Source organism: Halomonas ventosae, from assembly GCF_004361885.1.
Classification (GTDB): Bacteria; Pseudomonadota; Gammaproteobacteria; order Pseudomonadales; family Halomonadaceae; genus Halomonas; species Halomonas ventosae_C.
In genome coordinates this window covers 1-55807 of sequence record NZ_SNWH01000014.1, presented here as the reverse complement: position 1 = coordinate 55807, position 55807 = coordinate 1, and the positions used below count along the sequence as shown (strand labels likewise).

Annotated in this window: 53 protein-coding genes (1 of these 53 cut by a window edge); 29 read left to right on the top strand and 24 right to left on the bottom strand. The window is 65.0% G+C overall.

The features are described 5' to 3' along the window. From nrfD to DFO68_RS11170, 3 genes are all read right to left on the bottom strand, one after another. Nucleotides 1-776 carry the 5' portion of an NrfD/PsrC family molybdoenzyme membrane anchor subunit gene (gene nrfD / locus DFO68_RS11180; protein ID WP_133483747.1) on the bottom strand. The gene continues 418 nt to the left of window position 1, outside the view, so only the first 776 of its 1194 coding nucleotides appear in the window; the start codon lies at nucleotides 774-776; its stop codon lies off the left edge, out of view. Continuing rightward, nucleotides 760-1536: a sulfate reduction electron transfer complex DsrMKJOP subunit DsrO gene (dsrO, locus tag DFO68_RS11175; RefSeq protein WP_133483746.1), complete on the bottom strand. Its 777-nt coding sequence runs from the start codon at nucleotides 1534-1536 to the stop codon at nucleotides 760-762. Before dsrO ends, nrfD begins: the two co-directional genes overlap by 17 nt. A gap of 278 nt (nucleotides 1537-1814) precedes the next feature. Beyond that, entirely contained in the window at nucleotides 1815-2093 is a 279-nt protein-coding gene (locus DFO68_RS11170) for an XRE family transcriptional regulator (RefSeq protein WP_133483745.1), read from the bottom strand. Nucleotides 2094-2330: 237 nt separating this feature from the next. On the opposite strand from DFO68_RS11170, the gene lhgO reads away from it, so the two are divergent. The 7 genes from lhgO to DFO68_RS11135 all read left to right on the top strand — a co-directional run bounded on the left by lhgO (nucleotide 2331) and on the right by DFO68_RS11135 (nucleotide 9996). Then, nucleotides 2331-3527: an L-2-hydroxyglutarate oxidase gene (gene lhgO, locus DFO68_RS11165; RefSeq protein WP_133483744.1), complete on the top strand. Its 1197-nt coding sequence runs from the start codon at nucleotides 2331-2333 to the stop codon at nucleotides 3525-3527. A gap of 156 nt (nucleotides 3528-3683) precedes the next feature. Then, complete coding sequence (locus DFO68_RS11160; RefSeq protein WP_133483743.1) at nucleotides 3684-4643, top strand: TAXI family TRAP transporter solute-binding subunit; 960 nt, start codon at nucleotides 3684-3686, stop codon at nucleotides 4641-4643. Continuing rightward, nucleotides 4618-5169, top strand: coding sequence for a DUF1850 domain-containing protein (locus DFO68_RS11155; protein WP_243726493.1), 552 nt, complete (start codon nucleotides 4618-4620; stop codon nucleotides 5167-5169). The genes DFO68_RS11160 and DFO68_RS11155 overlap by 26 nt, the downstream gene beginning before the upstream one ends. An 18-nt stretch (nucleotides 5170-5187) precedes the next feature. Then, nucleotides 5188-7200 carry a TRAP transporter permease gene (locus tag DFO68_RS11150; protein ID WP_133483742.1) on the top strand — a complete coding sequence of 671 codons (2013 nt, stop codon included), beginning with the start codon at nucleotides 5188-5190 and terminating at the stop codon, nucleotides 7198-7200. Nucleotides 7201-7294: 94 nt separating this feature from the next. Next, nucleotides 7295-8185: a prenyltransferase gene (locus tag DFO68_RS11145; RefSeq protein WP_133483741.1), complete on the top strand. Its 891-nt coding sequence runs from the start codon at nucleotides 7295-7297 to the stop codon at nucleotides 8183-8185. A gap of 145 nt (nucleotides 8186-8330) precedes the next feature. Then, complete coding sequence (purE, locus tag DFO68_RS11140) at nucleotides 8331-8840, top strand: 5-(carboxyamino)imidazole ribonucleotide mutase (protein WP_133483740.1); 510 nt, start codon at nucleotides 8331-8333, stop codon at nucleotides 8838-8840. A 28-nt stretch (nucleotides 8841-8868) separates the two neighbouring features. Beyond that, nucleotides 8869-9996 (top strand): 5-(carboxyamino)imidazole ribonucleotide synthase, encoded by a 1128-nt coding sequence (locus DFO68_RS11135; protein ID WP_133483739.1) that lies wholly within the window; start codon nucleotides 8869-8871, stop codon nucleotides 9994-9996. Here the strand turns inward: DFO68_RS11135 and corA are convergent. The 7 genes from corA to DFO68_RS11100 form a co-directional block, all read right to left on the bottom strand. Beyond that, on the bottom strand, nucleotides 9993-10946 hold the full coding sequence (gene corA / locus DFO68_RS11130) for a magnesium/cobalt transporter CorA (RefSeq protein WP_133483738.1): 954 nt from the start codon (nucleotides 10944-10946) through the stop codon (nucleotides 9993-9995). The two genes, DFO68_RS11135 and corA, sit on opposite strands and share 4 nt — an antisense overlap. 152 nt (nucleotides 10947-11098) lie before the next feature. After that, on the bottom strand, nucleotides 11099-11866 hold the full coding sequence (locus DFO68_RS11125; RefSeq protein WP_133483737.1) for a transporter substrate-binding domain-containing protein: 768 nt from the start codon (nucleotides 11864-11866) through the stop codon (nucleotides 11099-11101). A gap of 146 nt (nucleotides 11867-12012) precedes the next feature. Then, nucleotides 12013-12744: an ABC transporter permease gene (locus DFO68_RS11120; protein ID WP_133483736.1), complete on the bottom strand. Its 732-nt coding sequence runs from the start codon at nucleotides 12742-12744 to the stop codon at nucleotides 12013-12015. Next, the gene (locus DFO68_RS11115) at nucleotides 12744-13448 is read right to left on the bottom strand and encodes an ABC transporter permease (RefSeq protein ID WP_133483735.1); all 705 of its coding nucleotides are present in this window, start codon (nucleotides 13446-13448) and stop codon (nucleotides 12744-12746) included. The genes DFO68_RS11120 and DFO68_RS11115 overlap by 1 nt, the downstream gene beginning before the upstream one ends. A gap of 24 nt (nucleotides 13449-13472) precedes the next feature. Continuing rightward, nucleotides 13473-14243 carry an ABC transporter ATP-binding protein gene (locus tag DFO68_RS11110; RefSeq protein ID WP_133483734.1) on the bottom strand — a complete coding sequence of 257 codons (771 nt, stop codon included), beginning with the start codon at nucleotides 14241-14243 and terminating at the stop codon, nucleotides 13473-13475. 246 nt (nucleotides 14244-14489) lie between these two features. Beyond that, entirely contained in the window at nucleotides 14490-15476 is a 987-nt protein-coding gene (locus tag DFO68_RS11105; protein ID WP_133483733.1) for a succinylglutamate desuccinylase, read from the bottom strand. Continuing rightward, entirely contained in the window at nucleotides 15466-16293 is an 828-nt protein-coding gene (locus tag DFO68_RS11100; protein ID WP_243726492.1) for a DUF1338 domain-containing protein, read from the bottom strand. Before DFO68_RS11100 ends, DFO68_RS11105 begins: the two co-directional genes overlap by 11 nt. 1 nt (nucleotide 16294) lies before the next feature. Here DFO68_RS11100 and DFO68_RS11095 point away from each other — a divergent pair, with 1 nt between their 5' ends. Both DFO68_RS11095 and wrbA read left to right on the top strand, forming a co-directional pair. Continuing rightward, on the top strand, nucleotides 16295-16537 hold the full coding sequence (locus DFO68_RS11095; RefSeq protein WP_133483732.1) for a hypothetical protein: 243 nt from the start codon (nucleotides 16295-16297) through the stop codon (nucleotides 16535-16537). A 124-nt stretch (nucleotides 16538-16661) separates the two neighbouring features. Beyond that, on the top strand, nucleotides 16662-17258 hold the full coding sequence (wrbA, locus tag DFO68_RS11090) for an NAD(P)H:quinone oxidoreductase (protein ID WP_133483731.1): 597 nt from the start codon (nucleotides 16662-16664) through the stop codon (nucleotides 17256-17258). Between the two features lie 90 nt (nucleotides 17259-17348). Here the strand turns inward: wrbA and DFO68_RS11085 are convergent, their stop codons facing one another. Further along, nucleotides 17349-18422, bottom strand: a complete 1074-nt coding sequence (locus DFO68_RS11085) for a tartrate dehydrogenase (protein ID WP_133483730.1) — start codon at nucleotides 18420-18422, stop codon at nucleotides 17349-17351. 188 nt (nucleotides 18423-18610) lie between these two features. Between DFO68_RS11085 and DFO68_RS11080 the strand changes: the two genes are divergently transcribed. Further along, the gene (locus DFO68_RS11080; RefSeq protein ID WP_133483729.1) at nucleotides 18611-19939 is read left to right on the top strand and encodes a glycosyltransferase; all 1329 of its coding nucleotides are present in this window, start codon (nucleotides 18611-18613) and stop codon (nucleotides 19937-19939) included. Nucleotides 19940-19945: 6 nt separating this feature from the next. Here the strand turns inward: DFO68_RS11080 and DFO68_RS11075 are convergent, their stop codons facing one another. From DFO68_RS11075 to DFO68_RS11045, 7 genes are all read right to left on the bottom strand, one after another. Next, the gene (locus DFO68_RS11075; protein WP_133483728.1) at nucleotides 19946-20626 is read right to left on the bottom strand and encodes a TVP38/TMEM64 family protein; all 681 of its coding nucleotides are present in this window, start codon (nucleotides 20624-20626) and stop codon (nucleotides 19946-19948) included. Between the two features lie 76 nt (nucleotides 20627-20702). Next, nucleotides 20703-22268, bottom strand: coding sequence for an ArnT family glycosyltransferase (locus tag DFO68_RS11070; protein WP_166637555.1), 1566 nt, complete (start codon nucleotides 22266-22268; stop codon nucleotides 20703-20705). Nucleotides 22269-22350: 82 nt separating this feature from the next. Then, nucleotides 22351-24102, bottom strand: a complete 1752-nt coding sequence (locus tag DFO68_RS11065; protein WP_243726491.1) for an ArnT family glycosyltransferase — start codon at nucleotides 24100-24102, stop codon at nucleotides 22351-22353. Further along, nucleotides 24099-24380: a lipid-A-disaccharide synthase N-terminal domain-containing protein gene (locus DFO68_RS11060; protein WP_133483726.1), complete on the bottom strand. Its 282-nt coding sequence runs from the start codon at nucleotides 24378-24380 to the stop codon at nucleotides 24099-24101. Before DFO68_RS11060 ends, DFO68_RS11065 begins: the two co-directional genes overlap by 4 nt. Then, complete coding sequence (locus DFO68_RS11055) at nucleotides 24377-25141, bottom strand: glycosyltransferase family 2 protein (RefSeq protein WP_133483725.1); 765 nt, start codon at nucleotides 25139-25141, stop codon at nucleotides 24377-24379. Before DFO68_RS11055 ends, DFO68_RS11060 begins: the two co-directional genes overlap by 4 nt. Nucleotides 25142-25241: 100 nt before the next feature. Then, nucleotides 25242-26039: a zinc-dependent peptidase gene (locus DFO68_RS11050; protein WP_133483724.1), complete on the bottom strand. Its 798-nt coding sequence runs from the start codon at nucleotides 26037-26039 to the stop codon at nucleotides 25242-25244. A 3-nt stretch (nucleotides 26040-26042) separates the two neighbouring features. Further along, complete coding sequence (locus tag DFO68_RS11045) at nucleotides 26043-27629, bottom strand: bifunctional GNAT family N-acetyltransferase/carbon-nitrogen hydrolase family protein (RefSeq protein ID WP_133483723.1); 1587 nt, start codon at nucleotides 27627-27629, stop codon at nucleotides 26043-26045. Nucleotides 27630-27788: 159 nt separating this feature from the next. Between DFO68_RS11045 and DFO68_RS11040 the strand changes: the two genes are divergently transcribed. The 3 genes from DFO68_RS11040 to DFO68_RS11030 all read left to right on the top strand — a co-directional run bounded on the left by DFO68_RS11040 (nucleotide 27789) and on the right by DFO68_RS11030 (nucleotide 31201). Next, on the top strand, nucleotides 27789-28244 hold the full coding sequence (locus DFO68_RS11040) for an aldo/keto reductase (protein WP_243726490.1): 456 nt from the start codon (nucleotides 27789-27791) through the stop codon (nucleotides 28242-28244). Between the two features lie 162 nt (nucleotides 28245-28406). After that, complete coding sequence (locus DFO68_RS11035; RefSeq protein ID WP_133483721.1) at nucleotides 28407-28871, top strand: (2Fe-2S)-binding protein; 465 nt, start codon at nucleotides 28407-28409, stop codon at nucleotides 28869-28871. Further along, complete coding sequence (locus tag DFO68_RS11030) at nucleotides 28868-31201, top strand: xanthine dehydrogenase family protein molybdopterin-binding subunit (protein ID WP_133483720.1); 2334 nt, start codon at nucleotides 28868-28870, stop codon at nucleotides 31199-31201. The genes DFO68_RS11035 and DFO68_RS11030 overlap by 4 nt, the downstream gene beginning before the upstream one ends. A gap of 63 nt (nucleotides 31202-31264) precedes the next feature. Here the strand turns inward: DFO68_RS11030 and DFO68_RS11025 are convergent, their stop codons facing one another. The 4 genes from DFO68_RS11025 to glcD are packed head-to-tail and all read right to left on the bottom strand — an operon-like array spanning nucleotide 31265 to nucleotide 35535. Beyond that, a complete protein-coding gene (locus DFO68_RS11025) occupies nucleotides 31265-31666 on the bottom strand; it encodes a GlcG/HbpS family heme-binding protein (protein WP_133483719.1) in 402 nt (133 codons plus the stop codon). Between the two features lie 10 nt (nucleotides 31667-31676). Continuing rightward, nucleotides 31677-32924, bottom strand: a complete 1248-nt coding sequence (gene glcF / locus DFO68_RS11020; protein WP_133483718.1) for a glycolate oxidase subunit GlcF — start codon at nucleotides 32922-32924, stop codon at nucleotides 31677-31679. A 1-nt stretch (nucleotide 32925) separates the two neighbouring features. Then, nucleotides 32926-34026: a glycolate oxidase subunit GlcE gene (gene glcE / locus DFO68_RS11015; protein ID WP_133483717.1), complete on the bottom strand. Its 1101-nt coding sequence runs from the start codon at nucleotides 34024-34026 to the stop codon at nucleotides 32926-32928. A 9-nt stretch (nucleotides 34027-34035) separates the two neighbouring features. After that, nucleotides 34036-35535: a glycolate oxidase subunit GlcD gene (gene glcD / locus DFO68_RS11010; RefSeq protein ID WP_133483716.1), complete on the bottom strand. Its 1500-nt coding sequence runs from the start codon at nucleotides 35533-35535 to the stop codon at nucleotides 34036-34038. 425 nt (nucleotides 35536-35960) lie between these two features. Here glcD and DFO68_RS11005 point away from each other — a divergent pair, with 425 nt between their 5' ends. From DFO68_RS11005 to DFO68_RS10970, 8 genes are all read left to right on the top strand, one after another. After that, on the top strand, nucleotides 35961-36668 hold the full coding sequence (locus DFO68_RS11005; RefSeq protein WP_133483715.1) for a glutathione S-transferase N-terminal domain-containing protein: 708 nt from the start codon (nucleotides 35961-35963) through the stop codon (nucleotides 36666-36668). Between the two features lie 641 nt (nucleotides 36669-37309). Next, nucleotides 37310-38110, top strand: coding sequence for a molybdate ABC transporter substrate-binding protein (gene modA, locus DFO68_RS11000; RefSeq protein WP_133483714.1), 801 nt, complete (start codon nucleotides 37310-37312; stop codon nucleotides 38108-38110). Continuing rightward, a complete protein-coding gene (modB, locus tag DFO68_RS10995; protein ID WP_133483762.1) occupies nucleotides 38110-38778 on the top strand; it encodes a molybdate ABC transporter permease subunit in 669 nt (222 codons plus the stop codon). The genes modA and modB overlap by 1 nt, the downstream gene beginning before the upstream one ends. Then, nucleotides 38771-39910, top strand: coding sequence for an ABC transporter ATP-binding protein (locus DFO68_RS10990; RefSeq protein ID WP_133483713.1), 1140 nt, complete (start codon nucleotides 38771-38773; stop codon nucleotides 39908-39910). Before modB ends, DFO68_RS10990 begins: the two co-directional genes overlap by 8 nt. Then, entirely contained in the window at nucleotides 39898-40314 is a 417-nt protein-coding gene (locus DFO68_RS10985) for a DUF192 domain-containing protein (protein ID WP_133483712.1), read from the top strand. The genes DFO68_RS10990 and DFO68_RS10985 overlap by 13 nt, the downstream gene beginning before the upstream one ends. A gap of 210 nt (nucleotides 40315-40524) precedes the next feature. Beyond that, the gene (locus DFO68_RS10980; protein WP_133483711.1) at nucleotides 40525-41544 is read left to right on the top strand and encodes a DctP family TRAP transporter solute-binding subunit; all 1020 of its coding nucleotides are present in this window, start codon (nucleotides 40525-40527) and stop codon (nucleotides 41542-41544) included. 75 nt (nucleotides 41545-41619) lie between these two features. Continuing rightward, on the top strand, nucleotides 41620-42096 hold the full coding sequence (locus tag DFO68_RS10975; RefSeq protein ID WP_133483710.1) for a TRAP transporter small permease: 477 nt from the start codon (nucleotides 41620-41622) through the stop codon (nucleotides 42094-42096). Further along, nucleotides 42086-43408 (top strand): TRAP transporter large permease, encoded by a 1323-nt coding sequence (locus DFO68_RS10970; RefSeq protein ID WP_133483709.1) that lies wholly within the window; start codon nucleotides 42086-42088, stop codon nucleotides 43406-43408. The genes DFO68_RS10975 and DFO68_RS10970 overlap by 11 nt, the downstream gene beginning before the upstream one ends. An 11-nt stretch (nucleotides 43409-43419) precedes the next feature. On the opposite strand, the gene DFO68_RS10965 is transcribed toward DFO68_RS10970, so the two are convergent. After that, the gene (locus DFO68_RS10965) at nucleotides 43420-43953 is read right to left on the bottom strand and encodes a macro domain-containing protein (RefSeq protein ID WP_133483708.1); all 534 of its coding nucleotides are present in this window, start codon (nucleotides 43951-43953) and stop codon (nucleotides 43420-43422) included. Between the two features lie 434 nt (nucleotides 43954-44387). On the opposite strand from DFO68_RS10965, the gene DFO68_RS10960 reads away from it, so the two are divergent. The 6 genes from DFO68_RS10960 to ilvN all read left to right on the top strand — a co-directional run bounded on the left by DFO68_RS10960 (nucleotide 44388) and on the right by ilvN (nucleotide 52385). Further along, entirely contained in the window at nucleotides 44388-45365 is a 978-nt protein-coding gene (locus tag DFO68_RS10960) for a TAXI family TRAP transporter solute-binding subunit (RefSeq protein WP_133483707.1), read from the top strand. A 136-nt stretch (nucleotides 45366-45501) separates the two neighbouring features. Continuing rightward, the gene (locus DFO68_RS10955; protein WP_133483706.1) at nucleotides 45502-48096 is read left to right on the top strand and encodes a TRAP transporter permease; all 2595 of its coding nucleotides are present in this window, start codon (nucleotides 45502-45504) and stop codon (nucleotides 48094-48096) included. Between the two features lie 13 nt (nucleotides 48097-48109). After that, nucleotides 48110-48538 (top strand): universal stress protein, encoded by a 429-nt coding sequence (locus DFO68_RS10950; protein ID WP_133483705.1) that lies wholly within the window; start codon nucleotides 48110-48112, stop codon nucleotides 48536-48538. Between the two features lie 301 nt (nucleotides 48539-48839). Next, nucleotides 48840-49664 carry a DUF2189 domain-containing protein gene (locus DFO68_RS10945; protein ID WP_133483704.1) on the top strand — a complete coding sequence of 275 codons (825 nt, stop codon included), beginning with the start codon at nucleotides 48840-48842 and terminating at the stop codon, nucleotides 49662-49664. A 505-nt stretch (nucleotides 49665-50169) separates the two neighbouring features. After that, nucleotides 50170-51894 (top strand): acetolactate synthase 3 large subunit, encoded by a 1725-nt coding sequence (locus tag DFO68_RS10940; protein WP_133483703.1) that lies wholly within the window; start codon nucleotides 50170-50172, stop codon nucleotides 51892-51894. Next, the gene (gene ilvN, locus DFO68_RS10935; protein WP_133483702.1) at nucleotides 51894-52385 is read left to right on the top strand and encodes an acetolactate synthase small subunit; all 492 of its coding nucleotides are present in this window, start codon (nucleotides 51894-51896) and stop codon (nucleotides 52383-52385) included. The genes DFO68_RS10940 and ilvN overlap by 1 nt, the downstream gene beginning before the upstream one ends. 66 nt (nucleotides 52386-52451) lie before the next feature. Here the strand turns inward: ilvN and ilvY are convergent, their stop codons facing one another. Next, nucleotides 52452-53339: an HTH-type transcriptional activator IlvY gene (gene ilvY, locus DFO68_RS10930; protein WP_133483761.1), complete on the bottom strand. Its 888-nt coding sequence runs from the start codon at nucleotides 53337-53339 to the stop codon at nucleotides 52452-52454. 189 nt (nucleotides 53340-53528) lie between these two features. Here ilvY and ilvC point away from each other — a divergent pair, with 189 nt between their 5' ends. Both ilvC and pssA read left to right on the top strand, forming a co-directional pair. Further along, the gene (ilvC, locus tag DFO68_RS10925) at nucleotides 53529-54545 is read left to right on the top strand and encodes a ketol-acid reductoisomerase (RefSeq protein WP_133483701.1); all 1017 of its coding nucleotides are present in this window, start codon (nucleotides 53529-53531) and stop codon (nucleotides 54543-54545) included. A 160-nt stretch (nucleotides 54546-54705) separates the two neighbouring features. After that, nucleotides 54706-55572 carry a CDP-diacylglycerol--serine O-phosphatidyltransferase gene (pssA, locus tag DFO68_RS10920; protein ID WP_133483700.1) on the top strand — a complete coding sequence of 289 codons (867 nt, stop codon included), beginning with the start codon at nucleotides 54706-54708 and terminating at the stop codon, nucleotides 55570-55572. The last annotated feature ends 235 nt before the right edge of the window (nucleotides 55573-55807 follow it).

The following is a 55807-nucleotide window of genomic DNA, read 5'->3' as shown; positions in this document are numbered from 1 at the left end:
GCGCTGTCGCGCACCGATTCCATGGCCGCGGCCACCGAGCCGACATTGGCGTTGATGCCGTCGAGGAACCAGCTGCCGGCGACTAGCCCGGCGACCAGACAGGCGCCCAGCATCACCTTGAGCATCTGGCCCGTGACCGTAACGTCACGGGTGCCGTCGACCCGATTCAGGATCATGACCAGTCCCGCCGCGGCGATAAAGCCGGTGGCCACGAACATCGGCGGCAGCCACACCGTGTGCCACAGCGGGCGGGCCTTGACGATGGCCACCTCGGCGCCGGTATAGAGCATGATGCCGGTGGAGAGTGCCAGGGTGGCGAGCCCCACCAGCGCCACCAGGGCGCGCGGGGTGGGGGCGGAGCCGAAGGAGAGCCAGCGGGCCACGAAACCGGCGATGCCGGGCGCCTGGCGGTTGGCCTGCAGCGCCGGACGCCAGGCCAGCCAGGCCAGCACCACCACGCTCACCACGTAGAGCGGCAGGAGCAGGCTGCCGACGGACATCCATGAGTGGCTGTTGGCGTAGGCGTAGAAGTGCCAGAAGCGTAGCGGCTGGTGCAAATCAGCGAGTAAGGCCACCGGGGCTACCAGGGTAGTGGTCAGGCAGGCGAGCAGGGCCAGGCGTGCGGTGGGCAGCCAGCGCTGCTTGCCGAATACCAGCGCCGGGGCGGCCAGCCACAGGGTGGCGTAGGAGAGGGCGATCAGGAAGAAGTACTGCACCGCCCAAGGGTACCAGGCGATGTCATAGCGTGGGGCGAGCAGCTCAATGGTGGAATTCATAGCCCAACTCCTTGCCGTGGGGGTCGAGGACGTCCAGGGCCACCGGCTCGGCGTCGGGGCGAGTGACGAAGCGCTCGTCCATGCCGAGGTAGAAGACCTGGGGCCGGGTGTTCTTCTCGGGCTGCAGCACCATGAGCTCGTCGCGATGCTCTTCGATCATGCGGCTGATCTGGCTCTCGGGGTCGCGCATGTCGCCGATGATCCGCGCGCCGCCCACGCAGCTCTCCACGCAGGCTGGCAGTAGGCCCGCCTCCAGGCGGTGGGCGCAGAAGGTGCACTTGTCGGCGGTCTGGGTGCGCCCGTTGATGAAGCGGGCATCGTAGGGGCAGGCGTTGACGCAGTAGGCGCAGCCCACGCAGCGGTCGCTGTCGACCACCACGATGCCGTCCTGGCGCTGGTAGGTGGCCTCCACCGGACAGACCGGCACGCAGGGCGGGTTCTCGCAGTGGTTGCACAGGCGCGGCAGCATGAAGGTGGCGACCTCACCGGTCTCCTGGTGCTCCACCTCGTACTGGGCAACGGTGGTGCGAAAGCTGCCCAGCGGGGCTGCGTTCTCGATATGGCACGACACGGTGCAGGCCTGGCAGCCGATGCACTGGCGTAGGTCGATGAGCATGCCGTAGCGCTTGCTGGGATCGCCTTCACGGCGGGGTGGCTGCTGGTTGATGCCGGCGCTGGCGACGCTCGAGAGCGGCACCATCGCGGCGCCCGCGCTGAGGCGGGCCAGCTGGCCGAGAAGGGAGCGGCGAATGGGGTCCATGGCGCCTCCGGTGGCCTGGGTGGGGCGGGATCTTCCGCGCATTCAAGAGGTAAATCTGATACCGGAAGGCTAGCTGCGACCAAGGTCCAGGCACTTGACGCCGATCAAGGGATCGTTAGAAATCTCTTAATCCTGGCGTAATGTTAGTGCAAGTCATTGAGTCTAAAAGGTTTTAAGGATGCCTGGCGGGCAAGAAAAAACGCCCCGCCGGGAGGGGCGGGGCGTTCGCTGTTCGTCTTCCTGTCGGCCTCTCGCGAGATGGACGACGAGAGGGGCGATCAGGGCGGTGAGCCGTTCGGGTCGATGGTGCGATAGACAAGGTGGAGCTCATCCACCGAGAGGTGCTCCAGCTTCCCCGAGAGAAGGTCACTGATCTTCTGCATCGGCAGACCGGCGCGGCGGGCAATGTCCTTGCTGCCGAGGTCCGACACGGCGATCAGCCGCGTGATGATGCGCATGAGGCGTGACCGTTTTTCCAGATCCCTGACGTCGAGGTCAGGGCAGCTTCGCGGGGGGGCGGTGAGTTCCGCGTAGGCGGTGTGACGTGCCGTGCTCATGATGCTCCAGTGGGCGGTTTCGACAGTCACACTATGGGGGCTATCCGGCGTTTTTGCCAGTATCGATTCGGTGATTCTTTGGTGTTATTCGAGGCTTCAAGCCAAGACCCTGAGTAACCCGCGCCAGTCTTGCGTAGAGCGAGCTGAGGCGCCGCGACCCGACCGACGGGGTTAGACTGACCAGGCCACGCCGTGACCACGGCGTGGCCGTCTTATTGGAGCAGGAGCGAGGACGGCATGTACGATTTCATCATCATCGGTGGCGGCATCCTGGGCATGTCCACCGCCATGCAGCTTAAGCAGGCCTGGCCCGACCGCCGCATGCTGGTGGTGGAGAAGGAGCGCGAGGCGGCGTGCCACCAGACCGGCCACAACAGTGGCGTGATCCACGCCGGGGTCTACTACACGCCAGGCAGCCTCAAGGCGCGTTTCTGCCTGGAAGGTAACCGCGCCACCAAGGCCTTCTGCGAGACCCACGCTATCGCCTTCGAGAGCTGCGGCAAGCTGCTGGTGGCCACCAACGACCTGGAGATGCAGCGCATGCAGGCGCTGTGGGAGCGCACCGCGGCCAATGGCCTCTCGCGCGAGTGGCTGGGGCCCGAGGCGCTCGCCGAGCGTGAGCCCAACATTACCGGGATCGGCGGCATCTTCGTACCGTCCAGCGGCATCGTCGACTATGCCGCGGTGACCCGGGCCATGGCCGACGAGTTCGAGCGGATGGGCGGCGAGATCCGCTACAACGCCGAGGTTACCGCGATGGCAGAGCGTCGCCGGGAAGTGGTCGTGACCAGCACCGCCGACGAGTTCACCGGGCGCTATCTCGTGACCTGTTCGGGGCTGATGGCCGACCGGGTGGTGCGCATGCTGGGCCAGAACCCCGGTTTCACCATCTGTCCCTTCCGTGGCGAGTACTATCGGCTCCCCCCTGAGCGTAACGACATCGTCAACCACCTGATCTACCCCATCCCCGATCCCGCCATGCCCTTCCTGGGCGTGCATCTGACGCGGATGATCGATGGCTCGGTGACCGTGGGGCCCAATGCGGTGCTGGCCTTCAAGCGTGAAGGGTATCGAAAGCGCGATGTCTCGCCTCGCGACCTGGCGCAGATGCTCACCAATCCCGGGATACTCCGGGTACTGGGGCGCAACCTGCGTCCGGGCCTGACCGAGCTGAAGAACTCACTGCACAAGCGGGGTTATCTCGAACTGGTGCGCAAGTATTGTCCCAGTCTGACCCTGGACGATCTTCGGCCCTACCCGGCCGGGGTGCGGGCTCAGGCGGTCTCCCGCGACGGCAAGCTGGTGGACGACTTCCTGTTCGTCAACACGCCGCGCACCGTCAACGTGGGCAATGCGCCGTCGCCGGCAGCCACCTCGGCGATCCCTATCGGGGCGCATATCGTCGACAAGGTGCGTAAGATAGTCGCCGCATGACGGCCACGACGCGGGTGGCATTGCCGAAATTCTCGAAAAGCGTAGAAATTATGGCATTGGTCTCTCACGCAGCAGGCGTGCTAGCTTGATGAAGGACGTCAACCACGGCGTCGACAACGACAACATCCCAACTGGTTCCAGGATCGGAGGAACGCCATGAAAGTCATCAAGTATGCCGTCGCCGCCTCGCTGATCGCGACGGCCCCTCTGGCTGCTGCCGAGCAACTCTCCGTCGCCACCGGCGGTACCGGCGGTACCTATTATCCCTACGGGGGTGGCCTGGCCGAGCTGATCGGCAATCACATCGAAGGTTACGACGCCGTGGCCGAGGTCACCGGTGCCTCCGTGGAGAACATGGGGCTGATATGGCGCGGCGACTCCGACCTCGCCCTGGCGCTGGCCGATACCGTCTACCAAGCTTATCATGGCACCGGTGACTTCGAGGGACGCCAGCTGGAGAACATCCGTGCACTCGCTTCTCTCTACCCCAACGCCGTGCAGATCGTTACCCTGGCCGATTCCGGCATCGAGTCGCTCTCCGACCTCGAGGGCAAGACGGTCTCGGTGGGCGCGCCAGGCAGCGGTACCGAACTCAACGCCCGCGCGTTGCTCGAGGCCAACGGCATCACCTATGACGACTTCGACCCGCGGCGACTGAACTTCAACGAGACCGCCGACGCCATTCGCGACGGCGATATCGACGCCGGCTTCTGGAGTGTGGGTCCGCCCACCAGCTCGATCATGAACCTCGCCACCACCCGCAACATCCGCCTGGTCGGCCTGACCGACGAGGAGGTGGCTAAGGCCAAGGCCGCCGAGCCGGTGTTCGCCGCCTATACCCTCAAGGCCAGTCTCTACGAGGGCATGGACGATGCGGTACAAACCATCGGCATCCCCAACGTGCTAGTAGTCAACAGCGCCATGGACGAGGAGCTGGCCTATCAGATTACCAAGGTGCTCTTCGAGTACACTGACGAGCTGATCGCCATCCATCCAGCGGCTAACGACACTACCGTGGAATTCAGCGTGGAGTCGACGCCGATCCCCTTCCATCCGGGGGCGCTGCGTTACTACAAGGAAGTGGGTGCCGATGTCCAGGATCACCAGCGCCCCTGAGGCGATGGGTGACTCGCGCCTGAAGGCAGGGCGGGCCTGGCTGCCCGCCCTGCTGCTGTGTGTGGGTCTCGTCCTGGCCGGCCCGGCGGCAGGCCAGGAGGCGGCCCGGCTGGAAGTGCTGGACGCCGAGGGCGAGCGCCTGGTGAGTCTGCCAATGCCCGAGGGGCAGGGCTGGTGCCTGGAGTGGAACCACTCGGTCGAGGGGTTCGCGGTACTGGACTGCTATCGCCATCGTGAGGGGCGCATGGTGCTGGTGCGTAGCCACTTGCCCGACTTCGCGGCGGGGCTGGATCATATCCCCGGGCGTGGCCGCCAGGTCTCCGATGGTGAGGGCGGCTACTGGATCGAGGATATCGACGAACCCGTGCCGGGCAACGCTTATCGGCTGCGAGTCGGGGCCATGCGCGTCAACCATCGCCTGGTGATCGACGGCACCCGGATCAGCTTGAGCCAGCTGGCTGAGAACCGACGTGTGACGGTGCGTTTGACCTTGCCCGGCGAACAGTCCCCTTCAACTGAACCATAACCCTGCGAGAGAATCACGATGAGCGATTCGGGTACCTCCCCGATCATTCCCGGCAGCCAGGCGAACCATTCCCGTCCGGTGTTGTGGCTGATTACCCTGGTGGCGGTGGGACTGTCACTGTTCCAGCTCTACTCCGCCGGCATCCAGCCGCTGGGGCTCTTCTACCAGCGCAGCATCCACCTGATGCTGATCATGATGCTGGTCTTTTTGATGTTCCCGCTGCTGGGCCCTAAACATGATCGCGGCCCAATCAGTGGCCTCATCGACACGGTCTTCCTCGCCGGGGCGCTGGTCACCGGGGGCTACCTGGTGCTGTTCCTCGACGAGATCATCAACCGTGCCGGCTTCTGGAGCCAGACGGACATCGTGGTCGGCTGCATTGCCACCGTCACCGTGCTGGAAGCGGCGCGCCGGGCGGTGGGCCTGGGCATGACCATCATCGGCCTGGTCGCCATCCTCTACGCCTTCGCCGGCCCGCGCGGCGAGCTGCCGTGGCTCGGCCAGTTCCTGCCTGGCATCCTCGAGCACCGCGGCTACAACCTGGACCGCCTGGTGGGCCAGCTCTACCTGGGCCAGGAGGGCATCTTCGGCCTGCCCATGGGGGTAGCCGCCACCTATATCTTCATCTTCGTGCTGTTCGGTGCCTTCCTGGAGATCACCGGCGCCGGCAAGTTCTTCATCGACCTGGCCTATGCTGCCACCGGCCGCCAGCGCGGCGGGCCGGCCAAGGCGGCGGTGATCGCCTCGGCCGGCATGGGCTCGATCTCCGGCAGTGCCATCGCCAACGTGGTGACCACCGGGGCCTTCACCATCCCGCTGATGAAGCGCCTGGGCTTCAAGCCGGCCCAGGCCGGGGGCATCGAGGCGGCGGCTTCCACCGGCGGGCAGATCATGCCGCCGTTGATGGGCGCGGGGGCCTTCCTGATCGCCGAGTACACGCGGATGCCCTACCTCGAGGTGGTCAAGGTGAGCATCCTGCCGGCGGTCATGTACTTCGCCACCGTCTACCTCTTCGTGCATATCATCGCCCTGAAGCAGGGCATGCAGGGCATGGCGCGCTCGGAACTTCCGCAGATGCGCGACGTGATGGGGGCCGGCTGGCACTTCCTGCTGCCGCTGCTGGTGCTGGTGTGGCTGCTGGTGATGAACATGTCGCCGATGCGGGTGGGCTACTACGCCATCCTCACCATGCTGGCGGTGGCGGTGATGCGCTTCGCGGTGTGGTTCCTGTTCATCGCCCCGCGCGAGGGCCAGAGGGTGACCGCAGAGACCCTGCGCGAAGCGCTGAAAGCCGGGCTGGTCAAGCTGGTCGGCGGCCTGGAGCTGGGCGCGCGCAATGCCGTGGCCGTGTCCATGGCCTGTGCCGTGGCCGGCGTGATCGTCGGCGTGGTGGGCCTGACCGGGCTGGGACTGAAGTTCTCCTCGATGATGATGGCCTTCTCCGGCGGCAACCTGCTGCTGGCGCTGGTGATGGTGCTGCTGGCCAGCCTGGTGCTGGGCATGGGGCTGCCGGTCACCGCCAGCTACATCGTGCTGATCGTGCTGGTGGGCCCGGCGTTGACCGCCGAGTTCGGCGTGCCGCTGCTGATTGCCCACCTGGTGGTGTTCTGGTATTCCCAGGATTCCAATGTCACGCCACCCATCGCGCTTGCCGGCTTCGCAGGCGCCGCGATCGCCGGGGCCAAGCCCATGGATACCGGCTTCCAGGCCTGGAAGTTCGCCAAGGGACTCTACCTGATCCCGCTGTTCATGGTTTACAACCCGGAGATCATCATGGGCGGGCCGCTGCCGGTGCTGGTATGGACCGCCTTCATCGGTTTCCTGGCCCTGGGGGCTTTCGCCGCCGCCTTGGAAGGGTTTTTGTTCACCCGGATGTCCTGGCCGATTCGCCTGGTGCTGCTGCCGGCGATCGCCGCGGCCTTCTACCCCAGCCTGGTGGTAGAGATGGCGGGGGTGGCGGTGATGGTGCTGGGGCTGGCCGGCAACTGGCTGGCCAGCCGACGAGAGTCGCAGGCCATCGGGGCTAGTTGAGGCCGGGTTTTGCCCCGGGGCTTCGCCACTGCCGGTGTATCCCTGGCAGACACATACGTTCCGGTCAGTGATCTTCTTGCAGTGCAGGGGCCTCATGTCGACCAGTACCATCGCAAGAGCCGCTCGTCCCAATTTCCTGGTGCTGGCCCCCCTTTGCGTGCTGCTGGGGCTGGGCCTTGTGGCCCTTCAACCGGTGACGCTTTGCGCGATTGATATCGTGCTGGTGCTGGTCGGTGGCGTGCTCGCCCATGCCGCGGTAAACCTGCTCAACGAATACGAGGATTTCCACTCGAGACTCGACCTGATGACCCTGCGTACCCCCTTTTCCGGGGGAAGCGGGGCCTTGCCCGAGACGCCCTCGGCCGCCCCCTTGGTGCGGTTTGCCGCCTTGCTGGCGCTGATGGGCGTTATCATCATCGGCGGCTATTTCCTGTGGTGGCGCGGCTTACCGATGTTGGTCATTGGGCTGGGTGGGGTTGGCCTGGTGGTGGCCTATACCCGCTGGATCACCCGCATGCCCTGGTTGTGTCTGCTGGCGCCGGGACTGGGTTTTGGCCCGGTGATGGTGCTGGGCACGCTGGTGGCACTGGGCGGGCGGATCGACGCGGCATCACTGATCGTCTCGGGGGTGTCTTTGTTGCTGGTTAGTGAGCTGCTGTTACTCAATCAGTTCCCCGATGTGGATGCCGACCGACGCATCGGTCGGCGTCATCTGCCCATCGTGCTGGGTCTCCGCGGTGCCTCGAGAGTCGTGAAGGTGTTGCTGCTGGGTGCCTATGCGATGATTGCCCTGGGGCAGATCAGTGGCGTCTTGCCGGCCGGCGTCTGGCTGGCCTGGCTGCCAGCGCCCGCCGCTTACTGGGTCGTTCGCCGGCTGTCCGAGGCGCTGGAGAATCCCGCCTTGCTGCTCAGTGTGCTGGCCGTCAATGTGGCCACGTTACTGGCCACGCTGGTACTGCTGGCATCGGGGCTATGGCTAACCTAGTCGAGAGGCAGGATTGATCGTCCAATGTCTCGTGGCCTCGAGATGGGGATAGGGATGACGGTGCAGGTCCGCAGCTTTAGAATGTGCGGCTTTCCTTTCCGCACTCTTTACCTACCGTACTGAGGCAGTTGCCGAGGAGCAGGCCATGCAGTCCGATACACAGGCGCCGAGGGTTGGCGTGATCATGGGGTCGACGTCCGACTGGCCGGTGATGGAGCATGCGGTGGCGATGCTCGAGCGGCTGGGCGTGTCCTGCGAGAGCCGGGTGGTTTCCGCCCACCGCACCCCCGACCTGCTCTTCGACTACGCCAAGGGCGCGGCCGAGCGGGGCCTGTCGGTGATCATCGCCGGCGCCGGCGGGGCCGCCCATCTGCCGGGCATGGTGGCCTCGCAGACCGCGCTGCCGGTGCTCGGCGTGCCGGTGGAGTCCCGGGCGCTCAATGGCCTGGATTCGCTGCTCTCCATTGTGCAGATGCCCGGCGGCATCGCCGTGGGGACGCTCGCCATCGGCAAGGCCGGCGCCACCAATGCGGGGCTGATGGCCGCGCAGATCGTTGGCCTGCAGGATGCAACCGTGCGCGCCGCCGTGGAGGCATTCCGCGCCGAACAGACCCGTAGTGTGCTCGACCATCCTGATCCGCGTCCCGACGTCTGATCCAGCGAGATAAATGAAGGAGCCCACCATGAATATCGGCGTCCTCGGTGCCGGTCAGCTCGGCCGCATGCTGGCCCTCTCCGGCTACCCGCTGGCCAACCGTTTCACCTTTCTCGATACCACCGGCCATCCCAGCGCCGGCATCGGCGATGTGATGGTGTACACGGACCAGCAGCCTCTGCTCGACGCCTTCCTGGCGAAGGTCGATCTGGTCACCTACGAGTTCGAGCACCTGCCGGTCTCGCTGGTGCAGGCCATCGAGGAGCACCGGCCGGTCTATCCCGGAAGCCGAGCGATCCGCATCTGTCAGAATCGCGCCGAGGAGAAGGCGCTGTTCGATCGCTTGGGCATTCCCACCCCGGCCTACCGCCTGGTGGAAAGCGCCGACGAGCTGGAGGCCGCGGCCCGCGAGCTGGGCTGCCCGGTAGTGGCGAAGTCGCTCACCGAGGGCTATGACGGCAAGGGCCAGGCGGTACTCAAGAATTCGGCCGAAGCCCACGAGGCGTGGCGCGCGATCAACCACCCGCGGCTGGTCGTGGAGGCCTTCGTCGACTTCGTGCGCGAGGTGTCGATCATCGCCGCGCGCGGTCGTGACGGCGAGGTGGCCTTCTATCCCATGGCCGAGAACCAGCACGTGGACGGCATCCTGCGCTACTCCATCGCGCCCCTGCCGGACCTGGACGAGCAGGTCGAGCAGATCGCCGATGGCTACATCCGTGCCCTGCTCGACGCGCTCGACTATGTGGGCGTGCTGACCCTGGAGCTCTTCCAGTGCGCCGATGGCAGCCTGCTGGCCAACGAGATGGCCCCCCGTGTGCACAACTCCGGCCACTGGACAATCGATGGCGCGGTGACCAGCCAGTTCGAGAACCACCTGCGCGCCATCCAGGGCCTGCCGCTGGGCGACACCTCGGCGCGCATGCCGACCTGCATGGTCAACATGATCGGCCGCGAGGGCGAGGCGGCCGAGGTCCTGGCCCTGCCGGACGCCCACCTGCATCGCTACGACAAGCGCGAGCGAGCCGGCCGCAAGCTCGGTCACGTCAACCTGCTCGCCCCCACCCACGCCGAGCTGCTGGAGCGGGTGCGCGCCTGTGCGGCCCTGCTGCCGGACGCCCCCGCGCCCCGCTTCAGCTTTGAGGAGTCAGGCTCCTAGAGCCAGTTCTTGTGCTTGAAGTAGAGGTAGGGAGAGACCCCAGCCACCACCATCAGCCCCAGCGCGAATGGATAGCCGAAGGGCCAGGAGAGCTCGGGCATCACCTCGAAGTTCATGCCATAGATGCTGGCCACCAGGGTCGGCGGCAGAAAGACCACGGCCGCGATCGAGAAGATCTTGATGATCTGGTTCTGCTGGATGTTGATAAACCCCTGGGTCGAGTCCATCAGGAAGTTGATCTTATCGAACAGGAAGGAGGTGTGCGTCATCAGGGTCTCGACGTCGCTCATCACCTCGCGGGCGGTCTCCCGCAGCTCGGTTTCATCGCGTAGGTGGCGGATGAGAAAGAGCATCGAGCGCTGGGTGTCCATGAGGCAGAGCCGGATCTTGCCGTTGCTGTCCTCGAGCTTCGCCAGCTGGTCGATGGCCTCCTCGAGGTCGGCATCCTCCTGCTCGAGCACCATGTGGCTGACGTGCTCGAGCTTGCGATGGATGTCCTCGAGGGTATCGGCGAGATTCTCCACCTTCTGTTCGAAGATCGTCAGCATCAGTGACTGGGCGGAGGTGGTCTCCACCTGGCCGCTGCGCGCGCGCAGGCGCAGCAGGCGGAAATCGGCGATCTCGGTATCGCGGAAGGTGATCAGCCGCTGGGGCTGCAGGATGAAGGCCACGGTGGTGTTGCCGTGGCGTCCCTCGCTATACGACAGGAACAGGGAATGCACGTGGATGCCGTCGGCATCGACGAAGTAGCGCGCCGAGGATTCGATCTCCTCGACGTCGTCGTTGGCCGGCAGTTCGTCGGCGAGAAAGGCGTTGAGCCGTTCCCGCTCTTCTTCGTCCAGCTCGTGGGCGTCGATCCAGGTCGCATCGGCGAGGCGCTCGGTCAGCGAGCGCCCGTCCGGTTTGGCCTCATGAATGGTGTGGTGGTGGAGCTGAAAAGTGCGAATCATCGACGTCCCCGCTGAGTCTTCATGAATCCGCACAGGTTAGGCGTTTGTTTTCCCCGCGCCAACTCCTTGTTGTGGCACGCATGCTTAAACAGCAGAGGATGCGGGCATTCGTCAGCGTCGTTATTCACCAAAGTACTTATTCACCAAAGTACTTATTCACCAAAATACTTGGCGTGAATCTCGTCGTAGGTGCCGTTCTCCTTCAGCGTCGCCAGGGCCTCATTGAAGGCCTCGGCCAGTTCCTGGTCACGCTGGCGGAAGGCGATGCCGAAGCCTTCTCCAAAGTATTCCTGGGGCTCGGTGATCTTCTCGCCGACGATCTTGTAGTCGCCTGCCTCGCTGTCGAGCAGGGTGGACTTGCCGATCGGGAAGTCGAGGAACACCGCGTCGAGGCGCCCCGAGTCCATGTCCAACACCATGTCATCGGCGGTGGCGTAGCGGTTGACGTCGGCCACGTCGCCGTACAGGTCGGTCACGTAGTTGTCCTGCAGGGTGCCGCGCTGCACGCCAACGGTGAGGCCCTCGAGGGTCTTCTTGGACGGGGTGCCGATCTCGATGTCGCTGGGGGCGAACCAGGCCGAGGGCGGGGTGAGGTAGGGGTCGGAGAACAGCACCTGCTCACGACGCTGCTCGTTGATGGTCATCGACGACATGATGGCGTCGTACTTGCGCGCCTGTAGGCCGGGGATGATGCCGTCCCAGCCCTGCACGACCCATTCGCACTGGATGCCGATCTCGGCACACAGGGCGTTGCCCAGGTCGATGTCGAAGCCGGTCAGCTCACCCTCGGGGGTGCGATATTCCATGGGCTCGTAGGGCACATCGACACCGATACGAATGTCGCGTACCTCGGCACTCGCGCTGCCGGCCACCAGGGCGACGCCGAACAGGCCGAGGCTCAGGATCTTGTGTAGTTTCATGGGGGTCTTCCCGTGTGGTTGGGGATATCACCTCGTGGGTGACGACCTGACCACGGTAGCGGATGTCCGGGGTCGTCGGAAGGGGCAGCCGGTCGCTATCAAACGGCGGTTCCCAACGCTTGTCTTACGCTCCTTGTGGTCGTCGGTCAGCCGCTGGCCGGCTTGAGGTGCGCCAGCAGGCGCCGTTCCAGGTAGCGAAACAGGTAGAGGATGGCGAAGGTCAGGCAGAGGTAGATGGCCGCCACGAACAGGAAGGCCTCGAAGGGTGCGTAGTAGCGGGCATACACGAAGCGGGCGGCCCCGGTCAGGTCCATGATGGTGACCACGCTGGCGATGGCGCTGGCATGCAGCATGAAGATCACCTCGTTGCCGTAAGCCGGCAGGGCGCGACGGAAGGCGCTGGGCAGCACGATGCGTCGCAGCATCAACCCCCGGGACATGCCGTAGGCGCGCGCCGCCTCGATCTCGCCGCGCGGCGTGGACTTGATGGCACCGCGGAAGATCTCGGCGGTGTAGGCCGCGGTATTGAGGGTGAAGGCGATCAGCGCCGGTACAAAGGGTTTCTCGAGAATCACCCATAGCCAGGTTTCCTGGATCCCCTCGATGAACACCACGCCATAGTAGATCAGGTAGAGCTGGACCAGCAGCGGCGTGCCGCGGAACACATAGCAGTAGAGAAAGATCGGCAGGCTGATCCAGCGATGTGGCGAGCCGCGGCCGATGGCCAGCGGTACCGCCAGCACCAGGCCGATGATCAGCGACAGGGACACCAGCTGCACGGTGGTGATCAGCCCCTCGCCATAGTAGCCGAAGGTCTGCAGGGTAAAAATGCTGTTGTCGGCGAGCTGGGCCTCAAGCCAGGTCATCAGGGTGTCCATCAGTCTGCCTCCCGGTAGCCGACGTCATAGCGTTTCTGCAGCCGTGCGAAGCCCCACTCCGAGAGCGTGGCGATCAGCAGATAGATGGCGGCGACGATGAGCATGAAGGTGAAGGGCTCACGGGTGGCCTTGGAGGCCTCTGCCGCTACCCGGACCATATCGCTGAGCCCGATCACCGAGACCAGGGCGGTGGTCTTGAGCAGCACCATCCAGTTGTTGGAAAGGCCCGGGATGGCGTGGCGCATCATCTGCGGGAAGCGGATGCGGCGGAATACCAGCCAGTGGCTCATGCCGTAGGCACGGCCGGCCTCGATCTGGCCGCTGTCCACGGCCAGGAAGGCGCCGCGGAAGGTCTCGCCCATGTAGGCACCGAAGATCAGGCCGATGGTGACCACGCCGGCGACGAACTCGTTGACATTGATGAAGATGTCCCAGCCGAAGTGTTCGTAGAGCTGGTCGGTGATCATGTTGATGCCGATCTGGCCACCGAAGAACAGCAGCATCATCAGCACCAGGTCAGGAACGCCGCGGATGAGGGTGGTGTAGAGGGTGCCGATGTGGTGCAGGATCCAGCTGCGCGACATCTTGGCGCTGGCGGTCAGAAGCCCCAGCACCACCGAAAGGATCAGCGAGAGTATGCCCAGCTCGATGGTGACCATAGCACCCTCGAACAGGCGCGGGCCGTAGCCATGCAGATCGATCATGGAAGCCTCCTCGTGCGTTCCATCTCAGTGCTTGGGCGTCAGGAACTGCTTGAGCCGCTCGGAATGCGGGTTGTTCAGCACTTGCTCCGGCGGGCCGGCTTCCTCGATCCGCCCCTGGTGGAGATAGATGACCTGGGAGGAGACGTCGCGGGCGAAGGCCATCTCGTGGGTGACCACGATCATGGTGCGCCCCTCCTTGGCCAGGTCGCGCATTACCTTCAATACGTCACCGACCAGCTCCGGGTCCAGTGCCGAAGTGGGCTCGTCGAAGAGCATCACCTCCGGGTCCATGGCCAAGGCGCGGGCGATGGCCCCGCGCTGCTGCTGGCCGCCGGACATCTGCGCCGGGTAGTAGTCGGCATGGGCGGCCAGGCCAACCCGTTCGAGCAGTTGCCGGGCATGGGTGATGGCCTGCTTCTTCGGCTTGCCCAGCACATGCACCGGCGCCTCGATGACGTTCTCGAGCAGCGTCATATGTGCCCAGAGGTTGAAGCTCTGAAAGACCATGGAGAGCTTGGCGCGCATGCGCACCACCTGCTTCCAGTCGGCCGGTTCGCGGCCGTGTCGGGTCTGCTTGAAGCGGATCTCCTCGCCGTGGACAATCACCTCGCCCTCGTCGGGTTGCTCGAGCAGGTTCATGCAGCGCAGGAAGGTACTCTTGCCGGAGCCGGAGGCTCCGATCAAGGTAATCACATCGCCCTTGTGGGCCTTCAGGGAGAGGCCCTTGAGGACTTCGGCATTGCCGAATCGCTTGGTGATGTGGCGCACTTCCAGCGGAATGGGGGTATCGGCCATGGAACGGGCTCCAGATCGTGGGCGGTCCGCTGCATCGAGAGTCGCCCGGCGCGGCCGGGGACGTGGAAGGGGGCGATTCTAGCAGGCCGGAGGCGCTTCGGCAGCGGGGCGCGGCGAGCCGGGTATTCTATACGTGGCCGGGGCGGGGATGGCATGGGTCATGACGGGGCTCCTGGGGATTGTTGTTGTGAGTTGTTGTTATGAATTGATGTTGTAAATGGCCGGGGGTGTCGAGCAGGAGGTGCCTCAGCCCGGTGGCGGGCTCGGTACCACCAGCAGCGCCGCCCGGGCACCGATCTCGACCTGGGCATTGGGAAAGACCACCGAGAGGGCGGTGTCACCGACGCGTGTCTCGCCGGCGACGGCATCTTCCGCCAGCAGGGTGCCCGGCGGGAATTCAGAGAAGTTGGGTGTATCGTCCGGGAAGCAGAGTCGGAACGCCTCGCTGTGGCGCAGCAGTTCGTGCTCGACGCGAAAGAAGGCCATGGTGCCGGGCTCGCCGGTAGCCGGCACGCGGCCCTCGAGCAGTGCCTCGAGCATCCGGCCCATGGGGGCCAGGGGAGCGAGGTCGTTGTGGCCGAACGGTAGCGCGCGGCCCAGCTCCAGGGTGAAGGCCGCCGCCCCATGGTAGTGCTTCGAGTGGTGCGAGAAGGTCCAACTGTGGCGGTGCTGGTGCAGTACCGCCTGGATGCCGGCGCCCGCCAGCCAGCGCCACTGCTCGGCAGGCGTCGGCGTCGCGGTGAAGGGCTCGACCACGAAGCGCGGGAAGCGGCTGTCGCGGATCGCCGTGTGCAGGTCGTAGTGCAGGCGCTCCCGGCCGGGGTGGCGGGCGTAGAAGGCATCCACCTCGGCCATCAGCACCCGGGCCCGGTCGGGCTCGTCACCGGCCTGATCGAGGTCGCGCCGGAACAGCCGGTTGAGGTTGGTGGCGACACAGCGCTGGCCGCGCTGGATCGCCTCGGGGTTGCCCAGGATCACCAGCAGCGGGGCCCCCAGGCGCAGCAGCCCGGCCTCCAGCCGGGCCAGGACCTCGCCCAGCAGCTCCATGGGGGCCGTCTCGTTGCCGTGGATACCGACCGAGAGCACGCAGGCCCTCGCCCCTGTTGCGGGGGTGTCCGGCGCGAGTTCGAGCACCCCCGGGGCGAGCAGCCGGAAACGCCCCCCGGCGATCCTGCCCTCGCTGCGGGAGGGGGCACGCCCCTCCAGGCCCTGGTCGAGCCACTCAGCCAGCATGGTCGGGCTTGGCGTCGGTGGACTCGAAGATCCGGTCGGCACTGGCGGCGACGAAGCCCTGATAGAGCCGGCCGTCCGCATCCGGATAGCGCCGGGCGAACTCGTAGTAGCAGGTGGGAATCTCCTCGATCCTGCCACCGGAGAAGGTGAAGGGCATGCGGTCGGCGAGCGTCGAGGCTTGCTCCAGCAGCACCTCGAGGGAGCCCTTGATGCGACCGCCGGAGGCGTTGATGGACAGGCCCAGCGACTCGACGCGTGCCAGCAGCTTCTCCAGGGTATCGTGGCGGCGCAGGTGGTTGACGCTGATCGTGAAGTGGTTGGCTCGCAGGCCGATGATCGACAGCCAGGCGGCGTACTCGCTCTCCTCGGCCAGGGTCTGATACTCCGCCCAGGTCGGCGCTTGCCATAGGCGACCCGCCCACATTACCTCGGGTGAGGCGACACGGGTGGGATCGATCTGGGCCACCAGCTCGTCGATGATCCGCTGGGCCGGGGCCGAGAGCTCTCGACACTTCAGCTCCGAGAGGAATACCCGTGGCTGATTCTCCTGCGGCGGCAGATAGCCCCAGGCGTGCAGCTTCTTGGCTTCGAAGTCGTAGGGTTCCAGTCGGGTATAGCCCAGCGCCATCAGATGAGGCTCCAGATCGGCCAGGCGGATGGGGCCCCGATCGAAGGTGCGAAAGGCCACATGGTCGTTGACGATGGTCTCGCCATCGGCGACCAGGGCGTCATGGATGCGGATCGCCTGGGGGGTCATGGCGGTGTAGTCGTCCCACAGGCGGGTGAAGAACGGCTCGAGGCTCATCTCAGAGGGCATAATGGCACCTATTATCGGTGTTGTCGGTATGGTGGCAGCTGCTCTTACCCTCGCGCCTGTCGTTGGTGGACTCAAGCTCGCGGGTCGGCCGGATGAAAGTGACCGGCCCCAGGGTGAAAATCCGCGTCTGACCGGGCCAGGGCGCAGCTTCGGCGAGGCCTTCGTCGAGAGAGGGCGCAACCGGCGCGACAACCTGACCGCAGACCGGGTGCGGATTCTCGAGGGCGTATGGCGCTGGGCGTGATGTTTCGTTTCGTTCGACCGGTCGCGTCGAATTTCTTCGCTTTCTTTCGTTTTCGGCGATTCTACACTGGGGATTCACTACCAATACCACTGAAACGACGAAAACGATGAGAGGAGGCGAACGAATGACCCGGATACTGGTGCTCTATCATTCCATGTATGGCCATATCGATACCCTGGCCCGCACGGTGGCCGAAGGGGCGCGCGAGGTCGAAGGCGTCGAGGTTACTCTCAAGCGGGTGCCTGAGACCATGGACCCCGAGGCCTTCGCCAAGGCCGGCGGCCAGTCCTTCAACACCCCCGAGGCGAGCCCCGATGAGCTGGCCGACTTCGATGCCGTGATCTTCGGCAGCCCGACCCGCTTCGGCAACATGTCCGCCCAGATGCGCACCTTCCTCGACCAGACCGGTGGCCTGTGGGCGGGCGGCAAACTCCGTGGCAAGGTGGCTAGCGTCTTCATCTCCACCGGTACTGGCGGCGGCCAGGAGACCACCATCACCTCCTTCTGGCACACCCTGGCGCACCACGGCATGGTGATCGTGCCGCTGGGTTATGGCATCGGCGAGCAGTACATCTTTGACCAGGCCGGCGGCGGCAATCCCTACGGTGCCTCCACCATCGCCGGGGGCGATGGCTCGCGCCAGCCCGACGACCGAGAGCTCAAGATCGCCCGCTTCCAGGGTGAACACGTGGCACGCATCGCCGCTAAGCTCGCTGGCTGACGTCTCACCAAGCCTTGCCACGAATTAGGCCCCGCCCAGTTGCTCCGTGAAGGAGAGCAGGGTGGGGCCTGATCGTTGCTGGCGGGAGGATCAGCCGGCGAGCTTAGCGGCGATGGCGCGGCCCAAGGTCGCGGTGGTGCCTTGGCCACCGACATCCGGCGTCAGCAGCGTCTTGTCGTCCTCGGCGAGCACCGCCTCGAAGGCATCGACGACCGCCTGGCCGGCTGCCGGGTGGCCCAGGTGCTCGAGCATCATGGCCGCAGACCAGATCTGGCCGATGGGGTTGGCGATACCCTTGCCGTAGATATCCGGGGCGCTGCCGTGGACGGGCTCGAAGAGGCTCGGGAAGGCGCCGTCCGGGTTGATGTTGGCCGAGGGCGCCACACCGATCGTGCCGGTGCAGGCCGGTCCCAGGTCGGAGAGGATATCGCCGAACAGGTTGCTGGCTACCACCACGTCGAACCAGTCGGGGTGCATCACGAAGTTGGCGGTGAGGATGTCGATGTGGAACTGGTCTACCGCCACCTCGGGATAGTGCGCCCCCATGGCTCTCACGCGCTCGTCCCACCAGGGCATGGTAATGGCGATGCCGTTAGACTTGGTGGCCGAGGTGAGCTTCTTGCGAGGGCGGGAGGCCGCCAGATCGAAGGCATACTTGAGTACCCTGTCGACGCCGGTGCGGGTCATCACCGTCTCCTGGATTACCACCTCGCGGTCGGTGCCCTCGAACATCTTGCCGCCGACACTGGAATACTCGCCCTCGGTGTTCTCGCGCACCACATAGAAATCGATATCGCCGGGCGCGCGGCCCGCCAACGGGCTCTTCACCCCCGGTAGCAGCTTGCAGGGGCGCAGGTTGACGTACTGGTCGAAACGACGACGGAACTGTAACAGCGAGCCCCATAGCGAGATATGGTCGGGAACCGTCTCCGGCCAGCCGACGGCACCATAGAAGATGGCATCGCAGTCCTTGAGCTGTTCGAACCAGTCGTCGGGCAGCATCTGGCCATGCGCGGCGTAGTAATCGCAGCTGGCGAAATCGAAGTGCTCGAGGCTCAGATCGATGCCGAAGCGCGCGGCGGCGGCCTCGAGGGCGCGCAGCCCTTCCGGCATAACTTCCTTGCCGATGCCGTCACCGGCGATGACGGCGATGCGATGGGTCATGGCATTTTCTCCTCTATGGGCATGATGGGTGCTAGCTCTCCACATGAAAAAGATAATCGGGATATCATTCAACTTATTATCCATCATGCCTTACGCCGCGCCTTTGTCGCCTATCTTGAACAGGAGATGGCCAGCCGAATGCCTTCCCGGCAGAATGTTGCCACCGCCAGTCGAGGAGTCTCGTTTTCGTGAATGTGCTGATGTTCACCAATACCTATCTGCCCATTGTCGGCGGCGTCAGCGAGTCGGTGCAGCGTCTCAAGCATCAGCTGCAGATCGCCGGCCACCAGGTACTGGTGGTGGCCCCGCGCCTGGCAGGGCAGCCGAGCGAGGAGCACGACGTAGTGCGAGTGGTGGCCGTCCAGCACTTCAATGGCAGCGATTTCTCGTTGCCGGTGCCGATCCCCGGTCAGCTGCATGAAGCCATCGAGGCGTTCGACCCCGACATCGTCCACGCCCACCACCCTTTCCTGCTGGGCGATACCGCCGCCCGCGCAGCGGAGACCTACGGTTTGCCGCTGGTCTTCACCCACCACACCCTCTATGAGCACTACACCCACTATGTGCCCGGCAGCTCGCCGCGCATGCAGCGCTTTGCGGTGGCGCTCGCCACCCAGTACACCTGGTTGTGCGACGAGGTGATTGCGCCCAGCGATAGCATCCGTGAACTGCTTCTGCGCCGCGAGGCCAATCCCTGGATCAGCGTGGTACCGAGCGGCGTGGATACCGCGCGCTTTGCCATCGGCGATGGCACTGGCTGGCGCGAACGACTCGGCATTCCCCGCACCGACTACGTGATCGGCCATCTGGGCCGACTAGCGCTGGAGAAGAATCTGGGCTTCTTGACCGAGGCTGTCTGTGCCGTTCTGGCGCGCGAGCCCGGTGCCCATTTCCTGGTGGTGGGCGAGGGGGAGGCGCGCGGCAGTATCCAGGCCCTGGCCGAGTCACGAGGCGTGGCGAGGCGAGTACACTTTACCGGTCGCCTGCAGGGCCAGGCCCTGATCGATGCCTACCACGCCATGGATATCTTCGCCTTCGCCTCCCACAGCGAGACTCAGGGAATGGTGGTGGCAGAGGCCATGGCAGCTGGCCTGCCCGTGGTAGCCGTGGATGCCCCGGGTGTGCGTGAAGTGGTGGTTGATGGCCACAATGGGCGGCTACTGGCCGAAGACGACATCGACATCATGGCCGGGGCGCTGGCCGCGCTGGCGGCCCCCACCCTCCGTCTGCCGCTCGCCGAGGCGGCACTCGAAACGGCCGCTAGCTATGACGAGAAGCGCTGTGCCGAGCGTTGCCTGGGGGTCTATCGTCGCGCCATCGCCCGCGGCGGCCCTTTCACCCATGCCGACGAGGGGGGCTGGGAACGGGTGCGCTATCGCCTGGGGGCCGAGTGGCAGATGCTGTGTCATCGTGGACGCCTGCTGCGCCATCTGGTGCAGGAGGAGTGGCAGCAGGAGCGACCTGCCTGGTGGCCGGGCAATCGGGCGCAAGATGAGAGCGAGGTGCCACGCGAGTAGTGTCCGTCAGCGCCCGCGGCGGCGCCGGTCCGACCAGCGCTTGAGGCCGACCAGGATGATAACGCCCGCCAGCAGTCCGGCGCCGGCCCACAGCAGCTCGTGCCGGTTGTTGGCGGTGGCCAGCTGCCCCAGTTGGCTGCTCAGTAGCGTGACCCCGGCGAGTCCCGGCACGATGCCCAGGGTCGAACCGATCATGTAGTCGCGAAAGCGCAGGTGGAAGGCGCCGGCCATCATGTTGGTCAGGGTGAAGGGGGCCAGCGGCAACAGATTGACCAGCGTCATGGTGCGGATGCCGCGCCCCGATAGGTAACGCGACAGGCCTTTTAAACGCGGCCCGCCGTGGCGCAGCAGTGCTTCCCGGCCGATGCGTCGGCCCACCCACCAGGTCAGTACCGAGGCAGTGAGGGTGCCGGCCAGGGCGTAAACGAAGCCCCACCAGGGCCCGAACAGTAATCCGGTCAGCGCCACCAGCAAGCTGAGCGGGAACATCACCAGCGAGGCCCCTGTGTAGGCGGCTATCACTATGAGCACCGCCCAGGGCGCATCGCGCCAGGCCAGCGAACCCTGGAGCAGGGTCTTAAGCGTGGCGATGGTGAGCAACTCCTGGCTGGCCAGCCACTGCCAGCCGAGGGCCAGGGCGATAAGGATGACAAGGGCGACCAGCGGAATCAGCAATGGACGAGGCATTCACAAGGCCTTGGCGGCTGGAAAGGGAGTCAGCATACGGTGGCGCAGGGCAACGGCCAATAGGCGTTGCGCCGCATCACTCGCTCGGTTCCGCCGAGGCGGCGACGAAGGCCTCCCAGCGGTCACCCGGCACGATCAGGTAGCTCCGTCCTCGGAAGGGCTGATGATAGCTGGCGATCTCGCTCTGTCGTTGAGTGGGCTCCCGGAGCACCTCGATCACTCGCCCTTGAGGATGGTTGGCCAACCACGCCTGTAGCACACGGTCTGCGTCTATCTCTGTTAGATCCGTCTCGAGGCGGCCCAGAAAACGGAACTGGTTGTGGTACTCGCCAGCATAGGCCACGGGGATGCCGCGGGACTCGAGATCGGCTAGCCGTCGTGCCATGGGTGCCAGGTCGTAGTAGTGCCGGATCGCCGGTGACAGCAACAGCAGCAGGGTGAGCAGGGTCAGCGGCCAGGCAAGCACCAGCGCCGCTCGGCAGGGACGGCTCAGCAGCCATAGCGTCAACGCCAGCGGGATCAACGTGCCGAGGCGGCTCCACGATGACAGCGGCGCCTGGGGAAAGATGCGCACCACAATATCGGGCAGCAACGCCATCAGGCCGGTCATCGCCAGTAGCAGTAGGGCGACGCCCCATTGCCTGCCTGGTGGCCGTGCCACCAGCTGAAGGGAGAGCCAGATGGCCAGGAACGGCAAAATTGGCATCAGGTAATGAGCCTGCTTGCCGCTGATCAGGCTGAGCAGGAGCAGCGGCGGCAGGATTCCACAGAGGGCGAAGCGTTGTAACGGTGTCGCCGTCCAGGGTTTTTGCCACAGGCCGATCAGGGGCCAGGGCAGGGTGGCGACCAGCAGTGCCGGCAGGTACCAGTACCAGGGCCGGGCATGGTCGAAGGCCTGGGTGACACGTCCCGCGGACTGGCTCCAGAGGATGGCGTTGGCATAGGCCTCGCCGCCGGCGATGGCCGCGGGGATTGCCCAGGCCAGGCCGATCAGGCCACCCAGCAGGCTCGCCGCCAGCAGCGCCGTCCAGATCCTGGCCTGGCGCAGTGCCTTGTCGGGCCACCAGAAGCGGGTAGCGAGCGCCAGCGGCAGCCAGTAGACAAAGACCACCGGACCCTTGGCCAGCACGCCCAGCCCGACTGCCAGCCCGGCCAGGATGAGCAGGCGGCGATGCCCCGTACGCAGGTAGCGCAGCCAGCCGTCGACCGCCAGCAACAGGCAGACGCTGAGCAGGATGTCGAACATGCTCAGGGCAAGATAAAGGAACCACAGGGTGGTGCTCAGCAGCACCACGGGCGCCCACCAGGCGACCCGCCGGGCATCGGGAGCGAGCTGGCGCACGATATCGGCCACCAGCCAGAATCCGGCGAGCCCCACGGTGGGGATGACCAGCCGGGCCACCCAGTCGGAGGTGCCGAACAGCCACCAGCCCAGCTGGATCAGCCAGAACAGCAGCGGTGGCTTGTGAGAGTAGGCCTCGCCGTTGAGGAGGGGCACCAGGAAGGACTGGTGTTGCCACATCTCCCAGGCCACCGACAGGTAGCGGGTCTCGTCGATGGGCATCAGCGGCAGGGCGGCCACTCGGGCGAGAATGATCGCCACGCCCAGAGCCATGGCGAAGATGGCGCCGGAGACCCTCATGACACCCGCTTCCCTCATCCCGGTGTTCCTCCTCGTCCGCATTTTGCCGTTTTTCTCCCGCTTCTGTCAGGCGCGCGTCGTGTCACTCAGCGGAAGCGGCGTCCAGAGTGGTGGGCGCGACATACAGCGGCGCAGCCCCGGCATCCCCCGGACACCCAGCAAAGGCCGTACCCGGGATTAGCCACCAGGCCTCGCTGTTCTGCACGCCGAGATCCCGGGCACGTGTCAGGTCTGCGCAGGCGATCTCCTCGTCACGATGCTGGGGCACCAGCATCCAGCGATCTTCCGGCGTATCGGCTAGCCAGGCAAAGGCCCGCTGAAACTGAGCGTCATCGGCCGTGTGGTAGCCGAAGTGCACCATCGGCTGGCGAGCCTGGAGCAGGAACTCCTCATCGAAGGCCGGCATGGCCAGCCAGGCGTCTGGGCCGGTGATGGCGACGGCCTGCTGCATCATGTCCCGGGGCGAGCGTGCCGGGTCCATCAACTGATAGCCCCAGGTCGACCAACTCAGCCAGAACACCGCCAGCCAGCCGACCAAGGCCAGCATGCCATGTCGCGCTCGCCCCCAGAGCAGCAGCCCCAAGGCGATCAGCCCGAGCAGGCTCCACCAGGCCCAGGGGCTGACCGCGTGGCGCTCGGCGAGGCGTGCCAGGGCCGGAAGGCCCAGGGCGCCGAGCACGCCGGCGGCGAGGAACATGCCGGCGAACAGGGCCAGCACGCCAGCGCCCAGCCAGTGCAGGCGCGGGCGACACAGCAGGCCGGGCAGCATCGGCGCACAAGCCAGCACCAGCAGCGGCAGGGTGGGCAGCAGGTAGACACCGCGCTTGCCCGGTGACAGCGAGAAGAACACGATTACCAGCAGCACGCCGCTGAGCGGCAGCAGGATCCGCGCATCGCGGCGCCGGGTACGATGCCACCAGGTGGGCACCAGCCAGGGCAGCGCCAGCACCAGCGGCAGCCAGGCCCAGGGAATCACCTCGAGTGGGTAATAGTACCAAGGCTTCACATGGTGCCAGGAATCGGCATAGCGCTCGCCGGTCTGCTTGAACAGGATGTTGTCGCGATAGGCCGTCAGGGCCGGGTCGTCGGAGAAACTGGTGTAGAGGGCCATCGGTACCACCCACAGCGCAACGACACCGAGGATCACGCCCACGCCCAGGGCGAGGTCCTTCCAGGCCAGCGGCACGGCCTGCCGTCGCCAGGCCAGCAGTCCCCAGGTGGGCAGCATCAGCAGCGGCAGGAAGCCCACGCCCTTGGTGAGAATGCCAAGACCCATGCCGGCGCAACCCAGGAACCACCAGCGCCGGGCGGGGCCGAGCAGCGCGTGGCGCAACATGCCGTAGGCGCCGAGGGTGATCCACAGGGTAGCCAGCATATCGATCTGGGCGGTACGCGCCTGCAGCCCGAACTGAAAGCTCGAGAGCAGAGCCAGGCCGGCGAGCAGCGCAACGCGACGTCCGTGGAGGCGGTTGGCCAGGTCCATGACCAGCGCCAGGGTGCCCAGTGCGCCCAGCAGCGAAGGCAGCAGGAAGCCCAGGCGCACCGATCCCGTGAGCTGGATCGAGGCGGCCATGGCCCACATGAAGATCGGTGGCTTGTCGGGATAGGGTTCGCCGGCACGATGGGGGATCCACCATTGTCCGGTCTTCAGCATCTCCAGGGCATTCAGGGCAAAGCGCGGCTCATCGGCGGGCCAGGGATCGCGAAGGCCCATTCCAATGCCCAGGAACAGCGCGGCCAGCGCCAGCAGCCAGAGCCAGTGCAGCGACGGCAGGCGATGCAGGTAGGCAGGGCGCGGCAGGGGAGCGGGGTGGCGTGTGAGGAAGTCGATCATGTCCTGGCTCGCTGTTCTCGGACCTCGCGGCGGATCAATATCAGATTGCGCGCATAGATGAACAGCCCGGCGCCCTGGCCGGCGATGAATACCGGGTCGCGACGATAGAGGGCATAGGCCAGCAGGGTCGCCCCGCCGGCCAGGCTGAAGAACCAGAAGGCGCGCGGCACGATGCTGCGCCGGGCTCGCTCACTGGCCAACCACTGCACAAGAAAGCGCGCCGAGAACAGGGCCTGGCCGAGAAAGCCGACCCCCAGCCATACCCATTCCACATTCATGGCTCGTTCCCCTGCTCCTCGGTGGTTGATGTCAGCGACGCGGGACGATACTCCTCGATGACTGCCGGTAGACACGAGCGACGTCGCAGCCACATCACACCGGCCATGTCGATCAGCCCGGCCCATAGCCGGTTGTTGAGGCCGTAGTGGGAACGGCCGGCGCCGCGCGGACGGTGGTTGACCGGCAGCGAGACACAGCGCCCGCCCTGGGCCAGCACCAGGGCGGGCAGGAAGCGGTGCATGTGATTGAAGTAGGGCAGGCGAAGGAAGGCGTCACGCTGGATCACCTTGATACCGCATCCGGTATCCGGTGTGTCATCCCTCAGTAGGCGGGCGCGCACCGCATTGGCGATGCGCGAGGAGAGCCGTTTGAGCCAGTCGTCATGGCGGGTGATGCGATGACCGGCGACCAGGGTGACATCGCCCTGACACGCCCGCTCGATCAGGCTCGGCAGGTCGGCAGGGTCGTTCTGGCCGTCACCATCCAGGGTCGCCAGCCAGGTACCTCGCGCCAGCTGGGCTGCTTGCCACACCGAGGTGCTCTGGCCGGCGCTCTGGGCATGACGCAGCGGGCGCAGGCGGTGATCCTCGGCGGCCCGCGCCAGGAGCAGCGCCCAGCTGTCGTCGTGGGAGGCATCATCCACTATCAGCACCTCATGATCGATGGTAGCCAGGGCGACGGCGATCTCCTCGAGCAAGCTTGGCAGGTTGCCCGATTCGTCCCGGGCGGGGATGATCACGGATACTAGAGGGGGAGTCACTACGACGGTCTCTCTTTCTTTGTCAATCGTGCTTTGTCAATCGTGGGCGCGCCACGCCCGATCCTACGCGGCGATTCTTATCATAGACTTAAGAGTGCTGCTAGGTGCGACGTGAGGTATCGGGGGCCTGGCGAAAGTAGCGCGAGAGTAGCGCAAAGAGCGCCGGGTAGGCCAGCTGCAGGGTGCCGGGGGCGGTGAAGAAGTATTCACAGGCTACTGCAAAGCATTCGGCCGGATGGCTGGCGGCATAGCCATTGATGGGCGTCTGCTCGCCGCGTGCGAGCCGGGCCTGAAGATCCTCCCAGACCTCGCTGAAGACGCGGTGCCACTCCTGCGGATCGATCTCCCGGGGGAGTGGCGGGAAGCCATCCGCCTCTGGGGAATTGCCCAGGTCGAGCTTGTGGGCGAACTCATGGATCAGCACATTGAAGCCGGTGAAGTCACCGCTGGCCATGAGATCGGTAAAGGAAACCACCACCGGCCCCTGGTAGGAGGTCTCGCCGGCGCGCTCGTCGACATAGGCATGGACCACACCGGCCTCGTCCATCTCTTCCACCCGGCGCTGGAAGGCTTCAGGCAGGATCAGAATCTCGTGGACGTTGGCGAAGGCCTCGCGGTGCTCGTCCTCCTCCCAGCCCAGCGTCAGCAGGCAGACCTGGGCCGCCAGGGCCAGCCGGGCGGGCGGATCGAACTCGGTGGTTTCGGCGAGTTCGGGATGCAGGCTCAGGCGTTTGGCATGCACGAACCGCCAGGCGCGATGACCGAGCCGCTCGGCCAGCTTGTCGGACAGCGCGGCGAGCAGTGCCACGCGCTCCCGGGCCTCGCGCCAACTCTTTTCGGGAAAGGGGTGGCGCGCCTCGAAACCACGCCGCCCCAGGCGCCATAGCTTGCCGAACATGGGTCAGCCGTCTTCCGGGTTGGCCCCGGCTGGCCGGCTACCGGACTTCCAGGACCAGTCTCTCCAGCGCAGGTCGAAGAGATCCTTGCGGCGATCCTTGAGGTTGGTCACCGAGCCTTCGGCGCGCACCACGGTCAGGCGGGTCAGGTCGAGGTCCGAGAACATGATCATCTCGGTGTTGGGCGTGGTCTCGGAGAGCACGGCATCGTGGGGGAAGGCGAAGTCCGAGGGCGAGAAGACCGACGACTGGGCGTACTGGATCTCCATGTTCTCGATGGAAGGCACGTTGCCCACGCTGCCGCACAGCACCACGTAGCATTCGTTCTCGATGGCCCGGGCCTGAGCACAGTGGCGCACCCGCAGGTAGCCGTTCTTGGTATCGGTCCAGAAGGGCACGAAGAGGATGTCCATGTCCTGATCGGCGAGCAGCCGCGAAAGCTCGGGAAATTCCACGTCGTAGCAGATCTGGATGCCCACCCGGCCGGCATCGGTCTGGAACACCAGCAGTTCGTCGCCGCCTTCGATCACCCAGTCGCGGCGCTCCTGGGGCGTGATGTGCAGCTTGGCCTGGCGCTCGATCTCGCCGTCGCGATGGCACAGGTAGGCAATGTTGTAGAGGCGCTCGTCCTCGCCCACCTCGATCATCGAGCCGGCGATGATATTGATGTTGTAGGAGACCGCCATGCGCGACAGCTCGGTCTTGAACTGCTCGGTGAAGCCGGCCAGGAAACGGATGGCGGCCATCTGATCCTGCTGGGCGGCACGGTCCTGAAGGCCCATCAACGGCGCGTTGAACAGCTCCGGGAAGACCGCGAAGTCGCTCTGGTAGTCGGCCAGCGCATCGACGAAGTACTCCACCTGCTGCAGCACCGCCTCCACCGAGTCGATCTCGCGCATCTGCCACTGCACCGCACCCACCCTCACCTGGGTGGGGCGGTTCTCCAGCACCCGCTCCGCCGGCTCGTAGAGGATGTTGTTCCACTCCAGCAAGGTGGCGTAGCCCTGGGACTTCTGGTCCTCCGGCAGGTACTTGTGCAGCAGGCGCTTGACCTGGAAGTCATTGGCTAGTTGGAAGGAGAGGATGGGGTCGTGGATCTCCTTGCGAGCGACCCTGTCGAGGTACTCGGCCGGGGAGAGCTCGTGGGCATGCTCGTGGTACTGGGGGATGCGCCCGCCGGCCAGGATCGCCCTGAGGTTCATGGAGCGACACAATTCCTTGCGCGCCTCGTAGAGGCGCCGGCCCAGCCGGTAGCCGCGATAGTCCGGATGGATCAGCACGTCGAGCCCGTACATGGCATCGCCATCGGGCTCGTTGAGGATGGTCTCGCGCTTACCGATCAGGTCGTCGTAGCGGTGGGGGTTGGAGAAGGTGTCGTAGTCGACCAGCGCCGTCAGCGCCACGCCGACGATGGTCTCGTCATCCTCGATGACGATCTGCCCGTCGGGGAACTCCTTGATCAGCTTGTGGATGGTCGCCTTTGGCCAGGCGCCGCCGATGTCGTCGTAAACCCGGTCCATTAGCGCCTGTAGCTGGGGATAATCGTCCGGGGTCAGGTTGCGCAGGTTGAGGTGTAGGTCGTCGAGGGACATGAAGCGTCGGTTCCCGATCAGTATGAAAGCCCCCAGTCTAGCATGTGCCTCGGGGAGGGCGGTGGCCGCCCGGTATCATACCCATCCCCCTCATGGCCCTCGCCAGCTGCCGATAGGTGCCCAGGAAAAACGTCAACAGGCCCTAAGCGCTCAGCGGTGATGCCTTCACAGCCTGCAGCAGATTCTGCCCTACTGCCTGAAAACGGGATTGCCACCATCACCTACGGCGGCCTCTGCCGGGGCTTGCAGACCGGGAAGATGCGCGAAGACACTTATTTCACTGGTGATGACCTGCGAAAGAACGATTCCAAGTTCCAGGGCGAGCGCTATCGCCAGTGTCTGGATGCCATGGCTGAACTGGACCGATTCGCCCGGGAACGCTACGGTAAGAGTGTTCTCGCCTTGGCCCTGCGCTGGCTTGTTGACCACTCAGAGGTTACCACTGCGCTGTGGGGGGCTTGCGGGCCGGAGCAGCTCGATCCCGTGAGCGAAATCGAGGGCTGGTCGCTGGATCGGCAGGCGTTCAAGGACATGGATGACATCCTTGGCCGATGCATCAAGAATCCGGTGGGCCCCGAATTCATGGCTCCCCCTTCGCGTGAGAACAATGACTAAAACGGGTTTTTCATAACGGCATTTTCTGATCGGCAGGCCGAGGGTATGCCTTTTGCTTTTGACATTGCTTGCTTGTCGTTGGTTACGAAATGGCCGCGAGTGGTTAAGGTCAATTGTGTCGGCGCTCGCGCTACTGCCTCCCATCCACCAAGGAGAAACATCATGGTCACCTTGACGATCAACGGTCAGGAACATGAACTCGATGTTCCAGACAACATGCCGCTGCTCTGGGCGCTACGCGACGTGGCGGGCCTGAAGGGCACCAAGTTTGGCTGCGGTATCGCCCAGTGTGGCGCTTGTACCGTACATCTGGCCGGTCAGGCCACGCGCTCCTGCGTGACGCCGGTCTCCGCCGTCCAGGGGCGCGAGGTGACCACCATTGAAGGAGTGGCCGACGACGCCGTGGGCCAGCGGGTGCAGCAGGCCTGGCTCGACCTGGGCGTGGCCCAGTGCGGTTACTGCCAGGGAGGCCAGATCATGAATGCCACCTCGCTGCTCAAGAAAACGCCGAAGCCGGATACTCAGCAAATCGTCGATGTCATGGCCGGCAACCTGTGTCGTTGCGGTACCTACAATCGCATCCTGGCGGCCATCGAACGGGCCGCGGACGAGGAGACCAGCTCATGAACCGATCAGACGATAAACTACTGCTCGCCAACGTCAGCCGCCGCGGTCTCTTGAAGGGAATGGCCGGGGCCTCCGCCTTGCTGCTGGCCGCCCGCTGGGATCTAGGACTTGCCAGCGAACAGGCCCAGTTCGGTGCCGGGGCCATGCCCGGCGGCTGGGTGGACAACCCCAACGTCTTCATCCACATCGATCCCGAAGGCCTGGTAACCATCGTCAACAACCGGGCCGAGATGGGCCAGGGCATTCGCACCAGCCTGGTGATGGTGGCCGCCGATGAACTAGGTGCGGACTGGGGCCAGGTTCGGGTCCAGCAGGCGAATGCCGACCAGGACAAGTACGGCAACCAGAATACCGACGGCTCCCGCAGCATGCGCCACTGGTACGATCCCATGCGCCGTGCCGCCGCCGCCGCTCGACTCATGCTCGAGCAGGCCGCCGCCAATCAGTGGGGAGTTCCCGTTCATGAGGTGAAGGCGGGGGTCCACAAGGTAGTTCACGAGCCGTCAGGCAAGGAGCTTGGCTTCGGTGCGCTGGCAAAAGCTGCGCGAAAGCTGGATGTCCCCGACCGTAACGCGCTGGTTCTGAAATCCGACAGCGAACTGCGCTTCATCGGCAAGGAGTCCGGCCTGATCAACGGCGAGCTGAAGTCCGCCCATCCCAAGGCCATCGATGGCGAGGACATCGTCACTGGCAAGGCGGTCTTCGGCGCCGATGTGGATCTGGATAATACCCTGTATGCGGTTGTGGCCCGCCCACCGGTATACGGCGCGAAAGTTAAAAGCGTCGATGACAGTGAGGCCCTGAAGGTCGCGGGCGTGAAGAAGACGGTTCGCATTGAAGGCACCGGCCAACCGGCGGCATTCAAACCGCTCGGTGGTGTGGCGGTGGTGGCGTCCAACACCTGGGCCGCCATGCAGGGCCGCAAGGCGCTGAAGATCGAATGGGACATGGGGCCTGCCGGGGACAATGCGGATTACACCTCGGAGGCCTACTGCAAGTCCCTGGAAAAGGCCGCCCAGTCGCCCGGCAAGGTCATCCGCCAGAAAGGCGATATCGAGGCTGCCCTGAAAGAGGCGGACAAGCGCGTGTCGGCGACCTATTACATGCCCCACATGGCCCAGTCTCCCATGGAGCCGCCGGTGGCGGTCGTGAGAGTCAAGGCTGGCAAGGCGGAAGCCTGGGCACCTGTTCAGAATCCGCGAGCAACCCGAGAGGGCATTGCCGGCATACTGGGGCTGGATAAAGAAAATGTCACCGTTCACCAGACCCTGCTTGGCGGTGGTTTCGGGCGCAAATCCAAACCGGATTTCGTCAGCGAGGCGGCCCGGGTGGCCAAGGAGTTCGAGGGACAGCCCATCAAGTTGCAGTGGAGTCGGGAAGACGATATCCAGCACAGCTACTTCCACGCGGTATCCGTCGATCATCTGGAAGCCGGCCTGGATGCGCAGGGCAAGGCCACCAGCTGGCGGCACCGTACCCTGTCTCCGAGTATCGCCTCCCTGTTTGCCCCGGACCCAAAGCATATACAGGAGTTTGAACTAGGCATGGGCTTCAATACCATGCCCTTCAGCATTCCCGCCATCCGGCTGGAAAACCCGCCGGCACCGGCCTATGTCCGCATCGGCTGGTTCCGCTCGGTGTACAACCTGCCCCATGCCTGGGCCATTCAGAGTTTTGCCCATGAAATGGCCGTGGCGGCCGGCAAGGATCATCGGGACTTTGTGCTGGATCTGCTGGGGCCGGACCGGGAAGTTCACAACCTGACCGTGGGGGACGGCTGGAACTATGGCGAGGACCCTGACCTGTATCCGATCGATACCGCCCGCATGCGCAGGGTCATCGAGCGGGCCACAAAAGAGGCTGGTTGGGGCCGTGAGACAAAGAAAGGGCGTGGACTGGGTCTCGCCTTCCATCACAGCTTCGTCTCCTACACAGCCGTGGTCTTTGACGTGGAAGTTGACGATAAAGGCAAGGTGACGATTCACCGGGCGGATATCGCCTTCGACTGTGGGCCGCAGGCCAATCCGGAGCGAATCCGCTCGCAGCTGGAAGGCGCCTGCGTGATGGGCATCGGTGTCGCCCTGAAGAGCGAGGTGACCTTTAAGGATGGGGTCGCCCAGCAGGATAACTTCGATACCTACCTGATCCCGCAGATGGCCGACGCGCCCAAGGTCGTTCGCGTCCACCTGATCGACAACGCCGATGACGCCATGGGCGGAGCGGGGGAGCCTGGCCTGCCCCCCGTCGCGCCGGCCTTGTGCAACGCCATCTTCGCTGCCACCGGCAAGCGCATCCGGCGCCTACCGGTCGGCGATCAACTGGCGAGCTGATGCGTCACCCTGATCTGCAGGTGGCGACCAGGTACTGGCCTGACCGGGCGAGGAACGAGGCGATCAGCCGATGGCGGTGACGCCGGCCTTGGCGATCTGCACATCCTGGTCCGGTTTGACCCCGGAGATGCCGACGCTGCCGGCCACCTGGCCATCGATGAGTACCGGCACTCCGCCGGCCAGCAGGGCCTGCAGGGGGGCGGTCACGAAGGCGGTGCGGCCGTTGTTGATCATGTCCTCGAAGACCTGGGTTTCCTTGCGCCCGATGGCGGCGTTGCGCGCCTTCTCGCTGGCCACGTCGGCGCTGAAGGGTGGGGCGCCGTCGAGGCGGCGCAGGCCGAGCAGGTGGCCGCCGTCGTCGGCCACGGCGATGGTCACAGCCCAGCCGTTGGCCTGGGCTTCCTGCTGGGCGGCGTCGAGGATAGCGTTGACGTCATCCAGGGTCAGTACGGGCTTGGTCTGCATGGAGTTCTCCTTAGGGGGTTAGTGCCTCGTCGACGATCTCGATCCAGTGTCTTACCGGGGTGCGGTTGGCACCGGCCAGGTGGGTCTGGCAGCCGATATTGGCCGTGACGATCACCTCCGGGTTGCCGGCCTCGAGGTTGTCGAGCTTGTTGTCACGCAGCTGGGTGGCAAGTTCCGGCTGGGTGACGGAGTAGGTGCCGGCCGAGCCGCAGCAGAGGTGGGTGTCCTGCACCGGGGTGAGGGCAAAGCCGAGCCGGCCGAGCACCTGCTCCACGGCGCCACCCAGCCGTTGGGCATGCTGCAGGGTGCAGGGGCAGTGGAAGGCGAGCCGGCGCTGCTCCTTCGCCTCCAGGGTGCTGAGATCCTCGTCGCGCAGTACTTCCACCAGGTCCTTGGCCAGCGCACTGATGCGCTCGGCCTTGTGGGCATAGTCAGGGTCGTCGGCAAGCATCTCGCCATACTCCTTAACGAAGGCGCCGCAGCCGCTGGCGGTTTGCACTATTGCTTCAACCCCGGCCTCGCCCTCTTTCTCGATATGCGGCCACCAGGCGTCGATGTTGGTCCGTATACGATCGCGACCGGCCTCCTGGGCGTTGAGGTGGAAGTCGATGGCGCCACAGCAGCCGGCCTCGGGGGCCGGGGTCAGGCCGATGCCCAGCCGATCCAGTACCCGGGCGGTGGCGGCATTGGTATTGGGCGAGAGCCCGGGCTGCACGCAGCCCTCGAGGATCAGCATCTGCCGCGCATGGTGCTTGCCCACGGGGCGCGTGCCGGCATCCACGGGGGCCGGGGGCATCTTGTCCCTGAGGGCGCCCGGCACCAGCGGCCGGAAGGTCTGGCCCAGCTTGAGCAGCGCCTTGAAGCGGCGGGGTTCCACCAGCGCCTTGCGCAGCCCGAAGCGCAGGGTGCGCTCGGGCAATGAGCGGGGCACGCGCCGCTCGATCTCGGCACGGCCGATGTTGACCAGCTTGTGATACTCCACCCCGGAGGGGCAGGTGGTCTCGCAGTTAAGACAGGTGAGACAGCGGTCGAGGTGCAGCCGCGTCTCCTCGGTTACCTGGGTGTCGTCTTCCGGGCTCTCGAGCATCTCCTTCATCAGGTAGATGCGCCCGCGCGGGCCGTCACGCTCGTCGCCCAGCAGCTGGTAGGTGGGGCAGGTGGCATTGCAGAAACCGCAGTGTACGCAGCTGCGCAGGACACGATCGGCTTCGCGGATATGGGGCTTCTTTAGGTCTTCCTCGGTAAAGTGCGTCTGCATCTCAGCGCTCCGCGTAGAGTCGTCCGGGGTTGAAGATGCCCTGGGGATCCAGCTGGGTCTTCAGGTTTCGATGGTATTTTGCCACCACCGGTTCCAGCGGCATGAAGGGGTCGGCCTGGGGGCCCTGGCGGGATCTCAGGCAGGTGGCATGGCCACCGGCACGGGCACATGCCTCGCGAAGGGTATCGGCGTCCAGGTCACTACGCAGCCAGCGCTGGGTGCCCGCCCAGTCGTGGAGAAGATCCGCTTCCGCGACGCCGTCGAGTGCCAGCGAGGGGGTGTTGTGGGGCAGCGAGAGTCGCCACAGGGCGCGGCTGTCTTCGCCGGAGAAGAACTCCAGCGTGTGTTCGCGAAGTGACGTCCAGAACTCGGCATCCAGCTCGTCGCCGCCCAGGCGCTCTCGGGTGGCGGCGACGGAACTGGGTCCGCCCTCAAGGCGCAGATACAGGGCGCCGGCATGCCAGGCGGCGGCGGTGATTGGCAGCGGTTGCCGGCCCCACTCGGCGAGCCTGGCCTGCGCTTCGGCCAGCGGCATCTCGAGGCGCAGGCTGTGGCTGGCGCCAGGCTTGGGCAGCACCTTCAGCGAGACCTCGGTGATCAGCCCCAGGGTTCCCTGGGCACCGACCATCAGCCGCGAGAGGTCGTAACCGGCGACGTTCTTCATTACCTCGCCGCCGAAGCGTTGCTGGCGTCCCTCGTGGGTGATCATCCGGATACCCAGCACGAAGTCGCGCACGCTGCCGGCCCAGGGCCGGCGGGGGCCGGAGAGGCCGGTGGCGACCATGCCGCCGACGGTGGCGTTCGTGCCGAAGTGGGGCGGCTCACAGCCGAGTATCTGGCTGTTCTCGGCGAGGGTGGCTTCTAGCTCGGCCAGCGGCGTGCCGCTGCGCACCGAGACGATCAGCTCTACGGGGTCGTAGGTGGTGATGCCGCGGTGCTCACGGGTCGAGAGCGGCTCGCCATTGACGGCGCGGCCATAGAAGGCCTTGGTGTCACCGCCGACGATGCGCAGTGGGCTGCCCTCGGCAGTGGCTTGGCGAACGCGTTCGCCGAGCGCCTGGCTGATGTCCTGGTCAGTCGCTTGGGGACGTGTCTGGGCCATGGGGAATCCTCAGAATCGGGGTAGCTCGGGGTGCGGGAGTTGGTTGTTATGCACGTGCATGGCACCGAACTCGGCGCAGCGGGCAAGCGTCGGGATGTTCTTGCCCGGGTTGAGCAGTCGCTTGGGGTCGAAGGCCGCCTTGATCGCATGAAAGGTGGTCAGCTCGCCCGGATCGAACTGGGCACACATCTGATTGATCTTCTCGCGACCCACCCCGTGCTCGCCGGTGATCGAGCCGCCCACCTCGACGCACAGCTCGAGGATCTTGCCGCCGAGCTCCTCGGCCTTCTCCAGCTCTCCGGGCTGGTTGGCGTCGAAGAGGATCAGCGGGTGCATGTTGCCGTCGCCGGCGTGGAAGACGTTGGCGACCTTCAGGCCATACTCGTTGGAGAAGTCGGCGATGCCCTTCAGCACCCGTGGCAGCTCGCGGCGGGGAATGGTGCCGTCCATGCAGTAGTAGTCGGGCGACATGCGGCCCACCGCCGGGAAGGCGTTCTTGCGCCCGGCCCAGAAGGTGGCGCGCTCGGCTTCGTTTCGGGCCTGCTGGATGCCGGTGGCACCGGCCTTCTCGAGCACTGTGCGCACGGTGGCGCAGTCGTCATCGACATCAGCCTCCACCCCGTCCAGCTCGCAGAGCAGAATGGCCTCGGCGTCGACCGGATAGCCGGCCTTGACGAAGTCCTCGGCGGCGCGGATGGCCAGCTTGTCCATCATCTCGAGCCCGCCGGGAATGATCCCCGCGGCGATGATGTCGCCTACGGCGCGGCCAGCCTTCTCAACGTCGTCGAAGCTGGCCATCAGCACCTTGGCAGTCTCGGGCTTGGGCAGTAGCTTGACGGTGATCTCGGTGATCACGCCGAGCATGCCCTCGGAGCCGGTGAACAGGGCCAGCAGGTCGAGTCCCGGGGCGTCCAGCGCCTCGCTGCCGAGAGTCATGCGCTCCCCCTCGATGGTGATCACCTCCACCTTCATGACGTTGTGCACGGTCAGCCCGTACTTCAGGCAGTGCACGCCGCCGGCATTCTCGGCGACGTTGCCGCCGATGGAGCAGGCGATCTGCGAGGAGGGGTCCGGGGCATAGTAGAGGCCATAGGGTGCCGCCGCCTCGGAGATCGCCAGGTTGCGCACCCCCGGCTGCAGGCGGGCGATGCGCGCGTCGGGGTCGACGTCGAGGATGCGGTTGAAGCGCGACATCACCAGCAGCACCCCTTTCTCGAGCGGCAGGGCGCCGCCGGAGAGGCCGGTACCGGCGCCCCGCGTCACCACCGGCACGCCGAGGGCGTGGCAGCGCTTCATCAGCGACTCGACCTGCTCGAGGGTCTCGGGCAGCGCGACCAGCATGGGCAGTACGCGATACGCCGAGAGGCCGTCACACTCGAAGGGGCGCAGATCCTCCTCGCGGTGCAGCAGAGTGAGCCCCGGCGCCGACTGCTGCAGGTCAGTCAGAACCTCGGCCTTGTCGATTTGCGGCAGCTCGCCGTCGAGGCGCTCGTCATAGAGGATGTTCATGTGGCTTCCTCGCTAGATGGCCCTTGACCCCGTGCGGGCCGGGCAGATGACCGATGATGGCCTTCAATCTGGGCTTTCTTGACGGGTGTGTCCAGTCTCTGGTTCGCTGGTCAGACCAGTTGTCGTTATTATTCTGGAAAGTATTTCCAACGTAAACCCTCGCACCACATGGAGACATCCCCTGAGGAGACGGTTATGTCCCGCTACCATGAGAGCTGATCACCTCCTTGCGCATGCCTGATCGGCGGGCTTCGGCGCGAGTGGTGCGCAAGCTCTCTGACCAGGCCATCGAAGACCTGCGCAAGAGTGGCCCAAGTCACCACCACGTTGTGGATGTCGATCATGTAGCCCGCCGCGGCGTTGGCGGTGTGCCGCAAAGGCTGGCACTATCGAGCCATACCCATGAACGGACACCAGGAGGTAGCATGAAACGTGTGCTGTATGAACTCTGCGGCATCGACGATAGGCTGCGCTTTTCACCCTTTTGCTGGCGCGTTCGCTTCGCGCTGGCCCACAAGGGGTTGGAGGTGGAGACGCACCCCTGGCACTTCACCGATAAACAGGCCCTGGCCTTCGCTAACTATGACAAGGTACCGGTGCTGGTCGATGGTGAACAGGTGGTCACCGACAGCTACGAGATCCTGCGCTACCTTGATCGCACCTATCCCGAGGCGCCGCTGCTGGGCGAGGGGCTGAGCGAGGCACGAGGGCATTTCTTCAAGCACTATGCCGAATGTTCACTGGCTCCAGGGATGCTGCGCACCATCATCATGGACCTGTTCAATGCCGTCCACCCCGACGATCGCGCCTACTTCCGTGAGACCCGTGAGAAGCGCTTCGGTCGCACTCTGGAAGAGTTTCACTCTCCGGCCAAGGGACTGGCACAGTTGGATGCGGCCCTAGAGCCGTTGCGCGGACGGCTCCAGGAAGCCGACTACCTCGACGGCGAGGTGCCGGCCGGCGCCGACTACCTGGTGTTCGGCAACTTCATGTGGGCTCGCTGTGTCTCCAGTGCCGACTTGATCTCCAACGCCGACCCGGTCCATGCCTGGCTCGAGCGGATGCTCGACCAGCATGGTGGCCTGGGGCGCAAGGCACTGCGCGTCACCGACATCGAGGGGGCCTATCGCTGAACGATGTCATCACGCCCCTTTCTTGCAACGCCCGGCCATGGCCGGGCGTCGTCGTTGATGGCCCTTGTGGGTCATGACCGATGCACATGTTGCGTCGCACAAGAAGGCCTGCTATGTTGCAATGCAATACAGGAGGAGGCTCCGGGGGTTAGCAGCTGCCTTGAAACTCATGAATCTGAGGCATGAGTATTTCCATCAGAGCCGAAGGCTGACCGAGGACGGTATCAACGTCCTCTCCCCGGCCGCCAAAAAAGTCTACTGATTATTGAGCATGGCAAGCGCCGGCCACGGCCGGTTTTCACGGGTCGTCACCCTTGGGTGGCGCCCGTGTTCTTTTTTGCTCCTCTTCGACTTTCAGTCACGCTCGGTGCGCGAGGCGCTCGGCAGCATGAGGGCGATCACGGAACATGATGGTGCTCCTCGTTGGGAAGACGTGTCTCCAGTGTGGGTCGCCATGCCAGTGATGCGAAATGCTTATCCGCCGGGAGGAGCGGTCTTGTTGCGACACTCCAGAGAACAGGCCTGATCACCGCCACCCCTGACCTGCAACAAGGCCGGTGGCCTCGGCGGGGCGAACGCCTTGTCCCCCGGGCAGGCCTGGTCGACAATGGTACGATCCTTTCGCCGTTCGGAAATCCTGCATGTTCTCTTTCCTGCGCTGGGCCTTTTTCGCCTGGCTCGTCTTGACCTCTCCTGCTGTCCTTGCCGAGCCGCCCATCGTGGCTGCGGCCTCGTCGCTACAGTTCGTGATGCCCGAGTTGGCCGAACGCTTCCAGGCGCAGGGGGGCGCAGCCATGCGTGTCAACTACGGTGCCTCCGGCAACCTGAGTCGCCAGATCGCCCAGGGCGCACCCTTCGCGCTGTTTCTCTCCGCGGACGAACAGAGCGTGCTGACGTTGTATGAGGCAGGTCTTACCAAGGGGGCTGGCGTGATCTATGCCGTGGGCCGGCTGGCCTGGCTGCAGCCGGCCGAGCGCGGCGATCTGCCGCCTGGCGACGCGCCACTCAGCGCGGTGCGGGAGGCCATCGATGCCTATCGGGCGGGGCAGGGCAGGCCGCGCATCGCCCTGGCCAATCCCGAGCACGCGCCCTACGGCGTGGCGGCCCGCCAGGCCCTTCAGCATGCCGGGCTCTGGGACGCGGTAGCGCCGCTGCGCCTGCTCGGTGAGAATGTCTCCCAGGCTGCGCGCTTCGCCCTGGCAGATGAGGCACGCGGCGGCCTGGTGGCCTACTCCCTGGCGCTGGCCCCGGCCGTGGCCGAGCAGGCCGAGCACCGGCTGATTCCCGCCGACTGGCATGCCCCGCTGCGCCAGCGCATGGTGTTGATGCCTGCGCCGGGTGACTCGGCCCGTGCATTCTACGACTGGCTGCAGGGGCAGGAGGCGGGGGCGGTCTTCGCGCGCTTCGGCTTCCAGCCGCCGGGTGATGTGGACGGGCGTTGATGGAGTGGACGGCGCTGTCGGTCTCGCTGCGCCTGGCGGCCCTGACCTCGCTGCTGTTGCTGCCGCTGGGACTGTGGCTGGGGCGCACTCTGGCGCTGTCGCACTTTCGTGGCAAGCCGCTGTGTGAGGCGCTGGTGGCGCTGCCATTGGTGATGCCGCCAACGGTGCTGGGCTTCTATTTGATGCAAAGCTTCGGCCAGCAGGCCCCGCTTGGGGCCTTCTGGGCCTCGCTGACTGGCACCTCCCTCAACTTTACCTTCAGCGGGATCCTGCTCGCCTCGCTGGTTGCCAACCTGCCTTTCGCCGTGCAGCCGATCCAGCGCGCCTTCGAGACAATTCCCCCCAACCTGCGGGAGGCCGCCTGGTGCAGCGGTCTCTCGCCCGGCCGCACGCTGCTGCGCATCGAGTTGCCGCTGGTGTGGCCGGGCCTGGTCTCGGCCCTGGCGCTGACCTTCGCCCATACCCTTGGCGAATTCGGGGTGATCCTGATGGTCGGCGGGGCGATCGATGGCGAGACCCGCACCCTGGCCATCGCCATCTACGACCGGGTCCAGGCCTTCGATGAGTCCGGTGCCGCCGTCATGTCGGCGATGCTGCTGCTGGTCTCCTTCGTGACCATCGGGGTGGTCTACGGGCTGGCCGGTCGCCGGAGGTGGCACCGTGGTTGAGTCGGCATCTTCTCAGCGCCAAGTCCGCCTGACGGTCAGCCTGCAGCAGGCGGGGCCGATCCCGCTGGCGGCGGAGTTTTACTGCGAGGCCGGTGAGCTGCTGGCGCTGGTAGGGCCCTCGGGGAGCGGCAAGACCACCCTGTTGCGGACCATCGCCGGGCTCTACCGGCCAGCGCAGGGAGTGATCCGCTGTGCCGGGGAGACTTGGTTCGATGCCGAGGCGGGGCGCTCGCTGCGGCCCCAGCAGCGTCGCGTGGGACTGGTGTTCCAGGACTATGCTCTCTTCCCGCACCTGGATGCCCGCGCCAACGTCATGGTAGCCCTGGACCATCTGCCCGCCGCCGAGCGTGGCCCAGCCGCCGAACGCTGGCTTACCCGGGTGCGCCTCGACGGCCTGACTGGCCGGCTACCCTCCGAGCTCTCCGGCGGCCAGCGTCAGCGGGTCGCCCTGGCCAGAGCCCTGGCCCGAGAACCGCGGGTGCTGCTGCTCGACGAGCCTTTCTCGGCGGTGGACCAGGTCACCCGGCGTCGCCTGCAGCGCGAACTCGCTCTGCTACGCGAAGAGATCCAGATTCCCATCGTGCTGGTCACTCACGATCTCGACGAGGCCGCCGCCCTGGCCGACCGGATCTGCGTGCTGCACGCCGGCCGCAGCCTGCAGCAGGCGCCGGCCGAGCAGCTCTTCCGCCGGCCGTCCAGCCCCGAGGTGGCGCGGCTGCTCGACCGCCACAATGTGTTTACCGGGACCGTGGTGGAGGGCGGCGGAGGGCGCCGCCTGCAGTGGGGTCCCTGGTGCCTGGAGGTGGCGGACGGCCTGGCAGCCCTGGCCCCTGGGCAGCGGGTCAGCTGGTACCTGCCGCCCTCGGAGGTGGTTCTTCATCGTCGCGACCGCCCTTCGCAAGGAGAGCGCGAGAACCCCATCCAGGGCCAAGTGGTGGAGATGGCGGTGCTGGGCGGGATCACCTCCGTGGCGCTGGCCTTCGATCACTGCGAGGATACCCTGCGCTTCGAACTTCCCACTCATGCGGCGCGCCGCAACGGCCTGGCCCGCGGCGAGACGGTGGGCGTCTCGCTGCTGGCTGCCGGTATCCATCTGATGCCCGACAGACCCTCGAGACCGTGCCGCTGGTGATCCATGGCGAGCAGGGCCCGCAGCGGCTCCAGGTGGAAGTGGCGCGCACCATCCCCCAGCGCAGCCGCGGCCTGATGGCGCGCGACCAGCTGGCGGAGCAGGCCGGCATGCTGTTTCTCTACGACCGCGCCCAGCCCTCGCACAACGGCTTCTGGATGTATCGCACGCGCATTCCGCTGGATATCGCCTTCATCGACGAGGCGGGCCGCATCGCCGAGATCTACCGCATGGTGCCCTGCACGACGGATCGGCCGGGGGAGTGCCCGGTGACCCGCCCTGGCGCGCCCTATCGGGCAGCCTTGGAGGTCAATGCCGGCGCCTTCGAAGCGATGGGCGTGGCGCCGGGTGACTGCGTCAGCTGGCCGGGTGATGGCGGGCTCTGCGCCAGGGCGCCGGCCCAGTAATAAGTCAGCCCGCGTGATGACGCGAAACGGCATACCACAGCAAGAGCGTTGAAGCGGGGGACAGGGCCGGACGGTGGCGTGTCTTGCATGCATAGGGGATGACAGGGCATCTTGGGTTTCGCGGCGTCGATGTCGATGATGCCGGTCAACAATAACGCCGGGCAGGTTGATACACGGACCTGCCCGAGCCCGATACAGCAAGGACATGCCATGAACCCGTCTCGTCACTTGACCCGGCTGGCCGCCCTGGCCGGTATTGCCGCCTTTTCCCTCTCGCTGGCCATCTCTTCTTCCGCCCAGGCCCGCGAGCTCTCCGTCTCCACCGTGCTCTCCGATGCCTTTCCCTGGGGCCAGGCCGCCGAGAAGTGGGCCGAGCTGGTGGCCGAGCGCTCCGACGACGAGCTGACCCTGCGGGTCTACCCCAATTCCCAGCTCGTCAACGGCGACCAGACCCGGGAGTTCTCCGCCATGCGCTCGGGGCTGATCGACGCCGCCGTGGGCTCGACCATCAACTGGTCGCCCCAGGTGCCGGAGCTCAACCTATTCTCGCTGCCCTTCTTCATGGCCGACCTGGACGCCGTGGATGCGGTCACCGGCGGCGCAGCCGGCAAGAGAGTCTTTTCCGCTATCGAGTCCCGCGGCGTGGTGCCGCTGGCTTGGGGCGAGAACGGCTTTCGCCAGCTCTCCAACTCCCGCGGACCCATCGACGAGCCGGGCGACCTCGACGGCCTGAAGATTCGCGTGGTAGGTTCGCCGCTGTTCCAAGACACTTTCACGGCACTGGGCGCCAATCCCACCCAGATGAGCTGGGCCGACGCCAAGCCGGCGCTGACCACCGGCGCAGTGGACGGCCAGGAGAACCCGCTCTCGGTGTTCGACGTGGCGCGCATCGACCAGGTGGGCCAGGCATACCTGACCCTGTGGAACTACATGAACGACCCCTTGGTCTTCGCGGTGAACCAGCGGGTGTGGGATTCCCTCTCCGAGGAGGAGCGCACCCTATTGCGCGAGGCTGCCGAGGAGGCCGGTGCCTGGGAGATCGCCATGACCCGCGAGCAGGAGCCCGAGCGTCTGGCGGCGATCAAGGCGCGCGGCGTCACGGTCACCGAGCTCGACGAGGCGCAGTACCAGGCCTTCGTCGAAGCCACCCAGAGCGTTCACGACGAGTGGGTGCCCAAAATCGGCAGCGAGCTTGTCGAGGCAGCCCGCGCCGACATGCAGGGCGAGTGAGTTCGCCGAGCGAGCGTGCCATCGGCCCCACGTAGGGGCCGATGGCGTTTTTCCACCCCATGCACCGCGATGCCCATGACTCCTCCCGATGCCCGACTCGAGCGCCTGCTGGCGACCCTGGCGATCCTGATCATCGCCCTCATCAGCCTGGCCAACGTGCTGGTGCGCTACTTCACTGGCGGCTCCTTCGCCTTCACCGAGGAGTTCTCGGTGTTCCTGCTGGTGGTGCTGACCTTTGCTGGCGCCGCGGTGGCGCTGCGCCGCAATGGCCATATCCGCATCGGCCTGCTGGAGCGCGCCCTGCCCGGGACACCGCGCCAGGCGCTGATCCTCTTCCAGGGAGGCTGTGGGCTCATCGTGCTGGGGCTGATCACTTGGTACGGGGGCAAGCTGACATGGCAAGAGGCCCAGTGGGGGTCGCTCTCCCCGGGACTGGGGCTGCCCCAGTGGTGGTACCTGGCCTGGCTGCCGCTGCTCTCGGGGCTGATGCTGCTTCGCCAGCTGCAGCAGACCCGCGACCGCCTGCGTGGGAGGCTCGAGGATGAATCCTGACCTGTGGATGCTGCTGGCCTTCGCCGGGCTGCTGGTCGCCGGGGTGCCGGTGGCCTTCTCGCTGGGGCTGGCCGGCGCCGTGGGGATCCTTTCCGGGCTGTCGCCGGCCATGCTGGCCACACTCGGCACCAACACCTACAACAGCATCGCCAAGTATCCGCTGATCGCCATCCCGCTGTTCATCCTCACCGGGCTGATCTTCGAGCGGGCCGGGGTGGCGGCGCGGCTGGTGCGCTTCGCCCAGGCGCTGATCGGGCCGCGCCATGGCGGATTGGCCGTGGTGGCGGTGCTGGTCTGCATGATCATGGGCGGGATGAGCGGATCGGGCCCTGCTGATGCCGCCGCGGTGGCCATGGTGATGCTGCCGAGCATGACCCGGGCAGGTTACCCTCGGCCCTTCTCGGCGACGCTGATCGCCGCCTCGGCCTCCACGGCAATCCTGATCCCGCCTTCGGTGGCGTTGATCCTCTATTCGATCGTGGTGCCGGGGGTTGACCTGCGGGCGCTGTTCGCCGCCGGGCTCTTCCCTGGCATCCTCGCCGGGCTGGCGCTGCTGGGGCCGGCTCTGCTGGTCTCGCATCGCCATGGTTGGGAAGGGAGTGGCCGGGAAGGGGCAACGCCCGTGGAGGGGGCGGAGCACCCCCGGGTGGGCGAGAGCTTCCGGCAGGCGCTGCCGGCGCTGTTCGCCCCGGTGCTGATCCTCGGCGGGCTGCGCAGCGGGCTGTTCACCCCCACCGAAGCCGCGGTGGTGGCGGTCGCCTATGGTGCTCTGGTGGGCCTCTTCCTGACCCGCGAGATGGGCTGGCGGGAGCTATGGGGGCTGCTCGGCGAGGCGGCGGTGATCTCGGGCGTGGTGATGTTGATCATCGCCATGGCCGGCATCTTCGCCTGGGCCGGCACCATGCTTGGTACCTTCCGCCACCTGGCGGAGGGGATCGTCGGGCTCTCCGACAGCGGCCCGCTGATGCTGGTGCTGATCATGCTGGCGGTGCTGGTGGCCGGCATGCTGCTGGATGCCATCTCCATCTACCTGATCATGATGCCGATCCTGATCCCGGTGATGCAGCACTTCGGCTGGAACCCGGTGTGGTTCGGCATCCTGCTGGCGATGAACATCGCCATCGGCCAGTTCACGCCGCCGGTGGCGGTCAACCTGATGGTGACCACAGAGGTCGCCAAGGTGCGCCTGGAGCAGACCCTGGGTTGGGCGCTGCTGTTCGTAGCGGCCATGGCAGGCGCCCTGGCGCTGGTCGCCGTGTTTCCCGAGATCGCCCTCTGGCTGCCGAGGATGCTGGGCTACAACCTGGGCTAGCAGATGGGCGGCTAGGCGCCTGGTTCCAGGCCCTTCTCGAGGGTGGCCAGGATGCGCTGGTGGAGCGCGGTGCTGTCGGCATCGAAGAGCACAAAGCGCACCCGCTCGATGCCCGGGCACTCGGGCAACGTCTGCAGTACCGTGGCCAGCGCCACGCGAGCGGCCTCGGCCGGTGGGTAGCCGAAGGCTCCGGCGGAGAGGGCCGGAAAGGCGATGGAGCGGATGCCCTCGCGCTCGGCCAGCTCCAGGGCGTTGCGATAGCAGGCGGCCAGCAGCTCGTCGGCGGGCTCGTCGACGCCGTAGACCGGCCCCAGGCAGTGGATGACGTGGCGGTTGGGCAGCCCGTGGGCGCCGGTGATCACCGCCTGGCCGGGGCGGATCGGCGCCAGCGGGCGGCACTCCTCGGCGAGCCCGGGGCCCGCGGCGCGATGCAGGGCGCCGGCCACGCCGCCGCCGCTGCGCAACTGCGCGTTGGCGGCATTGACCACGGCGTCGATGTCGGCCTGGCGGGCGATATCGCCCTGGATGCATTCGATGGTAGCCATCTCGCTTCCTCCTGCTGGTTGTCGGGTCAAGTCTGGCGCCCAGAACGGCAGGACTGCAAGATCATCAAAGGGAGGCGTTCCTTACTCCTGAGCGGCGAGCAAGCCCTCATGATACGCACGAGGCCAGCGGGAGTGTCCACCGCGCGCAGCCATGCGGCCATAGGTCTCTCAGTCTACTCGCTATGCCGTAGGTGCCGTCCGGCGTCACCGCGTCCGCCTGCTCGCTCGTGCTGCGCTGCATCACAAGATAAACGTCGCGTAAACGCTCAAGCTCGCTAGACTGTTGATGAATGAGTGAAATGGCCATGGCCGTCGGGTCCCCCTGAGGGTGGCCTTTTTCGCTAAAGTAGTAGAGAGTGGTAATGGGGAGTCTACCAGCAAACATCAGTCGGACTCCCGCCGCTCGTTTGCCAAAAAGTCAAAGAGGTGTGTTCATGAAACGCCATGCTTTCACTGCCACCGCCTTCACTGGCGCGCTTCTCAGCACCGCGATGATCGCTTCGCCCGCCGTCGCCCAGGATCAGAAATTCATCACCATTGGAACCGGTGGCCAAACCGGCGTCTATTATGTAGTCGGTCAGTCCGTCTGCCGGCTGGTCAACCGTCTCGAAGACGCCAACATCAAGTGTAACGCCCCCTCCACAGGCGGCTCGGTGGCCAACATCAATGGCCTCAAGTCCGGCGAGCTGGACATGGGGGTGGTGCAGTCCGACGTCCAGTACCAGGCCTACCACGGTACCGGTAACTTCGAGGGCGACCCCTACAAGGAGTTGCGGGCGGTCTTCCGTGTCCATGGCGAGCCGCTGACCATCCTGGCGCGCGCTGACTCGGGCATCGAGACTCTCGATGACCTGGCGGGCAAACGCGTCAATATCGGCAACCCTGGGTCCGGTCAACGCAACACCATGGAAGTGGTGATGGACGCCAAGGGCTGGACCGTGGATACCTTCTCGCTGGCCTCTCAGCTGGATGCCGCCGAAATGGCTTCTGCCCTGGCCGACAACAATATCGACGCCATGGCCTACGTGGTGGGTCACCCCAATGGGGCCATCCAGGAAGCGACCACCACCGTGGATGCCAAGCTGATCCCGCTCAATGACGAGGACATTCAGGCCATCGTCGAGGAGTATCCCTATTACTCCACGTCGGTCATTCCCGGCGGTATCTACAAGGGCAACCCGGATGACGTCGAGACCTTCGGCGTGGCGGCCACCTTCGTTACCGATGCCGATACCAGCGAAGAGGTGGTCTATCAGACCGTCAAGGCAATCTTCGACAACTTCGATCGCTTCAAGCAACTGCATCCGGCGTTTGCCAATCTAAACCCGGAGGAAATGGTGTCCCAGGGGCTCTCTGCTCCGCTTCACGAAGGGGCAGCACGCTACTATCGTGAGCAGGGCTGGATCGAGTAAGGTGTTCCCGGCGAGGTGACGACACCTCGGTGAAGTATGCGCGGTCACCCGAGGGGGCCGCGCATTCTGTTTGGGATGCCCAATGGCATCACCAGCAGGGGTTCCCAGGGCAAATGTGACAGAGCAGGGTACGTTTATGACAGAGAACAACAAAAGGACTGCCGGGCATGAGGTCGACCTGGAGGATATGGTCGCCTCGACCGATACCGGCGCTCGCAAGCCGGCCGGGATGCCAGGCAAGCTGCTGGTCAGCATTGCCGCAGCCTGGTCGCTCTTCCAGCTGTGGATCGCCTCCCCGCTGCCGTTCATGCTGGGCTTCGGCGTCTTCAACGCCACCCAGGCACGTTCCATCCACCTGGCCTTCGCGCTCTTCCTCGCCTACATGGCCTACCCGGCGCTCAAGCGCTCGCCGCGAGACCGTATCCCCATTCAGGACTGGGTTCTGGCGGCGGCGGCGGCCTTCTGCGGCGCCTACATGTTCATCTTCTACGAGCAGTTGGCCCAGCGCCCCGGTGCGCCGATCCTGCAGGACGTGATCGTCGGTGTGGCCGGCCTGCTGCTGCTGCTCGAGGCCACCCGGCGGGCACTCGGCCCACCGCTGGCGATCATCGCCTCACTCTTCATCTTCTACTCGCTGGCCGGACCCTACATGCCGGGCATCCTGTCCCATCGCGGGGTCAGCCTCTTCGGCCTGGTCAACCACCAGTGGCTGACGACCCAGGGCGTGTTTGGCATCGCGCTGGGGGTCTCGACCAGCTTCGTCTTCCTGTTCGTGCTGTTCGGCGCCCTGCTCGACAAGGCCGGCGCCGGCAACTACTTCATCAAGGTCGCCTTCTCGCTGCTGGGCCACTACAAGGGCGGCCCGGCCAAGGCCGCCGTGGTGGCCTCGGGCATGACCGGTTTGATCTCGGGCTCCTCCATCGCCAACGTGGTGACCACCGGCACCTTCACCATCCCGATGATGAAACGCGTCGGCTTCTCCGCCGAGAAGGCCGGGGCCGTCGAGGTGTCGTCCTCGGTCAACGGGCAGATCATGCCGCCGGTGATGGGGGCGGCGGCCTTTCTGATGGTCGAGTATGTGGGCATCTCCTATGTCGAGGTGATCAAGCATGCATTCCTGCCGGCGCTGATCTCCTATATCGCCTTGGTCTATATCGTCCATCTCGAGGCCCTCAAGGCCGGCCTTCAGGGGCTGGAGAGCAGCAACCCCCCCAAGCCTCTGGTGCGCAAGGTGATCGGCTTCCTCGGCGGCCTGCTGTTGATGATGATCACGGCACTCGTGGTCTACTACGGCCTGGGCTGGCTCAAGCCGGTACTCGGCGACGCGACGCCTTGGGTTATCGCCGTGGGGCTGGCGGTGATCTATGTGGCGCTGCTCAAGGTGGCATCGAACTATCCCGAGCTCGAGCTCGATGACCCGGACACCCCCATCTACACGCTGCCGCAGACGCGGCCCACGGTGATGGTCGGCCTGCAGTTCATCCTGCCGGTGATCGTGCTGATCTGGTGCCTGATGGTGGAGCGCCTCTCGCCGGGGCTGTCGGCCTTCTGGGCGACGGTTTTCATGGTCTTCATCATCCTCACCCAGCGTCCCATCACCTCGATCTTCCGTGGTCGCAGCGACATGGCAGTGGACCTTCGCGAGGGGGTCATGGACCTGTGGAACGGACTGGTGACCGGTGCCCGCAACATGATCGGCATCGGCATCGCCACCGCCACCGCCGGGATCATCGTCGGCGCGGTTTCCCAGACCGGCGTCGGCCTGGTGCTGGCCGACGTGGTGGAAGTCCTCTCTATGGGCAACCTGTTATTGATCCTGCTGTTCACCGCGGTGCTCAGCCTGATACTGGGCATGGGCCTGCCGACCACTGCCAACTATATCGTGGTCTCTGCGCTGCTGGCCCCGGTGATCGTCCAGCTGGGTGAGCAGAATGGGCTGCTGGTACCGCTGATCGCGGTGCATCTGTTCGTGTTCTATTTCGGCATCATGGCTGACGTCACGCCGCCGGTGGGGCTCGCCTCTTTTGCCGCGGCAGCGGTCTCGGGAGGTGACCCGATTCGCACCGGCTTCCAGGCCTTCTACTACAGCCTGCGCACCGCGGCATTGCCGTTCCTGTTCATCTTCAACACCGATCTGCTGCTGATCGACGTGACCTTTCTGCAGGGGATCGTGATCTTCGTGGTATCCACGGTAGCGATGCTTATCTTCGCCGCGGCCACCCAAGGCTTCATGATCACCCGCAACCGCTGGTACGAGTCCATCGTGCTGCTGCTGGTGGCCTTCACCCTGTTCCGTCCCGGCTTCTGGATGGACATGATCCACGACCCCTACCAGTCAGTGCCGCCGGCGCAGTTCGTCGAGGCGCTGGGCAGCGTCGACCCGGAGAGTACCCTGCGCCTGCAGATTCGTGGTGAAGATGATTTCGGCGACCCGCTGACCTTCTACATGCAACTGCCGGTACCCGAGGGCCAGACTGGCCAGGAGCGGCTGGAGAACCTGGGTCTGGAGCTGATCATCGAGGATGATCGTGCCGTGGTCGACATGGTGGCCTACGGCAGCCAGGCCGCGGAACTGGGCTTCGATTTCGACCAGCAGATCATCGAAGTGCTGGCTCCGGTGGATCGCTGGACCAAGGAGTTGATGTGGATTCCGGCCTTCCTGGTATTCGGACTGATCGTAATAATGCAACGCCGGCGGCGTGATCGTGTCGCTGCCACGGCATCAGCCTGACGGAGAGAGCCTTATGTACCAGAAGATATTGTTGCCGGTGGACCTCAACGAGGAGGCCTCTTGGAGCAAGGCATTGCCCACGGCGTTGGCGCTATGTCGCAGCTTCGGCGCGTCGCTGCATGTGGTGACAGTGCTGCCGGACTACCGCATGCCGCTGGTTGGGTCCTACTTTCCCAAGGACTTCGCCAAGAAGGCCCATGAGGCGATCTCCGAGGCTCAGCACGAATTCATCCGTGAGCACGTGCCTGAGGACATCACGGCCCAAAGTGTGATCGTGGATGGCTCACCCTGGGAGGCTATCATCAAGGTAGCCAAGAAGCTCGAGGTGGACCTGATCGTCATGGCCTCCCACAACAAGCGAAAGTTTGCCGATTATGTGCTCGGACCCAATGCCGAGCATGTCGTGCATCACACCAAGATCTCGGTGATGATCGTGCGCTGAGCGGAAGCGACCGCTCTGACGGAGTAGCCGTGAACGTCTTCTCTCGACGGAAGCGTTCGCGCATGGCTTTACCAGTCGGTGGTATACGGATGACCTTGTGCCAGGCCCTCAGCTGTTCCATGTCGCTGGGTGAACTTGCGTTGAGTGCCGAAACGCAACACGCTCTGCGGGATTGGCGGGCGTCGTCTACATTAACCCGCTATTAAGCGACGTAGGGCGCATCGCGGTGCAGTGCCGAGATGTGGCCTCGGACTGGCCCGGCATTACCGGGACTCAACAGGTGGCAAACAAAGGTACGACCATGAATGCAGCAGCGACGAAAGCGCGGGACAAGGGTGCTGCGCCCAATGTCAGGATCAACATCCAGTCGGTGGGCATGGACAAGCCGCGAGCCTGGCTGGCGGCAGGCTTCGAGGATTTTCGACAGGCCACCTCGATCAGCCTGGCGTATGGCATGTTCTGGGTGGGGTTGAGCATTGCCATCACCACCGGCGCCTTCACCTTGGGGCTCTGGCAATGGTTGCTGCCGCTGATCGCTGGGTTCATGTTCATCGGCCCGCTGGTAGCCGTAGGCTCCTACGGGATCAGCCGCGCCCTGGAGGCGGGTCGCGTTCCCAACCTGGGCGATGCCTTCGGCGGCTGGAAGGGCCATGCGGGGCAGCTGGCAATGATGGGCGTGATGATGATGATCTTCTTCCTCGCCTGGATTCGCCTGGCTACTCTGCTGTTCGCGTTGATCTTCGGCCTCGAGGCCCCCAGCCCCGAAACGCTCTATGCCTCGCTGCTGACCACCACCGATGGCCTGGTGATGCTGGCGGTAGGCACCGCGATCGGCGCCGTCCTGGCGTTCGGCGCCTTCACCATCAGTGTGGTAGCCATTCCGACCCTGATGGACCAGGACCTCACCTTCATGGAGGGCATCGAAGCCAGTGTCCGTTCAGTGTCGAACAACTTTCGCCCGATGCTGCTGTGGGCGGCGATCCTCACCGGTTGCGTGCTGGTCGGGGTGATGACCTTCTACATCGGTCTGGCGCTGATCCTGCCGATACTGGGGCATGCCAGCTGGCACGCCTACGAGGACCTGGTCCGCATCGAATCGGTCGAGGAACCCGCCGAGCTGACGTGATGTCAGGGCACGCATCAGTGAGCGCCGGTCCCTGCCTGATTGCTGGCAGGGACGGTGATGCCTTGCCGAATGGCCCGTCATGGGCTACCCATGCTGTTTTCGCGGTTGACACGTCCCCAGTGCTAATGGAATCTTGAACCTTCCTGATACGGGCGCGGATTCCAGCGGGCAACCCCCCATTCCCGTGCGAAGGGTGGGCCGAGCGCCTCTACCCGCCGAAGGACTTCCGGCGCCGGGTCAACCGCCCGGGTCGGCCAACGCCCCCGACGCGGCAACCCGCCGCGAAGGGAATGTCGGATTCATGTCGTGTGCGACAGTAGGTTGAGTCTTGTCGTGTGCCGCAATGAATCGGCATTCCCGAAAAGAGTGCAGGCCCCAACAGGGCTAATTGCCAGGGTTTGGCATCAGGTGCCGGCACCGCCGGCAGTGGCATACCGCCGCACTCGACTTCGTGTCCACGCGTTGGGCATGGAGCGCACTCGAGACCTCCAGGGGAGATACATCTGTGGAACTGCTTTCCGGCGCAGACATGATTGCCCGCTTCCTCCAGGATGAGGGCGTCGAATACATCTATGGTTATCCTGGAGGGGCAGCGCTGCACATCTATGATGCGCTGTTCCGTCAGGACAAGGTTAAGCATATCCTGGTGCGCCATGAACAGGCGGCCACCCATGCCGCCGATGGCTACGCCCGAGCCTCCGGCAAACCGGGCACGGTACTGGTCACCTCCGGTCCGGGGGCGACCAACGCCGTCACCGGTATCGCCACCGCCTACATGGACTCGATTCCGATGGTGGTGCTGTGCGGCCAGGTGATGAGCCACCTGATCGGTGACGATGCCTTCCAGGAGACCGATATCATCGGCGTGACGCGGCCGATCGTGAAGCACAGCTTCTCGATCCGCCACCCGACCGAGATTCCCGAAGTCCTCAAGAAGGCCTACTATCTGGCCTCGACCGGCCGTCCCGGCCCGGTGGTGGTGGACATTCCCAAGGACATGACCGCGCCCACCGAGCGCTACGAGTACGTCTACCCGAAGAAGGTCAAGATGCGCTCGTATAACCCGGTCACCCGTGGCCATACCGGCCAGATCAAGAAAGCCGTGGAACTGATGCTCAAGGCCCGGCGTCCGGTCTTCTATACCGGAGGGGGCGTGGTTACCGGCAACGCCAGCGAGGGGCTGACCGATCTGGTTCAGCGGCTCGGCTATCCCATCACCACCACCCTGATGGGCATCGGCTCCTACCCGCAGAGCGACCGGCAGTGCCTGGGCTGGCTGGGCATGCACGGTTCCTTTGAATCGAACATGGCCATGCACCATGCCGACCTGATCATCGCCATCGGGGCGCGCTTCGATGATCGCGTGACCAACAATACTTCGAAGTTCTGTCCTACCGCCAAGATCATCCACGTCGATATCGATCCCAGCTCGATCTCCAAGACGGTGCGGGCCGACGTGCCCATCGTCGGACCGGCCGGCAGCGTGATCAACGAGATGATCAGCATGGTGCAGGACAAGGAGATCACCAATCCCGAGGCCCTGGCTGACTGGTGGAAGCAGATCGACGGCTGGCGTGAGGAGCGCGTGGGCAAGCTCTACGAGCCCTCGACATCCGGCGAGCCGATCAAGCCCCAGGAGGTGATCGAGGCGCTGTGCCGGGTGACCCGCGGCGAGGCCTACGTGACCACCGACGTGGGCCAGCACCAGATGTTCGCGGCCCAGTACTACAAGTTCGACAAGCCCAACCGCTTCATTACCTCCGGGGGGCTGGGCACCATGGGCTTCGGCTTCCCGGCGGCCATGGGCATCAAGCACCACTTCCCTGAGGAGCAGGTAATCTGCGTCACCGGCGAGGGAAGCTTCCAGATGATGATGCAGGAGCTATCGACCTGTAAGCAGTTCGGCGGTGGCGTGAAGATCGTCAACCTCAACAATGCCTCGCTGGGCATGGTGCGCCAATGGCAGGACCTCAACTACAAGTCCCGCCATGCGCACTCCTACATGGAATCGTTACCCGACTTTCAGCAGTTGATCGGGTCTTATGGCTTCACCGCGCTACGGGTGGAGACACTGGCGGATCTCGAGCCGGCACTGGAACGCGCCTTTGCCGACACACACGAGCTGGTGTTCCTCGACGTCATCGTCGACCCGCACGAGCACGTCTATCCGATGCAGGTGCCCCTGGGCTCCATGCGTGACATGCTGCTTTCTAAGACGGAGCGGACCTGATGCGCCATATCATCTCGATTCTGTTGGAAAACGAACCGGGCGCCCTGTCTCGCGTGGTAGGGCTGTTCTCGCAGCGCAACTTCAATATCGAAACACTGAACGTGGCGCCCACCGAGGATCCGAGCCTGTCGCGGTTGACCGTGACTACAGTGGGGGACGATCGGGTGATCGAGCAGATCACTAAGCACCTCAACAAGTTGATCGATGTGGTCAAGCTGGTGGACCTGACCGAAGGCAACCATATCGAGCGCGAGCTGATGCTGGTCAAGGTCAAGGCACTGGGGGCGGCTCGCGACGAGGTCAAGCGCACTGCGGACATCTTTCGCGCGCAGATCGTTGATGTGACGCCGAGCCTCTATACGGTGCAGATCACCGGCGACGCCGGCAAGCTGGACGCCTTTTTGCAGGCCATGGCGCCGGTGGGCATCCTTGAGGTAACGCGCACCGGGGTGGCGGGGATTGCTCGTGGGGACAAAGTCCTCTCCTTGTAACCTCGCCATCTACCGAAACACCAAGGCCGCCCGTCGGGGCGGCCTTGGCGTCTCAGGGACGCTGGGTCAGCGCTCCTTGACCTCGCCCCAGAGCGCGGCGATCAGCGGACTCTTCAGACGCCGCTCGAGCACGCAGAGTCCAACATCATAGTGAGGCAGTTCGGGCTTCACCGGCAGCCCCCTGACCCGCTCGGCCAGGGGGCTGGTGTCGAGCACGATGCGCGGCACCACACCGACGCCGAACCCCAGCCCTACCATGCTGACGATGGCTTCGTGACCGGCCACCTGGGCATAGATCCTTGGCGTCACGCCCAGGGCCCGGAACCAGGTGTCGCTGACCTGGCGCGACAGGCCGGCCTCGGAGAGGATCATCGGCACCTCGCGCCACTGCTCGGCGGAGGGTGACTCGGGCGTGGGGGGAATCCAGTCATGGATCTCGTGGGGGGCGATGAACACCAGCGGCGAGCGGGTCAGTGATTTGAAGGCCAGGGCCTCGGGGGGCTGCCGTGGCCGTGAGGTGATCGCCATGTCCTCGTTGCCGGCCAGCACTTGCTGGATGGACTGGGCAGGGTCGCCAGTATGCAGCTTGAGCTCGATGCCCGGATGACGGGTGCGGAACTCGCTGAGCAGCTCATAGAGGAAGCTGTAGCTGGCGGTTACCGAGCAGTAGATGCTGATCTCGCCGGTGAGAGTGCGCGCCTCGCTCATCAGCGCCTGGCGCAGTCGCTCCCACTCTTCCAGAGTGTCCCGGGCGTAGGCCTGAAAGCTTCTGCCCTGGCGGGTCAGCACCACGTGGCGGTTGTCCCTCTCGAAGAGCCTTACGCCGAGGCTCTCCTCAAGCTGGCGGATGGTGCGCGAGAGCGTCGAGGCACTGACGTGACAGGCTTCGCTGGCGCGGCCGAAGTGCAGGCTCTCGGCCAGGGCGAGGAAGTGCTTGAGGGGGCGCATGTCCATGTCGCCAGTATTGCATATTTCGGGACATGACATTGCAAATATCGCGTTTTACGCAACGCGACCGCTGGCGTAAGGTGATCCTTCAACGGCAACGAATTCTCTATATCACAATCCGGCGCCGTGGCAGACGGCGCGGGTGGCCATCAACGCTGACCTCGATTCCACGCTATGACTTTTAGGAGACCCCTCATGCGCGTTTACTACGACAAAGACTGCGACCTCTCTCTCATCCAGGGCAAGAAGGTGGCCATCGTGGGCTACGGTTCCCAGGGCCATGCCCACGCCAACAACCTCAAGGAGTCCGGTGTCGACGTCACCGTCGCCCTGCGCAAAGGCTCCTCCTCCGCGGCCAAGGCCGAGGCCGCCGGCCTCAAGGTCGCCTCTGTCGAGGACGCCAGCAAGAACGCCGACGTGGTGATGATCCTGGCGCCGGACGAGAACCAGAAGGCGATCTACGAGACCCAGATCGCACCCAACCTGGCGCAGGGCGCCACCCTGGCCTTCGCCCACGGCTTCAATATCCACTATAACCAGATCGAGCCGCGCAAGGATCTGGATGTGGTGATGATCGCGCCCAAGGCCCCGGGCCACACCGTGCGCTCCGAGTTCGTGCGTGGCGGTGGCATACCGGACCTGATTGCCATCCACCAGGACGCTTCCGGTGACGCCAAGGAGCTCTCGCTCTCCTACGCGGCAGCCATCGGCGGCGGCCGCAGCGGTATCATCGAAACCACCTTCAAGGACGAGACCGAGACTGACCTGTTCGGCGAGCAGGCCGTGCTGTGCGGCGGTGCAGTGGAGCTGGTCAAGGCTGGCTTCGAGACCTTGACTGAGGCAGGCTACGCGCCGGAGATGGCCTATTTCGAGTGCCTCCACGAGCTCAAGCTGATCGTCGATCTGATGTACGAGGGCGGAATCGCCAACATGAACTACTCCATCTCCAATAATGCGGAGTATGGCGAGTACGTGACCGGCACCGAGGTAATCAACGAGCAGTCACGCGCCGCCATGCGCAATGCGCTCAAGCGCATCCAGACCGGCGAGTACGCCAAGATGTTTATCATCGAGGGCAACAGCAACTACCCCTCGATGACCGCGCGTCGCCGCCTTAATGCCGAGCACCCGATCGAGCAGGTCGGCGAGAAACTGCGAGGCATGATGCCGTGGATTGCCGCCAACCAGCTGGTCGACAAGTCGAAGAACTAATCCCGAGCCGTCTGGCGGACACCAGGGCGCGGTCTTCCGCGCCCTGGTGCATGGTGCGTTGTCGCAGCAAGCATGGCATGCAGCGTTGTGGGGGTCTGGCTGGTGTGTAGAATGAGCCTATCGCTCCAGGGCGACCTCACACAGGCAATGGACGAAACGCATGAGTCAGGACAGCCGCAATACCGGGCATGATGTATCGCAGGTCGGTGCCGAGCCGGACCGCCAGTCGTGTTCCCCGGAGGAAGACCTGGCCACCGCCTTCGTTCGCGAAACGGAGGTGATCGAGGAGTCGGTGGAAAATGGTAAGGCGGTGCGGCGCAAGGGCATCTACCTGTTGCCGAACCTCTTCACTACCTCCGCCCTCTTTGCCGGTTTTTTTGCCATCGTGGCGGGTATCAACGGTGACTTCACTGCGGCGGCGGTGGCGATCTTCATCGCCATGGTGCTCGATGGTCTGGATGGTCGTGTGGCACGCATGACCAACACTCAGAGTGCCTTCGGCGCCGAGTACGACAGCCTCTCGGACATGATCTCCTTCGGGATGGCTCCAGCACTGGTGGCCTTTACCTGGATACTGCAGGACATCGGTAAGACTGGCTGGGTGGTGGCTTTCCTCTACGTGGCCTGTGCCGCCCTGCGGTTGGCGCGCTTCAACGTGCAGATCGGCAGTGTCGACAAGAAGTGGTTCATCGGCCTGCCCAGTCCCTCGGCGGCAGCCCTGGTCGCGGCGAGCGTCTGGACGTTTCACAGCTTCGATGCCGAGGCTTTCGGTTTCAAACTTCTGATGCTCTTCGTGGTAGGTGCCGCCGGCATTCTGATGGTCAGCAATATCCGCTACTACAGCTTCAAGGACGTGGATCTCAAAGGGCCGGTGCCCTTCGTCTTCCTGCTGGCCATTGTGTTGGGCTTTGTGGTGATTTCCATTGAACCCTCGGTGATGCTGTTGTTGTTGTTCGGTACCTATGTCGCCTCGGGGCCGGTGATGGCGATGATGCGCAAGATGAACAAGACACCGCCTACCCGCTGAGCATTCGAGGACACACCGAAAGACGCCCGCCCCGCGCGGGCGTCGTCGTGTCAGCCCGCGGGTCGTCATCGCCTGTTCACGGGATCATCATCACCGTGACATTTTTCTTCATTGAGGCCTTGCACGGCCCCGGGGAAATCCGTAGAGTACGCATCCGCTGCCGGCGACGGGACAGGTTGCCGGCGGTGGAGAGGGAAAGATCAGGGGTTGACAGGCAACGCCGATCACGTAGAAT

Excerpts from the sequence above, each read along its gene's own strand:
- pssA (WP_133483700.1), top strand. The coding sequence starts at position 54,706 with ATGAGTCAGGACAGCCGCAATACCGGGCATGATGTATCGCAGGTCGGT.
- DFO68_RS11005 (WP_133483715.1), top strand. The coding sequence starts at position 35,961 with ATGAAACGTGTGCTGTATGAACTCTGCGGCATCGACGATAGGCTGCGC.
- DFO68_RS10960 (WP_133483707.1), top strand. The coding sequence starts at position 44,388 with ATGAAACGCCATGCTTTCACTGCCACCGCCTTCACTGGCGCGCTTCTC.
- DFO68_RS11150 (WP_133483742.1), top strand. The coding sequence starts at position 5,188 with ATGAGCGATTCGGGTACCTCCCCGATCATTCCCGGCAGCCAGGCGAAC.
- ilvN (WP_133483702.1), top strand. The coding sequence starts at position 51,894 with ATGCGCCATATCATCTCGATTCTGTTGGAAAACGAACCGGGCGCCCTG.
- DFO68_RS11110 (WP_133483734.1), bottom strand. The coding sequence starts at position 14,243 with ATGGCCGATACCCCCATTCCGCTGGAAGTGCGCCACATCACCAAGCGA.
- glcE (WP_133483717.1), bottom strand. The coding sequence starts at position 34,026 with ATGGCCCAGACACGTCCCCAAGCGACTGACCAGGACATCAGCCAGGCG.
- DFO68_RS11045 (WP_133483723.1), bottom strand. The coding sequence starts at position 27,629 with ATGTCCCTCGACGACCTACACCTCAACCTGCGCAACCTGACCCCGGAC.
- DFO68_RS10970 (WP_133483709.1), top strand. The coding sequence starts at position 42,086 with ATGAATCCTGACCTGTGGATGCTGCTGGCCTTCGCCGGGCTGCTGGTC.
- ilvC (WP_133483701.1), top strand. The coding sequence starts at position 53,529 with ATGCGCGTTTACTACGACAAAGACTGCGACCTCTCTCTCATCCAGGGC.
- DFO68_RS10955 (WP_133483706.1), top strand. The coding sequence starts at position 45,502 with ATGACAGAGAACAACAAAAGGACTGCCGGGCATGAGGTCGACCTGGAG.
- DFO68_RS11040 (WP_243726490.1), top strand. The coding sequence starts at position 27,789 with ATGCCTTCACAGCCTGCAGCAGATTCTGCCCTACTGCCTGAAAACGGG.
- DFO68_RS11060 (WP_133483726.1), bottom strand. The coding sequence starts at position 24,380 with ATGAATGTGGAATGGGTATGGCTGGGGGTCGGCTTTCTCGGCCAGGCC.
- DFO68_RS11100 (WP_243726492.1), bottom strand. The coding sequence starts at position 16,293 with ATGCCCTCTGAGATGAGCCTCGAGCCGTTCTTCACCCGCCTGTGGGAC.
- DFO68_RS11030 (WP_133483720.1), top strand. The coding sequence starts at position 28,868 with ATGAACCGATCAGACGATAAACTACTGCTCGCCAACGTCAGCCGCCGC.
- modB (WP_133483762.1), top strand. The coding sequence starts at position 38,110 with ATGGAGTGGACGGCGCTGTCGGTCTCGCTGCGCCTGGCGGCCCTGACC.
- DFO68_RS11035 (WP_133483721.1), top strand. The coding sequence starts at position 28,407 with ATGGTCACCTTGACGATCAACGGTCAGGAACATGAACTCGATGTTCCA.
- DFO68_RS11115 (WP_133483735.1), bottom strand. The coding sequence starts at position 13,448 with ATGATCGATCTGCATGGCTACGGCCCGCGCCTGTTCGAGGGTGCTATG.
- ilvY (WP_133483761.1), bottom strand. The coding sequence starts at position 53,339 with ATGGACATGCGCCCCCTCAAGCACTTCCTCGCCCTGGCCGAGAGCCTG.
- DFO68_RS11170 (WP_133483745.1), bottom strand. The coding sequence starts at position 2,093 with ATGAGCACGGCACGTCACACCGCCTACGCGGAACTCACCGCCCCCCCG.
- wrbA (WP_133483731.1), top strand. The coding sequence starts at position 16,662 with ATGACCCGGATACTGGTGCTCTATCATTCCATGTATGGCCATATCGAT.
- DFO68_RS11050 (WP_133483724.1), bottom strand. The coding sequence starts at position 26,039 with ATGTTCGGCAAGCTATGGCGCCTGGGGCGGCGTGGTTTCGAGGCGCGC.
- DFO68_RS10975 (WP_133483710.1), top strand. The coding sequence starts at position 41,620 with ATGACTCCTCCCGATGCCCGACTCGAGCGCCTGCTGGCGACCCTGGCG.
- DFO68_RS11125 (WP_133483737.1), bottom strand. The coding sequence starts at position 11,866 with ATGAAACTACACAAGATCCTGAGCCTCGGCCTGTTCGGCGTCGCCCTG.
- DFO68_RS11085 (WP_133483730.1), bottom strand. The coding sequence starts at position 18,422 with ATGACCCATCGCATCGCCGTCATCGCCGGTGACGGCATCGGCAAGGAA.
- DFO68_RS11120 (WP_133483736.1), bottom strand. The coding sequence starts at position 12,744 with ATGGACACCCTGATGACCTGGCTTGAGGCCCAGCTCGCCGACAACAGC.
- dsrO (WP_133483746.1), bottom strand. The coding sequence starts at position 1,536 with ATGGACCCCATTCGCCGCTCCCTTCTCGGCCAGCTGGCCCGCCTCAGC.
- corA (WP_133483738.1), bottom strand. The coding sequence starts at position 10,946 with ATGATTCGCACTTTTCAGCTCCACCACCACACCATTCATGAGGCCAAA.
- DFO68_RS11145 (WP_133483741.1), top strand. The coding sequence starts at position 7,295 with ATGTCGACCAGTACCATCGCAAGAGCCGCTCGTCCCAATTTCCTGGTG.
- DFO68_RS11135 (WP_133483739.1), top strand. The coding sequence starts at position 8,869 with ATGAATATCGGCGTCCTCGGTGCCGGTCAGCTCGGCCGCATGCTGGCC.
- purE (WP_133483740.1), top strand. The coding sequence starts at position 8,331 with ATGCAGTCCGATACACAGGCGCCGAGGGTTGGCGTGATCATGGGGTCG.
- glcF (WP_133483718.1), bottom strand. The coding sequence starts at position 32,924 with ATGCAGACGCACTTTACCGAGGAAGACCTAAAGAAGCCCCATATCCGC.
- DFO68_RS10945 (WP_133483704.1), top strand. The coding sequence starts at position 48,840 with ATGAATGCAGCAGCGACGAAAGCGCGGGACAAGGGTGCTGCGCCCAAT.
- DFO68_RS11065 (WP_243726491.1), bottom strand. The coding sequence starts at position 24,102 with ATGATCGACTTCCTCACACGCCACCCCGCTCCCCTGCCGCGCCCTGCC.
- DFO68_RS11070 (WP_166637555.1), bottom strand. The coding sequence starts at position 22,268 with ATGAGGGTCTCCGGCGCCATCTTCGCCATGGCTCTGGGCGTGGCGATC.
- lhgO (WP_133483744.1), top strand. The coding sequence starts at position 2,331 with ATGTACGATTTCATCATCATCGGTGGCGGCATCCTGGGCATGTCCACC.
- glcD (WP_133483716.1), bottom strand. The coding sequence starts at position 35,535 with ATGAACATCCTCTATGACGAGCGCCTCGACGGCGAGCTGCCGCAAATC.
- DFO68_RS10980 (WP_133483711.1), top strand. The coding sequence starts at position 40,525 with ATGAACCCGTCTCGTCACTTGACCCGGCTGGCCGCCCTGGCCGGTATT.
- DFO68_RS10965 (WP_133483708.1), bottom strand. The coding sequence starts at position 43,953 with ATGGCTACCATCGAATGCATCCAGGGCGATATCGCCCGCCAGGCCGAC.
- DFO68_RS10950 (WP_133483705.1), top strand. The coding sequence starts at position 48,110 with ATGTACCAGAAGATATTGTTGCCGGTGGACCTCAACGAGGAGGCCTCT.
- DFO68_RS11155 (WP_243726493.1), top strand. The coding sequence starts at position 4,618 with ATGTCCAGGATCACCAGCGCCCCTGAGGCGATGGGTGACTCGCGCCTG.
- DFO68_RS11025 (WP_133483719.1), bottom strand. The coding sequence starts at position 31,666 with ATGCAGACCAAGCCCGTACTGACCCTGGATGACGTCAACGCTATCCTC.
- DFO68_RS11105 (WP_133483733.1), bottom strand. The coding sequence starts at position 15,476 with ATGCTGGCTGAGTGGCTCGACCAGGGCCTGGAGGGGCGTGCCCCCTCC.
- DFO68_RS11095 (WP_133483732.1), top strand. The coding sequence starts at position 16,295 with ATGGCACCTATTATCGGTGTTGTCGGTATGGTGGCAGCTGCTCTTACC.
- modA (WP_133483714.1), top strand. The coding sequence starts at position 37,310 with ATGTTCTCTTTCCTGCGCTGGGCCTTTTTCGCCTGGCTCGTCTTGACC.
- DFO68_RS11075 (WP_133483728.1), bottom strand. The coding sequence starts at position 20,626 with ATGCCTCGTCCATTGCTGATTCCGCTGGTCGCCCTTGTCATCCTTATC.
- DFO68_RS11160 (WP_133483743.1), top strand. The coding sequence starts at position 3,684 with ATGAAAGTCATCAAGTATGCCGTCGCCGCCTCGCTGATCGCGACGGCC.